Annotated in this window: 46 protein-coding genes and 1 tRNA gene (1 of these 47 running past the window's edge); 22 read left to right on the forward strand and 25 right to left on the reverse strand. The window is 60.8% G+C overall.

The window, feature by feature from the left end:
- Window positions 1-406 precede the first annotated feature (406 nt).
- The 3 genes from M5C01_RS28190 (at window position 407) to M5C01_RS28200 (ending at window position 3,149) form a co-directional block, all read left to right on the forward strand.
- On the forward strand, window positions 407-1,462 hold the full coding sequence (locus M5C01_RS28190) for an O-antigen ligase family protein (RefSeq protein ID WP_306110048.1): 1,056 nt from the start codon (window positions 407-409) through the stop codon (window positions 1,460-1,462).
- Window positions 1,463-1,501: 39 nt separating this feature from the next.
- Window positions 1,502-1,577, forward strand: a tRNA-Thr gene (locus M5C01_RS28195).
- Window positions 1,578-1,886: 309 nt separating this feature from the next.
- Complete coding sequence (locus M5C01_RS28200) at window positions 1,887-3,149, forward strand: putative sugar O-methyltransferase (RefSeq protein ID WP_218586105.1); 1,263 nt, start codon at window positions 1,887-1,889, stop codon at window positions 3,147-3,149.
- A gap of 91 nt (window positions 3,150-3,240) precedes the next feature.
- On the opposite strand, the gene M5C01_RS28205 is transcribed toward M5C01_RS28200, so the two are convergent.
- On the reverse strand, window positions 3,241-4,059 hold the full coding sequence (locus M5C01_RS28205; RefSeq protein ID WP_152741230.1) for a 2OG-Fe(II) oxygenase: 819 nt from the start codon (window positions 4,057-4,059) through the stop codon (window positions 3,241-3,243).
- Between the two features lie 265 nt (window positions 4,060-4,324).
- Between M5C01_RS28205 and M5C01_RS28210 the strand changes: the two genes are divergently transcribed.
- Entirely contained in the window at window positions 4,325-5,821 is a 1,497-nt protein-coding gene (locus tag M5C01_RS28210) for a DNA-3-methyladenine glycosylase 2 (RefSeq protein ID WP_152741229.1), read from the forward strand.
- Complete coding sequence (locus M5C01_RS28215; RefSeq protein WP_152741228.1) at window positions 5,818-6,315, forward strand: methylated-DNA--[protein]-cysteine S-methyltransferase; 498 nt, start codon at window positions 5,818-5,820, stop codon at window positions 6,313-6,315. The genes M5C01_RS28210 and M5C01_RS28215 overlap by 4 nt, the downstream gene beginning before the upstream one ends.
- An 8-nt stretch (window positions 6,316-6,323) precedes the next feature.
- Here the strand turns inward: M5C01_RS28215 and nadC are convergent, their stop codons facing one another.
- Window positions 6,324-7,172, reverse strand: coding sequence for a carboxylating nicotinate-nucleotide diphosphorylase (gene nadC, locus M5C01_RS28220; RefSeq protein ID WP_152741227.1), 849 nt, complete (start codon window positions 7,170-7,172; stop codon window positions 6,324-6,326).
- 370 nt (window positions 7,173-7,542) lie between these two features.
- Between nadC and M5C01_RS28225 the strand changes: the two genes are divergently transcribed.
- The 4 genes from M5C01_RS28225 (at window position 7,543) to M5C01_RS28240 (ending at window position 13,590) form a co-directional block, all read left to right on the forward strand.
- Window positions 7,543-9,750 (forward strand): DUF1631 domain-containing protein, encoded by a 2,208-nt coding sequence (locus M5C01_RS28225; RefSeq protein WP_152741226.1) that lies wholly within the window; start codon window positions 7,543-7,545, stop codon window positions 9,748-9,750.
- A gap of 129 nt (window positions 9,751-9,879) precedes the next feature.
- A complete protein-coding gene (gene ampD / locus M5C01_RS28230) occupies window positions 9,880-10,443 on the forward strand; it encodes a 1,6-anhydro-N-acetylmuramyl-L-alanine amidase AmpD (protein WP_103494700.1) in 564 nt (187 codons plus the stop codon).
- The gene (ampE, locus tag M5C01_RS28235) at window positions 10,440-11,276 is read left to right on the forward strand and encodes a regulatory signaling modulator protein AmpE (protein WP_152741225.1); all 837 of its coding nucleotides are present in this window, start codon (window positions 10,440-10,442) and stop codon (window positions 11,274-11,276) included. The genes ampD and ampE overlap by 4 nt, the downstream gene beginning before the upstream one ends.
- Before the next feature lie 283 nt (window positions 11,277-11,559).
- Window positions 11,560-13,590, forward strand: a complete 2,031-nt coding sequence (locus M5C01_RS28240) for a methyl-accepting chemotaxis protein (RefSeq protein WP_178129964.1) — start codon at window positions 11,560-11,562, stop codon at window positions 13,588-13,590.
- A gap of 18 nt (window positions 13,591-13,608) precedes the next feature.
- On the opposite strand, the gene M5C01_RS28245 is transcribed toward M5C01_RS28240, so the two are convergent.
- Both M5C01_RS28245 and cra read right to left on the reverse strand, forming a co-directional pair.
- Window positions 13,609-14,400: a TatD family hydrolase gene (locus M5C01_RS28245; protein ID WP_178129963.1), complete on the reverse strand. Its 792-nt coding sequence runs from the start codon at window positions 14,398-14,400 to the stop codon at window positions 13,609-13,611.
- Between the two features lie 2 nt (window positions 14,401-14,402).
- Complete coding sequence (cra, locus tag M5C01_RS28250; RefSeq protein WP_152741222.1) at window positions 14,403-15,398, reverse strand: catabolite repressor/activator; 996 nt, start codon at window positions 15,396-15,398, stop codon at window positions 14,403-14,405.
- Window positions 15,399-15,801: 403 nt separating this feature from the next.
- On the opposite strand from cra, the gene ptsP reads away from it, so the two are divergent.
- Genes ptsP through M5C01_RS28265 form a run of 3 tightly spaced genes read left to right on the forward strand, consistent with a single transcriptional unit; the run spans window position 15,802 to window position 21,370 of the window.
- A complete protein-coding gene (gene ptsP / locus M5C01_RS28255) occupies window positions 15,802-18,663 on the forward strand; it encodes a phosphoenolpyruvate--protein phosphotransferase (RefSeq protein ID WP_152741221.1) in 2,862 nt (953 codons plus the stop codon).
- Window positions 18,663-19,604 (forward strand): 1-phosphofructokinase, encoded by a 942-nt coding sequence (gene pfkB / locus M5C01_RS28260; RefSeq protein ID WP_152741220.1) that lies wholly within the window; start codon window positions 18,663-18,665, stop codon window positions 19,602-19,604. The genes ptsP and pfkB overlap by 1 nt, the downstream gene beginning before the upstream one ends.
- Before the next feature lie 11 nt (window positions 19,605-19,615).
- Window positions 19,616-21,370, forward strand: a complete 1,755-nt coding sequence (locus M5C01_RS28265) for a PTS fructose-like transporter subunit IIB (protein WP_152741219.1) — start codon at window positions 19,616-19,618, stop codon at window positions 21,368-21,370.
- 265 nt (window positions 21,371-21,635) lie between these two features.
- Here M5C01_RS28265 and M5C01_RS28270 read toward each other — a convergent pair whose 3' ends face one another.
- The 8 genes from M5C01_RS28270 to M5C01_RS28305 all read right to left on the reverse strand — a co-directional run bounded on the left by M5C01_RS28270 (window position 21,636) and on the right by M5C01_RS28305 (window position 30,072).
- Entirely contained in the window at window positions 21,636-24,167 is a 2,532-nt protein-coding gene (locus M5C01_RS28270; protein ID WP_178129962.1) for a sulfite reductase flavoprotein subunit alpha, read from the reverse strand.
- A 175-nt stretch (window positions 24,168-24,342) separates the two neighbouring features.
- Window positions 24,343-24,750 carry a type II toxin-antitoxin system HicB family antitoxin gene (locus tag M5C01_RS28275; protein WP_100941218.1) on the reverse strand — a complete coding sequence of 136 codons (408 nt, stop codon included), beginning with the start codon at window positions 24,748-24,750 and terminating at the stop codon, window positions 24,343-24,345.
- Window positions 24,719-24,943: a type II toxin-antitoxin system HicA family toxin gene (locus M5C01_RS28280; RefSeq protein WP_100941219.1), complete on the reverse strand. Its 225-nt coding sequence runs from the start codon at window positions 24,941-24,943 to the stop codon at window positions 24,719-24,721. The genes M5C01_RS28275 and M5C01_RS28280 overlap by 32 nt, the downstream gene beginning before the upstream one ends.
- A 180-nt stretch (window positions 24,944-25,123) precedes the next feature.
- Entirely contained in the window at window positions 25,124-26,287 is a 1,164-nt protein-coding gene (locus tag M5C01_RS28285) for a type III PLP-dependent enzyme (RefSeq protein WP_103494710.1), read from the reverse strand.
- A gap of 337 nt (window positions 26,288-26,624) precedes the next feature.
- Window positions 26,625-27,782, reverse strand: a complete 1,158-nt coding sequence (locus M5C01_RS28290) for a betaine/proline/choline family ABC transporter ATP-binding protein (protein ID WP_152741218.1) — start codon at window positions 27,780-27,782, stop codon at window positions 26,625-26,627.
- Complete coding sequence (locus M5C01_RS28295; RefSeq protein ID WP_152741217.1) at window positions 27,779-28,432, reverse strand: ABC transporter permease; 654 nt, start codon at window positions 28,430-28,432, stop codon at window positions 27,779-27,781. Before M5C01_RS28295 ends, M5C01_RS28290 begins: the two co-directional genes overlap by 4 nt.
- Window positions 28,433-28,441: 9 nt before the next feature.
- Complete coding sequence (locus tag M5C01_RS28300; RefSeq protein WP_152741216.1) at window positions 28,442-29,335, reverse strand: glycine betaine ABC transporter substrate-binding protein; 894 nt, start codon at window positions 29,333-29,335, stop codon at window positions 28,442-28,444.
- Between the two features lie 20 nt (window positions 29,336-29,355).
- Window positions 29,356-30,072 (reverse strand): ABC transporter permease, encoded by a 717-nt coding sequence (locus tag M5C01_RS28305; RefSeq protein WP_178129961.1) that lies wholly within the window; start codon window positions 30,070-30,072, stop codon window positions 29,356-29,358.
- A 339-nt stretch (window positions 30,073-30,411) separates the two neighbouring features.
- Here M5C01_RS28305 and M5C01_RS28310 point away from each other — a divergent pair, with 339 nt between their 5' ends.
- Together M5C01_RS28310 and M5C01_RS28315 are read left to right on the forward strand one after the other, a co-directional pair.
- Window positions 30,412-31,995, forward strand: a complete 1,584-nt coding sequence (locus M5C01_RS28310) for a peptide chain release factor 3 (protein ID WP_100941225.1) — start codon at window positions 30,412-30,414, stop codon at window positions 31,993-31,995.
- Window positions 31,996-32,298: 303 nt separating this feature from the next.
- Complete coding sequence (locus tag M5C01_RS28315; RefSeq protein WP_152741215.1) at window positions 32,299-32,517, forward strand: hypothetical protein; 219 nt, start codon at window positions 32,299-32,301, stop codon at window positions 32,515-32,517.
- A gap of 114 nt (window positions 32,518-32,631) precedes the next feature.
- On the opposite strand, the gene M5C01_RS28320 is transcribed toward M5C01_RS28315, so the two are convergent.
- From M5C01_RS28320 to M5C01_RS28365, 10 genes are all read right to left on the reverse strand, one after another.
- On the reverse strand, window positions 32,632-33,603 hold the full coding sequence (locus M5C01_RS28320) for a peptide ABC transporter ATP-binding protein (protein WP_103494716.1): 972 nt from the start codon (window positions 33,601-33,603) through the stop codon (window positions 32,632-32,634).
- Entirely contained in the window at window positions 33,603-34,571 is a 969-nt protein-coding gene (locus tag M5C01_RS28325) for an ABC transporter ATP-binding protein (protein WP_103494717.1), read from the reverse strand. The genes M5C01_RS28320 and M5C01_RS28325 overlap by 1 nt, the downstream gene beginning before the upstream one ends.
- A 10-nt stretch (window positions 34,572-34,581) precedes the next feature.
- Window positions 34,582-35,493 (reverse strand): ABC transporter permease subunit, encoded by a 912-nt coding sequence (locus M5C01_RS28330; protein ID WP_103494718.1) that lies wholly within the window; start codon window positions 35,491-35,493, stop codon window positions 34,582-34,584.
- A gap of 10 nt (window positions 35,494-35,503) precedes the next feature.
- Window positions 35,504-36,514, reverse strand: a complete 1,011-nt coding sequence (locus M5C01_RS28335; RefSeq protein ID WP_100941231.1) for an ABC transporter permease subunit — start codon at window positions 36,512-36,514, stop codon at window positions 35,504-35,506.
- Between the two features lie 76 nt (window positions 36,515-36,590).
- Window positions 36,591-38,186 (reverse strand): ABC transporter substrate-binding protein, encoded by a 1,596-nt coding sequence (locus M5C01_RS28340; protein WP_152741214.1) that lies wholly within the window; start codon window positions 38,184-38,186, stop codon window positions 36,591-36,593.
- Window positions 38,187-38,267: 81 nt separating this feature from the next.
- On the reverse strand, window positions 38,268-39,683 hold the full coding sequence (locus M5C01_RS28345) for an OprD family porin (protein WP_152741213.1): 1,416 nt from the start codon (window positions 39,681-39,683) through the stop codon (window positions 38,268-38,270).
- Window positions 39,684-39,853: 170 nt separating this feature from the next.
- Complete coding sequence (locus M5C01_RS28350; protein ID WP_152741212.1) at window positions 39,854-41,452, reverse strand: ABC transporter substrate-binding protein; 1,599 nt, start codon at window positions 41,450-41,452, stop codon at window positions 39,854-39,856.
- A 297-nt stretch (window positions 41,453-41,749) separates the two neighbouring features.
- A complete protein-coding gene (locus tag M5C01_RS28355; protein ID WP_152741211.1) occupies window positions 41,750-43,375 on the reverse strand; it encodes an ABC transporter substrate-binding protein in 1,626 nt (541 codons plus the stop codon).
- 257 nt (window positions 43,376-43,632) lie between these two features.
- Entirely contained in the window at window positions 43,633-45,234 is a 1,602-nt protein-coding gene (locus M5C01_RS28360) for an ABC transporter substrate-binding protein (RefSeq protein WP_152741210.1), read from the reverse strand.
- A gap of 100 nt (window positions 45,235-45,334) precedes the next feature.
- Window positions 45,335-46,045, reverse strand: a complete 711-nt coding sequence (locus M5C01_RS28365) for an SIMPL domain-containing protein (RefSeq protein ID WP_152741209.1) — start codon at window positions 46,043-46,045, stop codon at window positions 45,335-45,337.
- A 435-nt stretch (window positions 46,046-46,480) separates the two neighbouring features.
- Here M5C01_RS28365 and M5C01_RS28370 point away from each other — a divergent pair, with 435 nt between their 5' ends.
- The 5 genes from M5C01_RS28370 (at window position 46,481) to M5C01_RS28390 (ending at window position 52,416) form a co-directional block, all read left to right on the forward strand.
- Window positions 46,481-47,791, forward strand: coding sequence for a hypothetical protein (locus M5C01_RS28370; protein WP_152741208.1), 1,311 nt, complete (start codon window positions 46,481-46,483; stop codon window positions 47,789-47,791).
- Window positions 47,792-47,951: 160 nt separating this feature from the next.
- On the forward strand, window positions 47,952-49,211 hold the full coding sequence (locus tag M5C01_RS28375; RefSeq protein ID WP_100941239.1) for an ATP-binding protein: 1,260 nt from the start codon (window positions 47,952-47,954) through the stop codon (window positions 49,209-49,211).
- Window positions 49,208-49,768, forward strand: coding sequence for a response regulator transcription factor (locus M5C01_RS28380; protein WP_100941240.1), 561 nt, complete (start codon window positions 49,208-49,210; stop codon window positions 49,766-49,768). The genes M5C01_RS28375 and M5C01_RS28380 overlap by 4 nt, the downstream gene beginning before the upstream one ends.
- Window positions 49,769-49,864: 96 nt before the next feature.
- On the forward strand, window positions 49,865-51,595 hold the full coding sequence (locus M5C01_RS28385; protein ID WP_103494726.1) for an ABC transporter ATP-binding protein/permease: 1,731 nt from the start codon (window positions 49,865-49,867) through the stop codon (window positions 51,593-51,595).
- A 71-nt stretch (window positions 51,596-51,666) separates the two neighbouring features.
- A complete protein-coding gene (locus M5C01_RS28390) occupies window positions 51,667-52,416 on the forward strand; it encodes a FadR/GntR family transcriptional regulator (RefSeq protein WP_103494727.1) in 750 nt (249 codons plus the stop codon).
- A gap of 4 nt (window positions 52,417-52,420) precedes the next feature.
- Here M5C01_RS28390 and M5C01_RS28395 read toward each other — a convergent pair whose 3' ends face one another.
- Window positions 52,421-52,636 (reverse strand): hypothetical protein, encoded by a 216-nt coding sequence (locus tag M5C01_RS28395; protein WP_152741207.1) that lies wholly within the window; start codon window positions 52,634-52,636, stop codon window positions 52,421-52,423.
- 372 nt (window positions 52,637-53,008) lie between these two features.
- Here M5C01_RS28395 and M5C01_RS28400 point away from each other — a divergent pair, with 372 nt between their 5' ends.
- Window positions 53,009-53,515 carry a hypothetical protein gene (locus M5C01_RS28400; protein WP_103494729.1) on the forward strand — a complete coding sequence of 169 codons (507 nt, stop codon included), beginning with the start codon at window positions 53,009-53,011 and terminating at the stop codon, window positions 53,513-53,515.
- 291 nt (window positions 53,516-53,806) lie between these two features.
- Here M5C01_RS28400 and M5C01_RS28405 read toward each other — a convergent pair whose 3' ends face one another.
- Both M5C01_RS28405 and M5C01_RS28410 read right to left on the reverse strand, forming a co-directional pair.
- Window positions 53,807-53,995, reverse strand: coding sequence for a hypothetical protein (locus M5C01_RS28405; RefSeq protein ID WP_103494730.1), 189 nt, complete (start codon window positions 53,993-53,995; stop codon window positions 53,807-53,809).
- A gap of 14 nt (window positions 53,996-54,009) precedes the next feature.
- Entirely contained in the window at window positions 54,010-55,635 is a 1,626-nt protein-coding gene (locus M5C01_RS28410) for a phospholipase (protein ID WP_152741206.1), read from the reverse strand.
- A 226-nt stretch (window positions 55,636-55,861) separates the two neighbouring features.
- Here M5C01_RS28410 and kdgD point away from each other — a divergent pair, with 226 nt between their 5' ends.
- Window positions 55,862-56,773: a 5-dehydro-4-deoxyglucarate dehydratase gene (gene kdgD, locus M5C01_RS28415; protein WP_100941245.1), complete on the forward strand. Its 912-nt coding sequence runs from the start codon at window positions 55,862-55,864 to the stop codon at window positions 56,771-56,773.
- Between the two features lie 57 nt (window positions 56,774-56,830).
- Window positions 56,831-57,671 carry the 5' portion of an aldehyde dehydrogenase family protein gene (locus tag M5C01_RS28420; RefSeq protein ID WP_177099434.1) on the forward strand. The gene runs 605 nt beyond the window's last position, so the window shows 841 of its 1,446 coding nt (coding positions 1-841); it begins with the start codon at window positions 56,831-56,833; the stop codon falls past the right edge of the window.

Genomic DNA, 57,671 nt, shown 5'->3' on the forward strand with positions numbered 1-57,671 from the left:
GATGCATCTGTACACCGCCTGAAATGGAAATTCTGAGGTTGTAATGAATGCTGCCTGGACTGGGCGAACAAAGATTTGGCTGGTATTCACGCTGCTGATCGCTGCGGTGATGATCTTTGGGCACGGTCTGGGCGGGAATACGCTTCAGCGTCTTGGGCAACTCGCCGTTACCAGTACGGCAGTGGTTTTCCTGCTTTGCTGCCGAATGCCCTATGCGTTCGGTCTTGTCGATCGGCCCGCGCGCCTGGCCTGCGGGTTGGTCTTACTGGCAGGTATCGTCTCTTCCCTCTATGCGCATCAACCTCTCTGGGCTCTCACAGAGGTCGCTCTGATCGCTGCATGTTGCTGCTGTGCTGAAGCCTTTGCCCATTCACGTCGAGCCAATGGGGCATCCGTTGATCAACTGTTGCTGCTGTTCGTGGTGTTTATCTGCGCCTTCAAGAGCTTTGACTTTCTGACACTGGCATTCCGTTCGTTTGCCGCTGGCACAGGGATACTGGACACCGGTGGGCTTCTCAGCGGCTTCTCCAACAAACGCTTCTACGGCCAGTTCCAGACCTTCACCCTGCCGTTTTTAGCGCTCCCACTTTTGCTGTCTACCACCAAGCGTTCAGCCCAAGCCTGGACTTTCTCGCTGCTGAGTCTCTGGTGGCTGATCGCGGTGACGGGTGGTACTCGCGGCACCTGGCTGGGCATGGGGGGGGCGACCTGCGTGCTCTTCATCTGCGGTCACTCAGGCAGGCGCTGGATCACCTGGCAGTTGCCCGCTGTCGTGGTGGGGGTGATGCTCTACTGGCTGTTGTTCAGTGTCCTCGCCGGTTACCTCGGTATGGAGATGAGCAACGCCGCCAGCGAGCGCCTGACAACCACACTCTCCGACCGAGGCCCGCTCTGGCAACAGGCCTGGGACATGATCCGCGAACACCCCTGGCTCGGCTTCGGCCCCATGCATTTCGCCGATATCCACAACCCCATTGCCGCCCACCCACATCAGGCCATTCTGCAATGGGCCAGCGAATGGGGCGTTCCTTCCACCTTGCTGGTCATGGGGTTGGTAGGACGTGGCCTATGGGCGACTTTGACTCTCATCCGCGAGCGCGCGACTTCCGGTGACCCGACCGACCTACTGCGCCTGTGCCTGTTCGCCAGCCTGATCGGCGCCCTGACCCAATCCATGGTCGATGGGGTGATCGTGATGCCGTACTCCCAGTTCTGGCTGTCGCTGGTGGTTGGCTGGCTGATGGCGTTGCATGTCTGGAAGCGCGAGCCGGCCAAACCCAACGCTTTTATCCGCTGGTCGTGGATGGGCATCAGCAGCGCGGCTGTGCTGCTCCTGGTCTATGTGGCGATCCGGGATGTTCCCCATCTGGACGAGCGCGACAAACTTTACCAGCAGCAATACGGCGGCCATTATCAACCGCGCTTCTGGGTCCAGGGCGTGATTGCGATCAAGCCCGAGTAGCTTGCCCGCTGTGGCATCGGATGCTAGCTTTAGCTCCACGCCGGTGTAGCTCAGTCGGTAGAGCAGCGCACTCGTAACGCGAAGGTCGTAGGTTCGATTCCTATCTCCGGCACCATATTCAGTTTTCAGCTCGTTTCAACCTTTCCCAATAATCCCCGCAGGTCCAAACCTTGCGGGGATTTGTTTATCTGAACCCGCCTCGGCCATTCCGAACCTTCCTCGCTTTCGAGCCGGATTTCCCGCAACCATTGACGCCGAGGCGAGGGACAAGTCGGAGGGCGATGCCCAGGAACAGCAATATCAACCAATAGAGCGTGACGATAATAAATACCGGGCTTTTCTATTTTATAAAATATGACTACTCTTCCTTGTGATTGCCTGATCTAAATCTAAAATTTTCAGTAAATACAAGGAAAGCATCTGAATGCGTATTTTAGGTAAGGTTCTGCGCGGCGCCTTCAAGGCGATAGCGAGTAACCCTGTGACATTGTTCAGGATTCAGCAGGGATGGCTGAAGTTTGGATATAAATATCTCGATTTTAGTGCGGCTTCCTGGGTGATCCGCAGGCCCGAATGGCTCATTACAAAATCTCAGAACAAGCTTATTCAGCTTGAGCCAGAGCTGTCCGGAGAGTCATTCCCTGATACGAGCATTTCAAAGCGCATCATTACACGCTACCAGATACTCAAGGCCACAGACTCCGGTACTCAGGAACTAATCCCAGAAGAGTCAATGTGGGGTGTTTTGCGGCTTGAATATTATGGTGAATTGTGCAAGTTGGTAGAGTCGGAGAACTCTGAATTGCTCGCAAATCATTACGCTAAGATTTTTCGCACGGAAGCGGTCAATGGATATTCGTACGGTACTACATTTGACTCGGCGGCTTTCCGCTGGGCGTATCTACCCATCGGTATTGAGTTGTCCGTTGTAACGCTTGCGGAGCATCTTGGTATACTTCGTGCCAAAACCCATGAACAAGGGCAGATTGCATACTGGCGATTGAGTTTCACTGAAGAGCAGTTGATGGATAAGCTTGAGTCGCACTTCGGTTTCAGAATTGAAGCGCCTCGCTTTGGGGATCCGCGCGGGATCCTGTTTGGCGGTCGCTTTCTGGTTCGCGAAACATGCTCCCACCTTTATACCGCACAGCGCATTCAAGAGATCATCAATCGCCAGGGCATCGACGAACCGTTGAAGATTGTCGAAATCGGTGGAGGGTACGGTGGCACGTGCTACTGGCTGAGAAAGTTGCTGGGCGATCGAATCGCCAGGTATGTGATCGTCGATCTGCCTGAGGTGGGTCTCGTGCAGTCCTACTTCCTTGGCTCTGCTGCGTCGGAGTCGCTGGTGCTTGAGGGGGAGCGGCTCGAAGGTGTGTTATCGCCGATTCAACTGATCCCGTATTTTGACCTGGAAAAAATCGACTTCCAGCCAAATGTGTTGATCAACCAGGACTCAATGCCGGAAATGCCAGAGTCCGAAGTCGACCGCTATCTGGCCTGGGGAGTGAAGAGTCTGAACGGGTTGTTTATCAGCTTCAACCAGGAAGCCTATTCGCCCTGGGCCGGCACTCCTCAGGTTCACGTACCAACGGCAGTGGCGAAGTACCCCCATTACCGCAGGGTCTCACGAGAAACATCATGGGACCGCCGTGGATACGTAGAGGAGGCCTATGTGACTCAGTAGGTGCCGGCTTCCGTTCAGGCCGCTGGCTGGACGAGATCTGGAAGCGGCAAGCTGAGGTATGTTTGCCGCTCTTTCACCCCAGGCACGACAATCAGTCAGGCTCGCGCTCTTCGAGCGCCTTGCCGCGGCGAATCTGCAACACTTTCGATAGGGTGTTTCGGACATGGTTGTCGACTACGCCAAGCAGGCGTTTTCCAGGCTCTTCAGGCCGGCCGCTGAATGAAGTCACATGGAAGTAGTCGTCATTACCAGGCGAGGCCTTCGAGAAGTAATAGTTGGACACACAGCAGCGCGGGGTATCGACGGCAACCTTGCTGACGGAATGCCAGGAGTCGCGGTTGGTGTCCATGACGACCAGCCGGTTGAACGCGGAAACGATGGTCTTTTGTTTCTTGACCTTTGTATCCCACAGCTCAAAATTTCCACCATTCTCCAGAACCCAGCCCGGGGTCACGTAATAAAGGAGATTCAGGCGCCGATAGAGGCCTCGACCACCGTCGTGACTGTTGTCGATGTGAGGGTTCAGGAAGTTATCCTTGAACATCATCGACAGGCCGCCAGCGTAAAGGGACGGATCGGGGATGAGGCTCTCGACGCCAACCAGTTCGGCCACCTTGCCAACCACCTTTTGGCTCTGCATGGCGTAGGTGACATCGCGCAGGATCTGGGGGCGATCAGCCAGGTTGGCCAGGGTTTTCTTTTTTTCGCGGAACGATTGCTGGTCAAGAAAACCGTCAGCGTTGCGTGGATAGGCGCCATAAATCTCCAGGGCTATTTCTTCAGGCAGAAGGCCGTCGATGACGAAATGGCGTGTATGAGTGCCTTGCGGATTGTTCCACTGATCCTGGATATCTGCCCGGCAGCTCTCAAGGCGGTCGACGATAAGTGCTGCTATGTCTTTGACGTCCATTTCAATTCCTGAATGACGTGATGGCTTGTACGTCGCTGGGATTTTCGTGTCAGGGTCTTGATTTATCAAACTATTATTATTACTCCATATGTCAGCTTACTGGCGATTGGGAGGTCAGTCCTGTGTTGTTCTCAGGAGTCGCCATCACTGGAAAGCCAGACTCCTACAAGGTTCGTGCGTGGTCCGAAAGAGGGTTTGCACCCGGCATGTCATCCACGTCCGAAAATGGCGAGAACAGCCCCATCACCGGTGCTAGTCTCTGCCCATGAACACGACTATTGCTTCCTCATTCCCCTCGGCCGATATCTGTGAGAAGGCCCGCCTGAGCCGCGACGCGCGCTTTGACGGGGTCTTTTTCACGGCGGTCCTCAGCACCCGGATCTACTGCCGCCCCGTCTGCCCGGCGCGTCCGCCCAAGGTCGAGAATGTGCAGTATTGCCCCAGTGCCGCCGCCGCCGAGGCCTTGGGTTTTCGACCCTGTCTGCGTTGCCGCCCAGAACTGGCGCCGGGCAACACCATCTGGCTGCATGGCGAGCATCTGGTCGGCCGTGGCCTGAAGCTGATCCACGAAGGTTTTCTCGCCGAACAGTCCCTTGATGACCTGGCTGCCCGACTCGATGTCGGCGCCCGACAGCTGCGGCGCCTGTTCGTCAAACACCTTGGCGCTCCACCTATCGCGGTCCATGCCACCCAGCGCCTGTTGTTCGCCAAGCAACTGCTGACCGAAACCGCGCTGCCGATCACCGAAGTGGCGCTGGCCTCGGGCTTCCAGAGTCTGCGTCGCTTCAACTCGGCCTTTGCCGAAGCCAACCATGCACCGCCCCGGGATTTTCGCCGCAAGCCCTTGGCCAATGCCAACAACGCGTTGGTCCTGCGCCTGGGTTATCGACCTCCCTACGATTTCAAGGCTGTATTGGCGTTCCTCGCCAGTCGCGCCTTGCCGGGTATCGAAGTGGTCGACGAGCAAGGCTATCGGCGAGTCTTCGGCAGCCACGAATCGCCCAGTTGGCTGCAGATCAGCGCCTGGCCCGATGGCGGTCATGCCTTGAAGCTCGAACTGTTCAATGTCCCGCCCAGCCAGATGCTACCGGTGGTCACACGGATTCGCCGGATGTTCGACCTGGACGCCGACCCCCAGGCTATCGCCGCTACCCTGGGCGCGAGCCCGGTGCTGGCGCCACTGGTTGAGCGCTATCCTGGGCAGCGGCTGCCAGGCGGCTGGGATGGTTTCGAGATTTCGGTGCGGGCAGTGTTGGGGCAGCAGGTCAGCGTGGCGGCGGCACGTACCCTGGCATCGCGACTGGTGACCCGCTTCGGCACTGTCATTGAGGCGCCGCCGGCACCGGGCCTGGATCGCTTGTTTCCGTCTCCAGAACAGATGGTCGACGCGGACCTGGGCTCAATCGGCGTGATCAGGACACGCACCGCCACCATTCAAGGCATCGCCCAGGCTTTACTGGATGGACGGGTGAGTTTTCGTACAGAGCAACGCCTCAATGACTTCGTCAAAAGCTGGGTTGCCTTACCGGGAATTGGCGAATGGACCGCGCACTACATCGCCATGCGCGCGCTCAATCATCCCGATGCCTTTCCGGCGGCGGACCTGATCCTGCGTCGCGAAGTGGTCAGGGATGTTCCGCCCTTGAGCACCAAGGCACTGGAACTGCTCGCCGAAGACTGGCGTCCGTGGCGCGCCTATACGGTGATGTACCTGTGGCGCGGGGCGAGTGAGGCAGAATCGATACGCAGGAGTCAAAAATGACAGCAAGCACGATTTACTACGACATCATCCCTTCGCCCATCGGCCCCATGATGCTGGTGGCCGACGACGACGGGCTGCGGGAGCTGCGCTTCGAACTGGACTATCGGCCGCAGACGCCATTGGACGGCTGGCTGCATGCGCCGGAGAAACTGGCACAGGTGCGTATTCAGTTGGAGGAGTACTTTGCCGGTGAGCGCGTCGAGTTCGATCTGAAGCTCAATATGCTCGGCACGGACTTCCAGAAAGACGTCTGGCAAGCCCTGGTGACCATTCCTTACGGCGTGACCACCAGCTATGGCGAAATTTCCCAGCGGATCAATCGACCCAAGGCGTCACGGGCAGTCGGGGCGGCCAATGGCCGCAATCCGGTGCCGGTGATCGTGCCTTGTCATCGGGTGATCGGCAGCAACGGCAGTTTGACCGGGTTCGGTGGCGGGCTGGCGGCCAAGCAATGGTTGCTGGAGCTTGAGTCGCGGCGCTTTTCGTTGCGTTGAGCCTCTTCTCAGAGACTCAAACGCATCGACAGATCCACCGCCTTCACATCCTTGGTCATCGCACCAATGGAGATATAGTCCACGCCGGTCTCGGCAATCGGCCGCAGGGTGCTTTCATTGATCCCGCCGCTGGCTTCCAGCTTCGCCTTGCCGGCATTCAGGCGCACCGCTTCGCGCATATCGTCCAGGCTCAACTCATCGAGCATGATGATATCCGCCCCCGCCGCCAGCGCTTCCTTGAGCTCGGCAAGACTTTCCACCTCGATCTCCACCGGCTTGCCCGGTGCGATCTTGTGCGCCGCGCTGATCGCCTGGGCGATCCCGCCGCACGCGGCGATATGGTTTTCCTTGATCAGGAACGCGTCGTACAAGCCAATCCGATGGTTATGACAGCCACCACAGGTAACCGCGTACTTCTGCGCCAGGCGCAAACCCGGCAAGGTCTTGCGGGTATCCAGCAACTTGACCGGGGTATCGGCGACCTGATCGGCGTAATAACGCGCATGGGTCGCGACCCCGGACAGCAGTTGGAGGAAATTCAGGGCGCAACGTTCGCCGCTGAGCAACGAACGCGCCGGGCCTTCCAGATGGAACAGCGGCTGGTTCGGCTGTACCCGTTCGCCGTCGCGTACCTGCCAATGCACGGCCACCCGTGGGTCGAGCTGGCGAAACACCGCATCGACCCAGGCCGTACCGGCGATGGTCGCCGCGTCGCGGGTAATGATGGTGGCCTTGGCCAGGCGCTCGGCGGGGATCAACTGGGCAGTGATGTCGCCACCGCCGATGTCTTCGAGCAACGCACGGCGCACGTTGGCTTCGATTTCGGCGGTCAGGTCGGCGAGGCGTAGATTCGGCATAACGGACTCCACAAACAAAGTATCTTGATTATAGGGGCAGGGCGCCGCCCAACCCAAGGCGCGTGGCCGAGACTGGCCGCCCGGATCTTGCCTTTGGTCGCTTGCCGTGAGCGTTTTGCCCGATCGGCGGTCTATTTTCATATGGATCTGAAAAGGAATTGCCGAGGACTAGTAAAAGTGACATCTTTTACAAGATAATCTGCCTTGTAATTGACGTCATAGCTTTGACGTATCTGTAATTCCCCGATTATCGATAGCCGGTGAGCACCTGAGGTGTTCGCCGAGAAGCGGTCGTGAGGCATGATGCCCACTCCCCGCGGACACCGATCTTTCACCTGAACAGACAGAACCGCTGCGGCAGGAGGCTTTGATGCACAATGACGGGAAGGTCGTGCCTTTGCACAAGGCTGCCGACGATCAAGCGACGCCGTCGCCGCTTGCCCGTTTGCCCGTGGTTCTGGTCCAGGTCCGGGACAAGGCGGCCTTGCAGCTCAAGCAAGGCTTGCAGGTGCTGTTCGATAATGCCGACGACACCCTGTTCGAAATGGCCGACAAGGCCCAGAACAACGTCGACCAGAACACTTTTTTCGAAGCCATGCGCGACCTGCGCCTCAAGCGCAAGAGTATCGAGCGTGGTTTTCTCGAACGCTTTTTCGAAGCCTTTGACCGCCTTGGCCAGTACGATATCAGTGAGCCGACACTGTCTTCGGTGGTGTCCTACGAAGCCCTGGCGCTGGTGCCCAACGATGAGCTCGAACGCACCGTGGCCCTCGATGCCATGGTCGCCAAGGTCCTCAGCCGTGACAGTTTTGCCCTGGGGCAACTCAGCACCCGCTTCAATGCCTTGATTCCCCGACGTGTCGATGACGCGAGCAATCCCATGGGTCCGGCGATGCTCTGTGAGTATTTCCTCGAGGCCGGGCGTAACCTCGGGGTGGAGATCAAGGTCAAGCTGATCATTCTCAAACTGTTCGAGAAATATGTCCTCCGCGACGCCGACCAGTTGTATGCCGAAGCCAATCAGCTGCTGATCGCCACCGGTGTGTTGCCGGAGCTCAAGGCCGCTCCGGCACGACGCGCCAGCGATCGTGCGGCGGCCAGCACCCGCGGCCATCAGGCGCCGACCGCCAGCGCCAAGCCCCTGGATGAAAGCGTGCAGGAGGTGTTCGCCGCCCTGCAGGAACTGCTGCTGCATGTGCGTGGCAGCGTGGCGCCCAAGCTTGAGGCCGGCTCCGAGGTCCAGCCGATTTCCACCAACGATCTGCTGCGCCTGCTCTCGCATCTGCAGCAATATGTGCCGGAGCCCAGCTCGGCGGAAGACTTCGACCTACGCAACCAGCTGGAACAGCTGTTGACCCGGGTCAGCGTGAAAAGCGGCAAGTCCCGGGTGGTCGGGGGCATGGACGAAGACGTGATCAACCTGATCGCCATGCTCTTCGAATTTATCCTCGATGACCGGGTCCTGCCGGACTCGCTGAAGGCGTTGATCGGCCGCTTGCAGATCCCGATGTTGAAAGTGGCGGTGCTGGACAAGAGCTTCTTCAGTCGCGGCAGTCATCCGGCCCGCCGCCTGTTGAATGAAATCGCCTCCGCCGCCCTGGGCTGGGGTTCCCGTGACGACTATCACCGTGATGCCCTGTATGTGCGTATCGAACAGATCGTGCAGCGGCTGTTGAATGATTTCGTTGACGATCCGGCGATCTTTGCCGAGTTACTGGTGGAGTTCCTCGCCTTTACCAGCGACGAACGCCGCCGTAGCGAATTGCTCGAACAGCGTACCCGGGATGCCGAAGAAGGCCGTGCTAAAGCCGAGCAGGCGCGCCAGCGGGTTCAGGAAGTTTTGAACGAGCGGTTATTGGGGCGGACCTTGCCCGAAGTGGTGGTGCGTCTGCTCCAGGAGGCCTGGAGCAAGGTGTTGTTGCTGACCTGGCTCAAGCAGGGCGAAGCGTCCGCCGAATGGCAGGCCGGCTTGCAGACCCTGGACGATTTGATCTGGAGTGTCGAACCCCAGGACCCGGTGGATGCTCGGCTCAAGCTGCTGGAGCTGGTCCCTGGGTTGCTCAAGTCCCTGCGCGACGGCTTGACCAGCGCCGCGTTCGATCCCTTCGCCACCAGTGAGTTTTTCAGCCAGTTGGAAGGCCTGCATGTGCAGGTACTCCAGCAGCTTGCCAGGAAGAATGCCGAACCCGTGGCGAGCGAGCAGGCCCCGGCGATGGTCGAGGTGGTGGAGGAGATTGTCCTCAGTGCCCCCCACGAGCCCCTGGTCGAGGACGTGGCCTTCGAGTTGCCGGCCGATGACGCCGCGCTGCTCTGGATCCGGCAATTGCGCATCGGCCAGTGGGTGGAAATCCGCGAGGACGAGGAGAACAGCCTGCGCTGCAAGCTGACGGCGATTATCGAGCCGGGCGGCAAGTACATCTTCGTCAATCGTACCGGCATGAAAGTGCTGGAGCGAACGGCCCAGGCCCTGGCCGTGGAGTTCCGCCGTGGCGCGGTCCGCCTGCTTGACGACGCCTTGTTGTTCGACCGGGCGCTGGCCTCGGTCATCGGCAATCTGCGGCGGATGAAGAAGCGCTGAGTACGCCTCGCTTGTCCTGGCGTCGGGCATTGCTCAAGAAAATTTCTTCGATAAGCGCGGATTGCTGACCCATCCACGTGCCTATCGCGGCATACTGAGCCTGTCGTGTTTGTCTTCGAAGGAATCGGTATGCAGTTGGATCCCGCCAGCGGTTGGTGCCAGGACGTGCGTCACTGTCCTTCGCCCAACTTCAACCAGCGTCCAGCCGAAGAAATCTCCCTGCTGGTGATCCACAACATCAGCCTGCCACCGGGGCAGTTCGCCACGGGCAAGGTGCAGGAGTTCTTCCAGAATCGCCTGGATGTCACGGAACACGCCTACTTTGAAGGCATCGCCGACCTGCGCGTGTCTGCGCATTTTCTGATTGAGCGTGACGGTATAGTCACTCAGTTTGTCTCTTGTCTGGAACGGGCCTGGCATGCCGGCGTCTCGTCTTTCGAGGGGCGGGAAACCTGTAACGATTTTTCCCTGGGTATCGAGTTGGAGGGCACCGATGAGCTGCCTTTCACCGAGGCGCAGTACGCTGCGTTGATTGCTTTGACCCGTCAGCTACGGGCCGCTTACCCGGCCATTACCCCGCAACGGATTTGCGGCCATAGCGATATCGCCCCGGGCCGCAAGACCGATCCGGGACCAGCGTTTGACTGGGCGCGCTTTCGTGCCGCCGTGCTGGAAAAAGGAGAGTCACAATGAGTTTTCTGGTGTTGCTGCTGGCGGTCTGGATCGAAAAGTTCTCGGCCTTGCGCCAACGGGTCCAACGTGACGGCGCCTGGCTGCGGGAGCTGGCCCGGCTGGAAGCCGCTCCGCGAACCGCCGGGCAGCCCTGGCTGGTGCTGATCCTGCTGGTGCTGTTGCCGGTGGTCGTGCTCGGTCTGCTGCTGATGGCGCTGCAACCGCTGGCCTATGGTTTGCTGGCCTTGCCGGTGCATTTGCTGGTGGTGATTTACAGCCTCGGCCGTGGGGATCTGCTGGCGGCCCTCGGGCCGTTTCGCGATGCCTGGAGGCGCGGTGATGTGCAGGCGGCGGTGCATGTGGCCAAGCGTGACCTGGATGTGTGCGCCGACAGCGATGAGCAGTTGCTGGAGCAGGTCCAGGGCTACCTGTTGTGGCAGGCCTACCAGAGTTTCTTTGTGGTGATTTTCTGGTATTTCCTCCTGGGTCCGGTGGCGGCGCTGAGTTATCGGCTGCTGGCGCTGGCGGCGGAACGAGGCCAGAACCCGGCGCTGGTGGAACGTGCGACCTTGCTGCGGCACGCCTTCGACTGGTTGCCGGTGCGCTTGCTGGCGGCCAGCCTGGCGCTGGTGGGCAACTTCGTCGGGGTCAGCCGGGTGATGCTGCATGAGTTGCTCAACTGGGACATCACGGCGCGGCAACTGGTGGAAAAGGTGGGTCGTGTCGCCGGGGAAATCCCTGCGCCGGTGGTTGGCGCCGATGGCGTCACCAGCCTGGACAGCCTGTGGGAGCTGCTGCTACGGGCGGCGGTGCTCTGGTATGCCGGGTTTGCCCTGTGGACCGTACTGATCTGATCCGAGGGGACACGGCCCTCACAAACACAGCGGACCTTTAGGAACCTGGCTTGCCAGCGAAGCTTTTGGCGGTCTCAAGGGCCCCTTCGCGGGCAAGCCCTGCTCCTACAGGTCTGTGGTGTTTTCAAAAGCAATGCAGTCGTCAGACCGTCAGGCAATGGCCATTAACCTTAAGTTACAAAACACCCTTTCAAATTAAGTTATACAAGCAGTAGCTGCGGATACTGGCTTTATGCCTTGCCGTGCCTGCCTCTATAAAAATAATACGAAAGGGAGCATTCCAGTGAAGCGCTTGCTATATCCCGCCGTCGCCCTGATGAACCGCTTGAGCTTCGGAATGAAGTTCAGTTTGATCAGTGTGCTGTTCTTCGTGCCGATGCTGGTGACCAACTTCTACCTGGTGCACGATTCCTACCGCGAATTCTCCGGCACCCAGATCGAGCTGCAAAGCCTCGCCCTGTTGGGCAGCAGCCTCAGCCTGCGGCGCGACCTGGAAACCCTGAACAACCAGGTGCAGATCGACGCGGTCCTCGGTCAGTCCGGCAAGGCGGGGGATCTGGAAGGCAAGATCCACGCCCTTGAACAAAACGTGCTCGCCCGCCTGCAAGGCCTGGCACCGGTGACGATCGACCCGGAACAGATCGACGCCTTCAACGCCAAGCGCGATGAAATGATCAGCGCCTTCAAGGCCCAGCAGGCCGAAACCTCCCTGCAAAGCAAAAGCGCACTGATCGCCAAACTGTTGGCCAAGGCGCAGATTTTCAGCCAGATCATTGCCAGTCAATCGGGGCTCAGCCGTGATAACCAGAGCGATCTGCGACAGTTGAGCGAACTGGTGACCAGTGTCACGCCGCAAGTGACCCAGACCTTGGGCGAAGGCCGCTCCATGGGCGCTTATTCCCTGGGCCAGGGCTTTCTCAATTCGGCGTCGAGCACGCGCTTCGACGAGCTGTTGCAGCAGATCGAGAAGTTGCAGGCCGAATACGCCCTGAAACTCCAGGATGCCCTGGGCGGCAGTAAAAATGCCCATGCCGCCCTGGATTCTCAGGCCGCCGCCAGCAAGGCGTCGTTGAAAAAAGGCAGTGAGCTGTTCGAAGAGCAGGTGGTCATGGCCGAAACCCTCGATGCGCCCTGGCCGGCTTTCTACGATCAGGTCAGCGCCCTGATGGCGCAAACCTACCAGCTCAATGACGCGACCCTGGCCTATCTCGGCCAGGAGCTTGAACAGCGCCTGGGGCAAAATCGCCTGCATATGCTGTCACTGGTGGTCGCGCTGGCGGCGGTGTTTTTCTCCATCGTCTATCTGTATGGCGGTTTCTACGCTTCGACCCGGACCACCTTGCGGCGTCTGGGGGAAATGATGAACAAGGTCGCGGCCGGGGACATGACGGTCAATTTCGTCGCCCATAGCCGCGATGAACTGGGTGAACTGGGCGGCGTGTTCAATGGCACCGTGGCGAAGATCCATGACCTGATCGAGCGGGTCGGGCAGACCGTCAGTGAGGTCGAGCGCCAGGCCGGACAGGTCGAGTCGGTATCGGCTCGCAGTAACCTGGCGGTGGCCGGTCAGCGCAGCCAGATCGAACAGGTGGCGACGGCCATGAATCAGATGTCGGCCACCGCCCAGGAGGTGGCCCGCAGCGCGGCGGCGGCGGTGAGCAGCGCCCACAGCGTGAATGGCGAAACCCTCAGCGGCCGCGGTCTGGTCGAGTCGCAACAGAACAGCATCGTGCAGTTGGCCGGCGAGATCGATCAGTCGGTGCAGGTGATCAATCAACTGGCCACCGATAGCCAGTCCATCAGCCGGGTGCTGGAAGTGATCAAGAGCATCGCCGAGCAGACCAACCTGTTGGCCCTCAACGCGGCCATCGAGGCGGCCCGGGCCGGTGAGCAGGGGCGGGGCTTTGCGGTGGTGGCCGACGAGGTCCGGACCCTGGCCAAGCGCACCCAGCAGTCGACGGGGGAAATCGAGCAGATGATCAGCCGGCTCCATGGCGGCGTGGGGGCGGCGGTGAAGGCCATGGGCATCAGCCATGGGATGGCGAACAGTACGGTCAGCCAGTCGGAAAAGGTCCAGCAGGCTTTGGAAAACATACTCGGCGCGGTGGGCATGATCGTCGACCAGAACCAGCAGATCGCGGCCGCCGTGGAACAGCAAACCGCCGTGGCCCACGATATCGACCAGAACATCGTCGAGATCAACCGCGCGGGTGAGCGTACGGCGGAGGGTGCGCATCAGACCGAAAGTGCCAGCCGCCTGCTTTCGGTACAGGTGGTGGAACTCAAGCAATTGATCGGCGCGTTCAGGGTCTGAAACGGGGCTTGCCGGCGCTCACGCTGTTGCTGCAGGCCAATTGAACAGCGCACAGGCATTGGCCGTGCTGGCGCTCGCCAGCGTCTCCGGGTTCACACTCATCAGCCCGGCCAGCGCCTTGCAAATCGCCGGCAAATGCTCGGGGCTGTTGCGCTGGCCGGCGAACATCACCGGCGCCATGTCCGGTGAATCGGTCTCCAGCACCACGCTGTCCAGCGGCAGATCGGCGATGACCTTGCTCAGGCGCAAGGCCTGCGGCCAGGTGCCGGCACCGCCCAGCCCCAACTTGAATCCCAGCTTGAGGTATTCCCGGGCTTCCTCGCGACTGCCGGCAAAGGCATGGATGATGCCGCCGCGCGCCGGGCGAAAACGCTTGAGAGTGGCAATGGTCGCCGCGTGGCTTCTGCGCACATGCAGCAGCACGGGCAGGGCGAAGTCCACCGCCAGTTTCAGTTGGGCTTCGAACAGCGTTTGTTGGCGTTCACGATCCAACTGCGGCAAAAAATAATCCAGGCCGAACTCGCCCACCGCGCACAACTGCGGATGACCGGCACAACGCGTCAGCCAGTCGCCCAGTTCGTTGAGATCGGCCGGGCGGTGCTCATCCAGGTACACCGGGTGCAAGCCGAACGCCGCGTGCAACCGCGAGTCGCTTTGCACCAGGTCCCAGACCCGCTGCCAGTTTTTCTGATAAACCCCCAACACCACCATCCGCCCCACACCCAGGGCGCGGCTGCGCTCAAGGACCTCGTCGCGATCGTTATCGAAATCGGCAAAGTCGAGATGCGTATGGGTGTCGATCAGCTCCACTTTCAGGCCCCGTGGATTCGCTGCTTGAAGGTCCGGGCGATGGCCTGGACGCCCGGCTGGTAGTTCTTGTCCTCGATGGCGGCCAGGGCCAGTTCCAGGGCTTTTTCGGCGATCAGCTGATGTTGTTGGGCCATGGCGTTGACCGGCAACGGCAGGAAGTCCAGCAACTGGGTGTCACCGAAGGTGCCCAGGCGCAGCGGCTGTGCCTGGAGCGGCTGATCATGCAGGGCATCGAACACGCCTTGCAGCAGGACATAGGAGGTGGTGACCAGGGCATCCGGCAGATGGCCCAGGCGTTTGATCAGGCCTTCCATCAACTGGCGCCCGCACTCGCGGCTGAAGGCCTCGCCATGCTCGATCAGCACCTCGCCCTTGAAGCCCTTCAAGGCTTCCTCGAATCCGGCGGCGCGCTGGCGGCTGATGCTCAACTCGGCACGGGCGCCGATCAGGGCGATATGCCGTGGCAACGGCTGCAGCAGGCTGCGGGTCAGTTGCAGGCTGGCCCGACGGTCGTCGCTGACCACCGAGCAGAAGTGTGCCGGTTCCATTTCCCGGTCGATGGCAATCACCGGTGTCCCCAGGGCCTGCAACTCGCGATAGCTGTCGTCGGCGGCGGGCAGGCAACTGGCGACGAACAGGGCATCGCAGCGCCGCGCGCGGAACAGTTGCAGCAGTTGCCGCTCGCTGTCGGGGGCGTCGTCGGAACTGGCGATCAGCAACTGATAGCCATGGGCGCGGGCGCCTTGCTCCAGCAGCTTGGCGATGCGTGCGTAACTGGGGTTTTCCAGGTCCGGCAGAATGAAACCCAGGGTTCGCGTCTTGCGACTGCGCAGCCCGGCAGCCTGGGGGTTGGGCGTGAAGCCATGTTGCTCGACCACCGCCCGCACCCGTTCCACGGTGCTGATGCTGATACGCTGCTGCGCGGCCTTGCCGTTGATCACGTAGCTGGCGGTGGTGACGGACACACCGGCCAGTTGGGCGATATCACTGAGTTTCAAGCGGGGAGTTCCTTATTTTGCTGCAGCGTTCAGGTCTGCATTTTCGCTGATCGTATCCTATTCCGGCAGCCGACCTTCGTCGTCCAGTTGTCAAAAGACGACGGAGCTTCAGATATCGGGCTGTATACAACCCGCATGTCGCAGCCTTTGGGCCGTCAAACGCTTCGACGGCCCGCCATGGTCCAGCGGTTTTTCAAGACGCCCTGGGGCTTCAACACCGAACAATAATCGAGTAACGTGACCAACACTCTAGATTAAACGTTTCAGCAAGCGTATTTTTGCGGCATTCGGCCCGTGTCATGGTCCTGCCAGAAGACCGTTGCACATTGTTCGGGCCACCCGCCTAAGCTGATTCATTCAAAACAATACCTAGCGTCCCTATGACGCTGAATAGGAGAAAGGCATGCTCGAGCTCACCGTAGAGCAGATTTCCATGGGCCAGTCGGCCGTGGACAAGTCTGCGGCCCTGCAACTGCTCGCGAACAGACTGGTGGCCGATGGCCTGGTGGCCGAGGGTTACCTGGCGGGTTTGCAGGCGCGTGAAGCCCAGGGCTCGACCTTTCTCGGTCAAGGTATTGCGATTCCCCACGGCACGCCGGAAACCCGCGACCAGGTGTTTGCCACCGGTGTGCGCCTGCTGCAATTTCCCGACGGTGTGGACTGGGGCGACGGCCAGATCGTCTACCTGGCCATCGGCATCGCGGCGCGCTCCGACGAGCACTTGCGCCTGCTGCAACTGCTGACCCGGGCCCTCGGCGAAACCGATCTGGGCCAGGCCCTGCGTCGTGCCAGTTCCGCCGAAGCGCTGCTGAAATTGCTGCAGGGCGCCCCCCAGGAACTGGCACTGGATGCACAGATGATCGGCCTGGGCGTGGCCGCGGACGATTTCGAAGAGCTGGTCTGGCGCGGTGCGCGCCTGCTGCGCCAGGCCGATTGCGTCAGCAATGGTTTTGCCGCCGTGTTGCAGCAGGTCGAAGCCCTGCCCCTGGGCGATGGCCTCTGGTGGCTGCACAGCGAGCAGACGGTCAAGCGTCCGGGCCTGGCTTTCGTGACCCCGAACAAGCCGATCCGCTACCTCGGTCAGCCCCTGAGCGGCCTGTTCTGCCTGGCCAGCCTCGGCGAAGCGCACCAGGCTCTGCTCGAGCGCCTGTGTGCGCTGTTGATCGAAGGCCGTGGCCAGGAACTGGGGCGCGCCACCAGCAGCCGTGCGGTGCTCGAAGTCCTCGGTGGTGAGCTGCCGGCCGATTGGCCGAGCGCGCGGATTGCCCTGGCCAATGCCCATGGTTTGCACGCCCGGCCGGCGAAAGTCCTGGCGCAACTGGCGAAGCATTTCGAAGGTGATATCCGGGTGCGTATCGTCGACGGCACGGGCAGTGCCGTGTCGGTGAAAAGCCTGAGCAAGTTGCTCAGCCTCGGTGCCCGGCGTGCGCAGGTGCTGGAATTTATCGCTGAGCCGAGCATTGCCGCCGATGCCTTGCCGGCGCTTCTGGCGGCGGTGGAAGAAGGTCTCGGCGAGGAAGTCGAGCCATTGCCGGCGATCAGTGCCGCGAGCCCGGTGCCGGAAGAAGTACTCGTGCCCCTGGTGGCGCCGAGCGCCGGCAGCCAACTCCAGGCCATCGCCGCCGCACCGGGCATCGCCATCGGCCCTGCCCATGTCCAGGTGCTGGCGCAGTTCGATTACCCGTTGCGTGGCGAGTCCGCGCTGGTTGAGCGTCAGCGCCTGCAACAGGCCATGGACCTGGTGCGCGCGGACATTGAAGGGCTGATCCAGCGCAGCAAGGCCAAGGCCATCCGGGAAATCTTCATTACCCATCAGGAAATGCTCGACGACCCGGAACTCAGCGACGACGTCGAAGCCCGTCTCAAGCAGGGCGAAAGCGCCGAGGCCGGCTGGATGGCCGTGATCGAGGCGGCGGCCCGTCAGCAGGAGGCGTTGCAGGATGCCTTGCTGGCCGAACGCGCGGCGGATCTGCGGGATGTCGGCCGGCGTGTGCTGGCGCAACTCTGTGGCGTCGAGACCCTGGCCGAGCCCGACCAGCCTTATGTGCTGGTGATGGATGAGGTCGGTCCCTCGGATGTGGCGCGATTGGACCCGGCACGGGTTGCCGGGATTCTCACGGCCCGCGGCGGGGCCACGGCCCACAGTGCGATCGTGGCCCGGGCCCTGGGCATCCCCGCCCTGGTTGGTGCCGGCGCGGCGGTGCTGCTGCTGGCGCCCGGTACGCCGTTGCTGATCGACGGGCAGCGCGGCCGCCTGCATGTCTCGCCGGATGAGGCGACCCTGCAGCGTGCCTTGCAGGAACGTGACACCCGCGAGCAACGCCTGCGCCTGGCCTCGGAGCAACGCCACGAACTGGCGCTGACCCGCGATGGCCACCCGGTCGAAGTGTTTGCCAATATCGGTGAAAGCGCGGGCGTTGCCAGCGCAGTGGAGCAGGGTGCCGAAGGCATCGGCCTGTTGCGCACCGAACTGATTTTCATGGCCCATCAGCAGGCGCCGGACGAGGCGACCCAGGAAGCTGAATACCGTCGCGTGCTCGATGGCCTGGCGGGTCGGCCGCTGGTGGTGCGGACCCTCGATGTGGGCGGCGACAAACCGCTGCCGTACTGGCCGATCGCCAAGGAGGAAAACCCCTTCCTCGGTGTGCGCGGTATTCGCCTGACCCTGCAACGCCCGCAGATCATGGAAGGGCAGTTGCGTGCCTTGCTGCGGGCCGCCGACAACCGTCCGTTGCGGATCATGTTCCCGATGGTCGGCAGCGTCTCCGAGTGGCGCCAGGCGCGGGAGATGACCGAACGTCTGCGGCTGGAAATCCCGGTGGCCGATCTGCAACTGGGGATCATGATCGAGGTGCCGTCGGCGGCGTTGCTGGCGCCGGTGCTGGCCAAGGAAGTGGACTTCTTCAGTGTCGGCACCAACGACCTGACCCAGTACACCCTGGCCATCGACCGTGGCCACCCGACGCTCTCGGCCCAGGCCGATGGCCTGCACCCGGCGGTACTGCAACTGATCGATATCACCGTGCGCGCGGCCCATGCCCATGGCAAATGGGTCGGCGTGTGCGGCGAGCTGGCGGCTGATCCCTTGGCGGTGCCGGTGCTGGTAGGGCTGGGCGTGGATGAGCTGAGCGTTTCGGCACGGAGCATTCCCGAGGTCAAGGCGCGGGTCCGCGAACTGAGCCTGCCCCAGGCCCAAGTGCTGGCCCAGGCCGCCCTGGCGGTGGGCAGCGGCGATGAAGTCCGTGCCCTGGTGGAGGCTTTGTAATGGCGCGGATTCTGACCCTGACCCTGAACCCGGCGCTGGACCTGACCGTGCAGTTGGCACGGCTGGAGCCCGGCCAGGTCAACCGCAGCGAAGCGATGCAGACCCATGCCGCCGGCAAAGGGCTGAATGTCGCCCAGGTGCTGGCGGACCTGGGCCATCAACTGACCGTGGGCGGCTTTCTCGGCGACAGCAATCCGCAAGCGTTCGAGGCCCTGATGGCGCGGCGCGGTTTTGTCGATGCCTTTGTCCGGGTACCGGGGGAAACCCGCAGCAATATCAAGCTGGCCGAGCATGACGGGCGGATCACCGATCTCAATGGTCCCGGTCCCCTGGTCAGTGAACAGGCGCGGCAAGCCCTGTTGGATAAACTCGACCTGATCGCCTCGGGGCACGACGCCGTGGTGGTCGCCGGCAGCCTGCCGCAAGGGGTGAGCCCCGAGTGGTTGCAGGCGCTGCTGTTGCGCTTGAAAGGTCTCGGCCTGAAGGTCGCCCTGGACACCAGCGGCGCGGCGTTGCGCGCCGGTCTCGCGGCGACGCCCTGGTTGATCAAGCCCAATGGCGAGGAACTGGCCGAGGCCTTGCAGATTCCCGTGAACTCGTTGCAAAGCCAGGCCGAAACCGCCGCGCGACTGCAAGCCCAGGGCATCGAGCACGTGGTGATTTCCCACGGTGCCGAAGGGGTGAACTGGTTTTCCGGCGCGCCGGCTTTGCAGGCCCTGCCGCCGAAGGTAAAAGTCGCCAGTACGGTGGGGGCCGGCGACTCGTTGCTGGCCGGCATGCTGCACGGGCTGCTCAGCGGTCACTCCGCCGAACAGACCCTGCGCACCGCCACCGCGATTGCCGCTCAGGCGGTGACCCAGATCGGTTTCGGCATTAGCGACCGGGCGCAGTTGGCGCAGCTTGAAAGCGGCGTCCGCGTGCACGCCCTGACAGAACAATAAGAGGGATAGTGATGAAATTAGCCATTGTTACCGCCTGCCCGAACGGCATGGTCACCAGTGTGCTCTGCGCCCGCCTGCTCGATGCGGCGGCCCAGCGCCAGGGTTGGAGCACCAGCGTCGAAGTCCACGACAGCCAGCACCCGGAGCGCCAATTGTCGGCGGCCACGGTCGGTGCCGCCGAATGGGTCCTGCTGGTCAGCAGCGTGCCGGTGGAGATGTCGCGGTTTGTCGGCAAGCGGGTGTTTCAAAGCACTCCGGCCCAGGCGTTGCAGGATGTCGAGGCGGTGTTGCGTCGCGGTGCCGAAGAGGCCCAGGTGTTTGTCGCGCCCAAGGTCGCCCCTGCGGTCGCGGCCGAACCGGTTGCGGCGCCCAAGCGCGCCCCGCGCCTGGTGGCGGTGACCGCCTGCCCGACCGGCGTGGCCCACACCTTTATGGCCGCCGAAGCCTTGCAGCAGTCGGCCAAGCGCCTGGGCTATGAGCTGCAGGTGGAAACCCAGGGTTCCGTCGGCGCCCGCAACCCGCTGAGCGCGGCGGCGATTGCCGAGGCCGATGTGGTGCTGCTGGCGGCGGATATCGAAGTCGCCACCGAGCGTTTCGCCGGCAAGAAAATCTACCGTTGCGGTACCGGCATCGCCTTGAAGCAGCCGGACGCGACCCTCGACAAGGCCCTGTCCGAAGGTCAGCCGGAACAGGTCGCGACGGGTAGCGGAGGTGCTCCGGTCAAGCAGGAAAAGACCGGTGTCTACAAACACCTGCTGACGGGTGTCTCGTTCATGTTGCCGATGGTGGTGGCGGGCGGTCTGATGATCGCCTTGTCGTTCGTCTTCGGCATCACCGCCTTCAAGGAGCCCGGCACGCTGGCGGCGGCCTTGATGCAGATCGGCGGTGAGAGCGCGTTCAAGTTGATGGTGCCGTTGCTGGCCGGCTATATCGCCTATTCGATTGCCGACCGTCCGGGCCTGGCCCCGGGGATGATCGGCGGCCTGTTGGCGAGCACCCTGGGCGCGGGTTTTATCGGCGGCATCGTTGCCGGTTTTCTTGCCGGCTACAGCGCCAAGGCGATCAATCGTTATGCGCGGCTGCCCAGCAGTCTTGAGGCGTTGAAACCGATCCTGATCATTCCGTTGCTGGCGAGCCTGTTCACCGGTCTGGTGATGATCTACGTGGTGGGCAAACCGGTGGCGGGGATGCTCGAAGGGCTGACCCATTTCCTCGACAGTATGGGCACCACCAACGCCATTTTGCTCGGGGTGTTGCTGGGCGGGATGATGTGCGTCGACTTGGGTGGACCGATCAACAAGGCGGCCTATGCATTCTCGGTCGGGCTGCTGGCGTCGCAGAGTTATGCACCGATGGCGGCGACCATGGCCGCGGGCATGGTGCCGCCGATCGGCCTGGGGATTGCCACGCTGATTGCGCGGCACAAGTTTGCCCAGAGCGAGCGCGAGGCGGGCAAGGCGGCGTTTGTGCTGGGGCTGTGCTTTATCTCCGAGGGGGCGATTCCGTTTGCCGCCAAGGACCCGTTGCGGGTGATTCCGGCAAGCATTGCCGGTGGTGCGCTGACCGGTGCCTTGTCGATGTATTTCGGCTGCAAGCTGATGGCACCCCACGGCGGTCTGTTCGTGATGCTGATCCCGAATGCGATCAACCATACCTTGCTGTACTTGCTGGCGATTGTCGCCGGCAGCTTGCTGACGGCGCTGGCCTATGCCGTGCTCAAGCGGCCGGAAGTCGTCGAGTTGGCGGGGGAGCCGGTGCGGGCTTGATTGCATTCGGCCTCAGATCCGCGGCGGTAGTTGCACCGCGATCGTCAGCAAGCCGGCTCCTGCAGTATGTGGCCGAGCGCAAACCTTGCGTACGATTGCTGGCGATGGCGTTCGTATAAGCTGCGCAAGGCTCAGGGGCCTCTTCGCGGGCAAGCCCAGCTCCTACAGTACGTCGTCGTTCACTGACCTTGTGTACGACACAAAACTGTAGGAGCAGGGCTTGCCCGCGAAAGCGTCGGTTCTGACGATGCAAGGCTCAAGGGCCTCAGTACACATCCCGCCGATAACGCCCTTGCTCGATCAATTGCTCGACGGCCTCGGCCCCGAGCAACTCCAGCAGCACCTGATCGACCCCCGTCGCCATCCCCTGCAAGCTGCCGCAGATATAGATCGCCGCACCGTTCGCCAGCCATTGGCGCAGTTCATCCGCCGCCGCGCGCAGGCGATCCTGGACATAGATCTTTTCTGCCTGGTCACGGGAAAACGCCAGGTCCAGGCGCGCCAGGTCACCGCTGGCCAGCCAGCCTTTCAGTTCTTCCCCGCAGTGGAAGTCATGGGCGATATTGCGCTCGCCGAACAACAACCAGTTGTCTCTCTGGCCATCGGCAATGCGCGCCTTGAGCAAGCTGCGCAAGCCCGCCAGGCCCGTGCCGTTGCCCAGCAGAATCAACGGGCACGGCGCCGTCGGCAAATGGAAACCACTGTTGCGCCGCAGCCGCAGGCTGATACCGGCGCCCGGCGCCGCATGCTCGGTCAACCACCCGGAACCCAGGCCCAGGCTGCCATCGGCGTGGCGCTCCTGGCGCACGATCAACTCCAGTTGCCCATCGCTTTCAATGGAGGCGATGGAGTATTCGCGCGGGCTCAGGGGTATCAGCGCATCCACCAGGGCCTGGGCATGCAGGCCGACCAGATGAGCCCGGTTCTCCGGCAACTGGCGTGCTCCCAGGGCCTGGGCGAGGCTTTCCTGCAAACCGTCGAGTTGTACCGGAGTGTCGGCGTCAAGTCCAAGTCCGGCGAGGAAGCGTTCCACTGCCAGGGCACTCTGGCGTGGGAGGATTTCCACCAGGTCACCGGCTTGCCATGGGGTCGCCGTCTCGGCCGTCAGGCCCAGCAGGTAGACGGCGGAACCGGCGCTGCCCGGGTTGAGCAGGTCGCGCTGGCGCAAGGTCCAGTTGGCGAAACCCGGTGCCTGCCAGGCCACCGGAGGCGTGCCGCCGGTCAGTTGGTTGAGTTGCTGTTGCCAATAGCGCAGGGCGTAGGGATCGCCGTTGTCGACTTCGACCGGGGCGAACAGGGTATTGCCGCCACGCGCTTCCAGCCACCGATGCAGGCGTCGGGCGAAACCGCAGAAGTGTTGGTATTGCCGGTCGCCCAGGGCCAGTACCGAATAGTTCAGGGTGCCGAGGGACAGCGGCTGGCCGAGTACCTTGCGTTCGAAACCGCGCGCACTGTCCGGTGCCTCGCCGTCGCCGAAGGTGCTGACGACAAACAGCGCATGCTGCGACTCGCGCAGGTCCCGCTCATTGATGTCGGCCAGCGGACTGACCCGCACCGGCACGCCGGCGGCCTGCAACTGACCGGCGCTCTGCCAGGCCATCTGTTCGGCGAAACCGCTCTGGCTGGCGAAACCGATCAGCCAGGCGGACGTCTCGCCGTCTTGTGGCTCCAGGTCCAGGCGGGCCTGCTTGACCTGGCGTTTCTTGCGCCGCCGATCGAGGTACAGCAGCCAGCCGGTGACGAAGAACAGCGGCATGGCCAGGCTCGACAGGGTCAGCAGGACTCGCCCGGTGATCCCGAAGTAGCCGCCGGTGTGCAGCGCGTAGAGGCTGGTCAGCAACTGTGCCTTGAAGCTTTGGTCGGCGTAGCGCAACTGGTCGCTGATCACCCCCGTGGCCGGGTCCAGGTTGATCTGGTTGAGGGCGCGCTCATGGGGCGAATCCTTGAGCAGGTAGTAGACCGTCGCCGGTTGCCCGGCCACCGCCGGCATGCGGATGTTGTAGGCGCTGAGGTCAGGGCCCGTGGCCCGCTGGATACTGGCCCAGATCGCGTCGTAGTCGGCGCTCGGCGCCGGGCCGCCGGGTGCCGGCTTGCGTTGTCCGCCGCCGCGATGCTGGATCGGTGAGTCGGCCAGCAGTTTGTTCAGGCCGTCGCTGTACCATTCGTAGGACCAGAACAGGCCGGTCAGCGCCGACAGCAGGTAGAGCAGCAGGCACCAGGTGCCGGCGACCGCGTGCAGGTTCCAGTTGAAGGCGCGACCTTTTTTCGCCCAGTCGAGTGTCAGCCAGACCCGCCAGTTCAGGGCCTGGCGCGGCCAGCGCAGATAGAGCCCGGAAAGGCAGAAGAACAGCAGCATCAGGGTGCATGCGCCGGTGATCTGCCGGCCGGTATCACCCAGGGCGAGAAAACGGTGCAGTTGCAATATCAGGGCGAAGAAGTCCTGGCCTTGTGCCTCACCCTGGTACTCGCCGGTGTAGGGGTCGAAATAGCGCATCTGCCCACGGCGTTCACCGGGCGCAGGTGTGAAAGCGACTCGCGCGGCGTTGTCGCCATGGGGGGAAACCCAGAGCATGGCGACGGTCTTGCCTTCGCGGGCTTCGAGCCTGCGCACCAGTTCGGCGGGGGGCAGGGCTTCAGCGTGCTCCGGTACTTCGAGTTGCAGTACGTCGGGGTTGAGCAGGCCTAGCAGTTCGTCCTGGAACGACACCATGGCTCCGGTAATGCCCATGAAAGCCAACACCAGCCCGGCAGTAATGCCGAACAGCCAGTGCAATTGGAACAGTGTTTTCTTCAACACGGCGACCGCCTTGCTTTCTCGAAGTGATTCTCACGACGCGCATTATGCCGTGTGTTTGTGAGAATGCGACGAATTCATATTAACGGCGTTTTTTTCGTGTGACAAAACGGACAAAAGCCCCGTTCCTGGGCAGGAGCGGGGCTTGGGTCGATGCACGAGCGGGTGGGTTGAAGGCTCAGGCGCCTTGCAATATGCGTAAGGCCGCCGTGGCCAGGAAGCCCGACCGACTCTTCTGCTCGGGATGATTGCGCACGTAAGCGTCGATACGGCTCAACAGGTAACCGGGCAAGGTGATATTGAGTTTTTCCGACTTGCCCAGGTACTGGGTGATATCGATGTCCACCAGTGCCCAGATGCAACCTGCGTAGTCCGGGTTTTTCGCGTGCTGGGTCACGGTGCCCGCCCGAGGGATGGGCGCGTCGTCCTCGGCGAGAATTTCCAGATGTCCTTCGATGGCTTCACGGGCCATGGCCAGGGCATCGTCCAGGTCCTCGCCCGCCGAGAAGCAGCCCGGAATATCCGGAACCTCTACGCCCCAGGCGTGTTGCTCGTCACCGGGTTGAATCGCAATGGGGAAAAGCATGATGGTCTCCTGCTTGCAACTGTGCTTGTTTCAGGATGCTGTTGACTGTCTTGGTCAGTAGGTCCTTCTTCGGATGGGGGATGGTCACCAGCCCTGGCTTGTACAGGTGCTTGAAATGGTGGTGACTGCCCTTGATCCTGACCAGATACCAACCGTCCGCTTCGATAAGCCTGATCAGCTGTCGGCTATTCAAGACGACGTTCCTTGTCGTTGGGATTTGGTGGTTACTGTACCCACCAAATTCCACAGGGCAACAGTACACCGCTTCGAAAGGTTTTGCAGCATGTGAAATAGAAAAGGCCCGTGAGGGTTCACGGGCCTTTCGGGAGCAACGCGCGGTGTCCGCAAGGCCGCCTTTCAGCGGCCCGGCGCATCACACGTAGAAGGATTTCAGCGGCGGGAAGCCATTGAATTCCACGGCGCTGTAGCTGGTGGTGTAGGCGCCGGTGGACAGCCAGTACAGGCGGTCGCCGATGGCCAGGTTCAGGGGCAGGCCGTACTTGTAGTTTTCATACATGATGTCGGCGCTGTCGCAGGTAGGGCCGGCGATGACCACTTCTTCCATCTCGCCTTTCTTCTCGGTCCAGATCGGAAACTTGATCGCCTCGTCCATGGTTTCGATCAGGCCGGAGAATTTGCCCACGTCGGTGTACACCCATCGCTCGACGGCGGTACGGGATTTACGCGCGACCAGTACCACTTCGCTGACCAGGATGCCGGCGTTGGCGATCAGCGAACGGCCCGGTTCCAGGATGATTTCCGGCAGGTCGTCGCCGAAGTCTTCCTTGAGGAAACGGATGATTTCTTCCGCGTAGGTTTCCAGGCTGTTGGTACGGGTGATGTAGTTGGCCGGGAAGCCGCCACCCATGTTGATCAGCTTCAGGTGGATGCCGTCTTCTTCCTTCAGGCGTTCGAAGATCACTTTGACCTTGGCGATCGCCGCGTCCCAGACGCTGATATCGCGCTGTTGCGAACCGACGTGGAAGGACACGCCGTAAGGCACCAGGCCCAGGTCGCGGGCGAGGATCAGCAGGTCCATGGCCATGTCGGTCTGGCAGCCGAACTTGCGCGACAGAGGCCAGTCAGCGGTGGTCGAGCCTTCGGTGAGGATGCGCACATAGACTTTCGAGCCCGGGGCGGCCTTGGCGATATTGCGCAGGTCGGCTTCGGAGTCGGTGGAGAACAGACGCACGCCCTTCTCGTAGAAGTAGCGGATGTCCTTGGATTTCTTGATGGTGTTGCCGTAGCTGATGCGGTCGGGGGTGACGCCCTGGCCCAGGACCTTGTCCAGCTCGTAGATCGACGCGATGTCGAAGCTGGAGCCTTTCTTGTTCAGCAGGTCGATGATCTCGACAGCCGGGTTGGCCTTGACGGCGTAATAGACCTTGGCGAATTCGAAACCGGCGCGCAGGTCATCGTAGGCCTGGCTGATCATCGCGGTGTCGATCACCACGAACGGGGTTTCTTGCTGGTCGGCGAACGCCTTCATTTTGTCAAAAGTGGCGCGCGCGAAATAGTCTTCGACCTGAATCGACATGCTGGGAACTCCTACTGGCAAACTAGATTGATCAATGGGTGCAAATGAACGTCCTCCGTATCCCCACTTTGGTTCGCCTACTTCCCAAGGCATGTCGCCGAAAGCAAAAAGGCCATGGGAACAACCGCTTCCCTTGGCCTTGCTGTCTCGTCGTCAGTACTTGAGCCGGATGGATCGTTTCCAGCATGGACGTTCGGCGCGAACTTTAGGACTTGAGGGGCTTGAGATCAACTAAAAATGTCGCGTTTTTACACGCACCCGTCGCGTAGCCCGGATCAGTCACCTATTTAACCGACCCGGATGACAGTCTGATGTTCCCGATCACTGACCGATGGTCTCAGGCCATGGCCATTTCAGCAGGCGAGACGATACTGGTCTTGGCCCCGCGCGAGCGCCCGGAACTCAGGTAGGCGGCAATCGACTCCTGGGTCACTTCGCCAAGGAACACCCGCTCGGCGTCCATCACCGGCAGCCACGAACGATTGAACTCGTACATCCGCGACAACAGGATGCGCAGGTGCTCGTCGTAGGCCGCCGTGGCATTGAACTCGCGCAGGAACTGCGCGCAGGTCCCGGTCTGACGGTGCAGGTCGCGACGTCGCACATAACCCAGCGCCTTGTTCCCAGCATCGGTGACCACCACATAGCGACGGTCATGTTCGTCCATCAGTTCCAGGGCATCGGCCACCGGAGTCTCCGGGCTTACCGAGGGCGCGTTGTCCGCCGCGTCTTCGGCCTTCACCAGCAGCAGGCGCTTGAGGGTGCTGTCCTGGCCGACAAAACTGCTGACGAAATCGTCGGCCGGGTGGGCCAGCAGGGTGTCCGGGTGGTCGATCTGCAACAGCTTGCCGGCGCGGAAGATGGCGATCTTGTCACCCAGCTTGATGGCTTCGTCGATATCGTGGCTGACCATGATCACGGTCTTGTTCAGCGCCCGCTGCATCTCGAAGAACTCGTTCTGGATCATCTCGCGGTTGATCGGGTCGACCGCGCCGAACGGTTCATCCATCAGCAGCAATGGCGCATCGGCCGCCAGGGCGCGGATCACGCCGATCCGCTGTTGCTGTCCACCGGACAACTCACGCGGGTAGCGATGCAGGTACTGCTTGGGCTCCAACTTGATCATGCTCATCAACTCGCGGGCGCGGTCGTGGCATTTCTGCTTGTCCCAGCCCAGCAGTTTCGGCACCACCACGATGTTTTCCTCGATGGTCATGTTGGGGAACAGGCCGATCTGCTGGATCACATAACCGATATTGCGCCGCAGGGTCACCTCGTCGAGGTCGGTGGTGTCTTCGCCGTTGATCAGGATCTTGCCCGAGGTGGGCTTGATCAGGCGGTTGATCATCTTCAGCGTGGTGCTCTTGCCGCAACCCGAAGGGCCGAGGAATACACAGATCTCGCCTTCGTTGACGGTCAGGCTCACGGAATCAACGGCGGTGATGGTCTTGCCGTTGCTTTGAAAGGTCTTGGTCAGGTTTTGAAGTTCGATCATTTGAGCAGTCCTTTTGGAGTCAGCGTGCGTTGCAGCCATTGCAGGAGCAGGTCGGCGGCGATGGCCAGGAGGCTGACCAGGACGGCACCGACGATCAGCATCGACATGTCACTGCGGCTGATGGCGGCCAGAATCAGTACCCCCAGGCCACCGGCACCGATGGTGGCGGCGATGGTCATGACACCGATGTTCATCACCACGGCGGTGCGGACACCGGCGAGGATCACCGGCACCGCGATGGGCAGCTCGACCATGCGCAGGCGCTGGCCGAAGGTCATGCCGATGCCCCGCGCGGCTTCGCGGATACCCGGCTCGACACCTGTCAGGGCCAGGTAGGTGTTGCGCATGATCGGCAGCAGGGAATAGAGAAACACGGCGGTGATCGCCGGCAGCGGTCCCAGGCCCTGGCCGAATTTGGAGTAGAACGGCAGCAGCAGGCCGAACAGGGCGATGGACGGCACGGTCAGTAGCACGGTGGCGCTGGCCTGCAGTGGCCCGGCCAGGGTGGGGAAGCGGGTCATCAGCACGCCCAGGGGGACGCCGACGACAATCGCGAGAATCACGGCGATGCCCACCAGGGTGATGTGCTGCCAGGTCAGATGCAGGACCTGTGTCCAGTCGAGATGGGAAAAGGCGTTGAGAAATTCCATGTCTTCTCCTCAGTTGATCGGATGTTGGCGCAGGAAATCGGCGGCCACGGCGGACGGGCTTTCATGGTCGACATCGACCCGCGCATTCAACTGGCGCATGGTGTCGTTGTCGAACAGCGCCGCCAGTGGCTTGAGATCGGCGGCCAGTTGCGGATGGGCGTCGAGATAGACCTGGCGCACCACCGGTGCGGCGGTGTAGTCCGGGAAGTAATGCTTGTCGTCTTCCAGCAGCTTCAATTTGAAGGCGTTGAGGCGACCGTCGGTGGTGTAGACCAGGCCGGCAAATACCTGGCCGTTGCGTAGCGCCGTGTAGACCAGGCCGGCGTCCATCTGCCGGGTGTTCTTGCGGGTCAGGTTCATCTGGTACAGCTTGACCATGCCGGCCATGCCGTCGGAACGGTTGGCGAACTCGGTGTCCAGGGCCACCAGGCGGTTTTCCTGGCTGTCTTCGGCCAGGGCCTGGGTCAGGTCGCTGATGCTGTTGATCCGCGGGTATTGCTTGGCCACGTTCTCCGGCAGGGCCAGGGCGTAGGTGTTACTGAACTTTGACGGCGCCAGCCAGACCAGGCCTTTTTTCGCGTCGAGCTCCTTGACCCTTACGTAGGACTGTTCGCTGTCGAGTTTTTCGTCGACATGGTTGTAGGCCACCAGCGACACGCCGGTGTATTCCCAGATCAGGTCCAGTTGCCCGCTTTCCTGGGCGCTACGCGCCAGGTTGCTGCCCAGGCCGCCGGTCACCTGGGGGTTGTAGCCCTTGGTGCGCAGGTACTGGGCGGTGATTTCCGCCAGCAGGGTCTGTTCGGTGAAGACCCGGGCGCCGATGCGGATCAGCGGTTTTTCAGCGGCTTGTACGATTCCTGCGCACAGCAGGACGCAGACCAGTATTGCAGTCAGTCTTTTCATGTTGATTCCTTTGCCGAGCCTTAAGACGGGCGCAACCCGCGTTCCAGCCAGAGGCGGCTGGTCATGGTCACCAGGCCGTCGAGCAGCAAGGCCAGCAGCGCGGTACAGGCGGCGCCGAGCAGCAGTTGCGGCTGATTGTTCAGGGCGATGCCGGGGAAGATCAGGCTGCCCAGGCTGTTGGCGCCGATCAGGAACGCCAGGGGCGCGGTACCGACGTTGATCGCCAGGGCCACCCGTACACCGCCGATGATGATCGGCACGGCGTTGGGCAGTTCCACCTGCAAGAGCACCTGGCGCGGGGTCATGCCGATGCCGACAGCGGCTTCTTTCAGGGAACCCTGGACGTTTTTCAGGCCTTCGTAGGTGTTGCGCACGATGGGCAGCAGGGAGGCGAGGAACAGGGCAAAGATCGCCGGGCCGCTGCCGATGCCCAGCACGCCGAGGGCGATGGCCAGTACGGCCAGGGGCGGGACTGTGTTACCGATATTGAAGATCTGCATGAAGCGTTCCGCGCGCCCGACCATGCTCGGTCGGCTCAGCAGGATACCGGCGGGAATCCCTACGATCAGGGCGGCAAGCATGGAGACAAGAACCAGGATCAGGTGAGCTTGCAGGTAAAACAACAAATCGTCGCGGTACAGTTCGATCGTGTTGATGCCAATCCAGTGGATCAGCAGGGCCAGGAGAGCGACGACAACCGCTCCTCCTATCAGCCCTTTGCCATAGCGAATAGCCACAGGCGGACTCCTTTATTTCAGTCGGCGAGCACATTCCCGAGCGGCAATGCCATTCCTGGCTGTCGGCGAATATGTTCGCGAAATGCAGCTCGTCACTGCCGGCAAAGCGGCAGGCGGTCGAGCCATAAGCGCAGCCTCGTCAGGCTGACTTGCAGGTATTTCAGCCCCGGTACGATTCAGGTAGCAGGGGAGTGGACGCCTCCACCTTTTAAAAGGTTCCATAGTTGGCGGTATTTAGCCACCCTTGAAGTCACTGCAAACGGGTGAGCGGTGGTCCGTGGGCCTCGGTTTGCGCTATACTCGCCGCCCTTTTTTGACTCACCTGCCAGGCGATTTCCCATGACCCACCAGGCCGCCGAAGTCGCGAAACGCCGCACTTTCGCCATTATTTCCCACCCCGATGCCGGTAAAACCACCATCACCGAGAAGCTCCTGCTGATGGGCAAGGCGATCGCGGTGGCCGGCACGGTGAAATCCCGTAAATCCGACCGCCATGCCACCTCCGACTGGATGGAAATGGAAAAACAACGGGGTATCTCGATTACCACGTCGGTCATGCAGTTCCCGTATCGCGATCACATGATCAACCTGCTCGACACCCCGGGCCACGAAGACTTCTCCGAAGACACCTACCGCACCCTGACCGCGGTCGACTCGGCGCTGATGGTCCTCGATGGCGGTAAGGGCGTCGAGCCACGGACCATCGCCCTGATGGACGTCTGCCGTCTGCGGGACACGCCCATCGTCAGCTTTATCAACAAGCTCGACCGGGATATCCGTGATCCGATCGAACTGCTCGACGAGATCGAAGCCGTCCTGAAAATCAAGGCCGCGCCGATCACCTGGCCGATCGGTTGCTACCGCGACTTCAAGGGCGTGTACCACCTGGCCGACGACTACATCATTGTCTACACCGCCGGTCACGGGCATGAACGCACCGATGTGAAAATCATCGAGAAGCTCGACTCCGACGAAGCCCGTGCCCACCTGGGTGACGAGTACGACCGTTTTGTCGACCAGTTGGAGCTGGTGCAGGGCGCCTGCCACGAGTTCAACCAGCAGGAGTTCCTCGACGGTCAGCTGACCCCGGTGTTCTTCGGCACCGCCCTGGGCAACTTCGGTGTTGACCATGTGCTGGACGCCGTCGTTGATTGGGCGCCGATGCCTCTGGCTCGAGTCGCCAACGAACGCACCGTGGAGCCGGTGGAAGAGAAGTTCGCCGGTTTCGTGTTCAAGATCCAGGCGAACATGGACCCCAAGCACCGCGACCGGATCGCCTTTATGCGCATCTGTTCAGGCAAGTACGACAAGGGCATGAAAATGCGCCATGTGCGGACTGGCAAGGATGTGCGGATCGGTGATGCGCTGACCTTCTTCTCCTCCGAGCGCGAGCAGTTGGAAGAGGCCTATGCCGGCGACATCATCGGCTTGCACAACCACGGCACCATCCAGATCGGCGATACCTTTACCGAAGGCGAGGCCCTGGGCTTTACCGGTATCCCGCACTTCGCCCCGGAACTGTTCCGTCGCGTGCGCCTGCGTGACCCGCTCAAGTCCAAGCAACTGCGCCAGGGTTTGCAGCAGTTGGCGGAAGAGGGCGCGACCCAGGTGTTCTTCCCCGAGCGCAGCAACGACATCATCCTCGGCGCCGTCGGTGTGCTGCAGTTCGATGTGGTCGCCAGCCGCTTGAAAGAGGAATACAAGGTCGAGTGCTCCTATGAGCCGATCACCGTGTGGTCCGCGCGCTGGATTGATTGCAGCGACAAGAAGAAGCTCGACGAGCTTCGGGTCAAGGCCGTGGAAAACCTCGCGTTGGACGGCGGCGGTCACCTGACCTACCTGGCGCCGACCCGGGTCAACCTGGCGCTGATGGAAGAGCGCTGGCCGGACGTGAAATTCCGCGCGACGCGCGAACACCACTAAGGCGTTGCTCGCGGCGGTATTTGTCGCACCTTTGAAAAACCCGCTGCCCAGGCCGCGGGTTTTTTATTATGGGCGTTGCAAAAAAATCGAGCTTAGGCAGCGCCGAGAGGGGTAATCAAAAAGATCTATATTCTTTTTGAGTCTAATTGTAATTCAGAATGATTCTATCGCCAGCCAGCAGTTTTCATCTAGCCAGTATGGAAAAGTCCGTTCAACGGGTCTAGGTTCAGACAAGTTGCCGTTGGCTTCTTGAAGTCGGCTGCAAGGTGCTGGTGATCTATCCACAGAGGGACGGAAGCGACGATGAAAATTTTTCAACGCAGCGTGCTGCTGATCAAGGTGCTGGTGCTGTTGATGGTGGGGGCTTCAAGTGCCTGGGCCAGTAATGCGGTGTCGGATCATGGAGCGGTTTCTCCTTCGAAATCCGCGGTGCACGCGCTTTACGCCGATGACACGGAAAAGAAAGCCCCGGATCAGGATGATCAAGGCGACAGCGATGAAGACGGTGACACCGATAGCTGAGTCGCACGAATGAAAAAGCCCCTTGCGCCCAGCGAATAACGCGCTCGACGAAAGAGGCCGTACTACCGTTTTCAGCGCTCTCGCTTATTCAGGAGAGCGCTTTTTTGTTGCCCGTCAGCCGAGGAACTGCTCCGCGTAATGGCAGGCCACCTGACGTGAATCGAGCTCGCGCAAGGCCGGCTCTTCCGTGCTGCAACGCTCGGTGGCGTACGGGCAGCGCTTGTGGAAGGCGCAGCCGGACGGCGGGTTGAGCGGGTTGGGCAACTCACCGGCGATCTTGATCTTCGGCTTCAACGGGTCCGGGTGGATCGCCGGCGTCGCCGAGAGCAGGGCCTGGGTGTACGGGTGCAGGGGACGGGCATAGATGTCCTCCTTCGGGCCCATTTCCACCGGTCGACCGAGGTACATCACCAGCACCTGGTCGGCCACGTGACGGACCACCGCCAGGTTGTGGGAGATGAATACGTAGGCGGTGTTGAACTGCTGCTGCAGGTCCATGAACAGGTTCAGTACCTGGGCCTGGATCGAGACGTCCAGCGCCGAGGTCGGTTCGTCCGCCACCAGCACTTTCGGTTGCAGCATCATTGCCCGCGCCAGGGCGATCCGCTGGCGCTGGCCGCCGGAGAACATATGCGGGTAGCGATGGTAGTGTTCAGGGCGCAAGCCGACCTGCTTCATCATCGCCTGGACTTTTTCCCGACGCTCGGCGGCGGACAGCTGGGTGTTGATCAGCAGCGGTTCACCCAACTGGTCGCCGATCTTCTGCCGAGGGTTGAGCGACGCGTAGGGGCTCTGGAACACCATCTGCACGTCTTTGCGCAGTTGCTTGCGCTGGGCCTTGTTGGCGCCGGCGACTTCCTGCCCGGCGATTTTCAATGAGCCGGACGACGGCTCCTCGATCAGCGTCAGGGCCCGGGCTAGGGTGGATTTGCCGCAACCCGACTCGCCGACCACGGCGAGGGTCTTGCCGGCTTCCAGCTCGAACGACACGCCATTGAGGGCGCGCACCAGCGCATGGCCCTTGAACAGGCCACGAGAGACTTCGTAGTGACGGGTGAGGTCGCGGGCGGTGAGAACGACGGCCATTACGCCACCTCCTGGTTCAGCGGGAAGAAGCAACGGGCAAGGCTCTTGGCTTTCGGGTCCAGGGTCGGACGCTGCTGCCGGCAGCTTTCCTGCACGTAGGGGCAGCGCGGCGACAGCAGGCAACCCACCGGCCGGTCATAACGCCCGGGCACGATGCCCGGCAAGGTCGACAGGCGCTCGGCCCCGAGGCTGTGCTCTGGAATCGCCTTGAGCAGGGCTTCGCTGTAGGGATGCGCCGGCACATCGAACAGGCCTGGCACCATGCCGACTTCCACGGCCTGGCCGGCGTACATCACGCAGACCCGCTGGGCGGTTTCGGCAACGACCGCGAGGTCGTGGGTGATCAGCACCAGGCCCATGTTCTGCTCTTGTTGCAGGCTGAGCAGCAGGTCCATGATCTGCGCCTGGATGGTCACGTCCAGGGCGGTGGTCGGTTCGTCGGCGATCAGCAGCTTGGGTTCGCCGGCAATCGCCATGGCGATCGCGACGCGCTGGCTCATGCCGCCGGACAGTTGGTGCGGGTAGGCGTCCATGCGGCTGGCGGCGCCCGGGATCTCGACTTTTTCCAGCAGCTCGATGGCACGCTTGCGCGCCGCCTTGCCGGACATCTTCAGGTGCAGGCGCAGCACTTCCTCGATCTGGAAGCCCACGGTGTAGCTGGGGTTCAGCGCGGTCATCGGGTCCTGGAAAACCATCGCCAGGTCCTTGCCGACCACTTGCCGACGTTGCCGGGCGCTGAGCTTGAGCATGTCCTTGCCGTCGAAGCGCAGGGCGTCGGCGGTGACAATGCCAGGGTGCTCGATCAGGCCCATCAGCGCCATCATGGTCACGGATTTACCCGAGCCCGACTCGCCAACGATGGCCAGGACTTCGCCTTTGTCCACCGTGATGTCGAGGCCGTCGACAACCGGCACGGCGGTCTGGTCGCCGAAGCGAACGTTGAGATTCTTGATTTCTAGCAGTGACATGGGAATCTCCTCAGGCGGCGTTCTTGAGTTTCGGGTCCAGCGCATCGCGCAGGCCGTCGCCCATCAGGTTGATTGCCAGCACGCTGAGCAAAATGGTCAAGCCAGGCAGACTGACCACCCACCAGGCGCGCTCGATGTAGTCGCGGGCCGAGGCCAGCATGGTGCCCCACTCCGGGGTGGGCGGTTGTACGCCCAGACCGAGGAAGCCCAGGGCGGCGGCATCGAGGATCGCCGAGGAGAAACTCAGGGTGGCCTGGACGATCAGCGGTGCCATGCAGTTGGGCAGCACGGTGATGAACATCAGGCGCGGCAGGCTGGCACCGGCCAGGCGTGCGGCGGTCACGTAGTCACGGTTCAGTTCGCCCATGACGGCGGCCCGGGTCAGGCGCACGTAGGACGGCAGCGAGACGATGGCAATGGCGATCACGGTGTTGATCAGGCCAGGGCCGAGGATGGCGACAATCGCCACGGCCAGCAGCAGCGAGGGCAGGGCCAGCATGATGTCCATCAGGCGCATGATGGTCGGACCGAGGATGCGCGGGAAGAAACCGGCCAGCAGGCCCATGAAGATGCCCGGGATCAGCGACATCACCACTGAGGACAGGCCGATCAGCAACGACAGGCGCGAACCGTGGATCAGCCGCGAGAGCAGGTCGCGGCCCAGTTCGTCGGTGCCCAGCAGGTACTGGATCTGGCCGCTGGCAAGCCACGATGGCGGGGTCAGCAGGGCGTCGCGGAACTGTTCGCTCGGGTCGTGCGGGGCGACCCAGGGGGCGAAGATCGCGCAGAACACCACCAGCGACATGAACAGCAGGCCGGCGACAGCGCCTTTGTTCTTGGCGAAGTGCTGCCAGAATTCCTTGTACGGAGAGGGGTACAGCAGGCTTTGATCGACGGCGGTCGAAGCAATAGTAGTACTCATGATCTTGATCTCAGCGCTGGTGGCGGATGCGTGGATTGACAAGGCCGTAGAGGATGTCCACGACGAAATTGACCACAATCACCAGGCAGGCGATTAACAGGATGCCGTTTTGTACGACGGGGTAGTCCCGGGCGCCGATGGCTTCGATCAGCCATTTGCCGATACCGGGCCAGGAGAAGATGGTTTCGGTCAGCACGGCGCCGGCCAGCAGGGTGCCGACTTGCAGGCCGACCACGGTCAGTACCGGAATCAGCGCGTTGCGCAGGCCATGGACGAACACCACGCGCGCCGGCGACAGGCCCTTGGCCCGGGCGGTACGGATGTAGTCTTCGCGCAATACTTCGAGCATCGAGGAGCGGGTCATCCGGGCGATCACCGCCAGCGGGATGGTGCCCAGCACGATGGCCGGCAGGATCAGATGGTGCAGCGCATCCCAGAACGCGTCGGGCTGGTCGCTGAGCAAGGTGTCGATCAGCATGAAGCCGGTTCTCGGCTCGATGTCGTAGAGCAGGTCGATGCGTCCGGACACCGGGGTCCAGCCCAGGCTCACGGAGAAGAACATGATGAGGATCAGGCCCCACCAGAAGATCGGCATCGAATAGCCGGCCAGGGAGATCCCCATCACCCCATGGTCGAACAGGGACCCTCGCTTGAGGGCCGCAATCACCCCGGCGAGCAGTCCGAGGACCCCGGCGAACAGCAGGGCGGCCATGGACAGTTCCAGGGTGGCGGGGAACAGCGTGGTGAACTCGGTCCACACGCTGGTGCGGGTACGCAGGGACTCGCCGAGGTCGCCGTGGGCGAGCTTGCCGACGTAGTCGATGTACTGGGCATAAAGCGGCTTGTTAAGACCGAGGCGTTCCATCGCCTGGGCATGCATTTCCGGGTCGACCCGGCGCTCGCCCATCATGACTTCCACGGGATCGCCCGGGATCATGCGAATCAACGCGAAAGTCAGCAACGTGATGCCGAAGAACGTGGGGATCAGCAACCCCAGTCGGCGGGCAATAAAACTAAACATCGTGTGGTGTACCTCATCAGCCGGTTAGGCGTGCTCATCAGTACCCGGGGTCGGGTACCGACGAGCGTTTGTTGTTCTACTTCACCTGGGTGGTGGCGAAGTTATTCGTGGATAGCGGGCTCATGTGGTAGCCCTCTACGTTCTTGCGCATAGCGGTAAACATCTTCGGATGGGCATCGTTCACCCACAGGACCTGGTTGTGCAGGATCTCCAGGGCCTGTTCATAGAGTGCGGCACGTTGGGCGGGTTCAGTCTTGGCGCGAGCCTGGTCGATCAGCGCCTGGAACTGAGGATTGCACCAGCGGCTGTAGTTTTCGCCGTTTTTCGCCGCTTCGCAACTCAATAGCGGGCTGAGGAAATTATCCGGGTCGCCGTTGTCCCCGCTCCAGCCGGCGGAGACCATGTCGTGCTCGCCTTTTTTCGCACGTTTGAGCATCTCGGCCCACTCCATGACGCGGATATCGAGCTTGATGCCGACCTTGGCCAGGTCGGCCTGCATCAGTTGCGCGCCGAGTTGCGGGTTCGGGTTGGTCGGGCCGCCGCCGTTGCGAGTATAGAGGGTAAAGACCGTGCCTTCGGGGACGCCGGCTTCCTTGAGCAGGGCGCGAGCCTTGTCCAGGTCCTGGGCCGGGTTCTTCAGCTTGTTGTTGTAGCCCAGCAGGGTCGAGGGGTAGGGATTCACTGCGGGGATGGCATTGCCCTTGCCGTACAGGGTGTCGACGTAGTTCTGCTTGTCCAGGGCCAGCTCGATGGCCTGGCGCACCCGCACATCGCTCAGGTACTTGTGTTCGGTGTTGATCGACACGTAGCCGGTGGCCATGGCCGCCATCTCATCGATCTTCAGGTTCGGATCAGCCTTGATGTTCGGCACGTCATCGGGTTTGGGGTACAGGGCGACCTGGCACTCGTTGGCCTTGAGCTTCTGCAGGCGGGTGTTGTTGTCGACGGTGATGGCCAGGATCAGGCTGTCCGCCGGCGGCTTGCCACGGAAATACTCCGGGTTGGCCTTGAAGCGGACCTGGGCGTCCTTGGCATAGCGCTGGAAGATGAACGGGCCGGTGCCGATCGGCTTGCTGTTGAGTTCGTCGAGCTTGCCGGCCTTGAGCAACTGGTCGGCGTATTCGGCGGAGTGGATCGAGGTGAAGGCCATGCCCAGGTCGGACAGGAACGGTGCCTCTGGACGATTGAGGGTGAAGCGCACGGTCAGGTCGTCGACTTTCTCGACGCTTTTGAGCAGGTTCTGGAAGTCCATGCTCTCGAAATACGGAAAACCGACGGTGGACGCCTTGTGCCATGGGTTATTGGGGTCCAGTTGACGCTGGAAGCTCCAGACCACGTCGTCGGCGTTCAGCTCGCGGGTCGGCTTGAAGTAGTCGGTGGTGTGGAACTTGACGCCTTTTCTCAGGTGAAAGGTGTATTGCAGGCCATCGGGGCTGATCTCCCAGCTTTCGGCCAGGGCCGGCTGGATCTCGGTGGTGCCGGGCTTGAAGTCCACCAGACGGTTGAACATTGTTTCAGCGGCGGCGTCGGCGGTGACGGCGGTGGTGTAGAGCACCGGGTCAAAACCTTCCGGGCTGGCTTCGGTACAGACCACCAAGGGTTTGGCGGAAACACCGATAGCCACGCTGAACACGGCGGCCGCGATGGCGGCGCGCAGGGGAAGCATCTTCATGTAAACCCTCCTTGATCGATTGAGCCAGATTAGACGCTGGGGCCGATTCGTCGAATCGGCCCCAGGGCCGTTCAGGTGTGGTTAGAGAATGTTGAATGGAATGGTGGTGACCAGGCGGAACTCGGTGATGCTGCCGTCGCCCTGGTTGGCCGTGGCTCGGTGCTCCGTATAGTTGGCCCGGATCGAGGCCGCCTTGAGCGGGCCGCTCTGGATGACATAGGACGCGCCGATGCCTTGCTCGTAGTGCTTCTCGTCATGCATGTTCTTCACATCGTAAGCGGTGCCGGTGTAGTGAGTCCCGTCGATGCCCCAGCCGTGGGCCTGGTAGACATTGAACTTCAATCCCGGAACGCCGTACTCGGCCATGTTCAGGCCATAGGCGATCTGGAAGGATTTTTCGTTCGGGCCGTTGAAGTCCGACAGCAGGGAGTTGGCCAGGTAGATACCGTTGGTTTCGTGCAGGTAGTCGAAGTACTCGTTACCGTCGATTTCCTGGTAGGAGAAGGTCAGGCTGTGGGCCTGGTGGGTCAGTCCGAACGACAGCGAGTAGGCGTCGTTGTTGATTTCACCCATCTTCTTTTTGCCGGTGTCGAGGGTCTTGTAGTAGTTCAGGCCCGTGGTCAGGCCCAGGATCGAGCTGTCGCCCAGTTCATGGGTGGCACCGAAGTAGTACTGGTTCCAGAAGTCTTCGACGTTGGACACGTAGAGGCTGGTTTTCAGGCTCTTGAACGGCTGATAGTTGAGCCCCGCCATGTTGACGTGATCGGTCTCGACATCGATGTTGGTGTACTCGGAGCGGAATTTCGACAGGCTCTCTTCGGTTCTTGGCGACACCCGGTCAAAGGTGGCGGCGTCGAACGACAGGTTGTTGAACTCTTCGCTATGGATGCTCACGCCTTCGAAGCTCGAGGGCAGTACGCGGTTGGGCATCACATCGACGATCGGCGTGCTGTAGCTCTGCCGGCCGGCGGTCACGGTGGTGTTCGACACGCGGAACTTGACGTTGGCCAGGCCGAGCTTGCTCCACTGGCCCTGCGCGTCGCCGCCATCTTTGGTCAAGGTACGGTTGTTGCCCAGGCCGCCGACACCTGGAATCGGTGCGCCACCATTGGCCGAAGCCAGGCGTTCGGTATCGCGTTCCAGGGCGACGACGTTATACACCGCCACTTCAGTGCTGACCCCAACGGTCCCCTCGCTGAAGCCGGAGTTGTACTTGACGATGGTGCCTTGCAGCCAGTTGATACGACGGTCGGTAGGGATCAATACGCCATGGTCGTTGTAGTGGAACTTGCCACCCCGTTGGAGCTGCTCGTTGGCATACCAGTTACGGGTGAGACCGCTCACGCTTTGCTCTTCGAAAAAGCCTTTGGTCTGTTCCTGGGCATTGGTCGAACTCAGGCTCGTCGGTACAAAATCCTGACTCTGGGTTTCAGCGTGGGCCATCACGGTGGCGCTGCTGATCGCTAAAGCCAACAACGCTTTTTGAGAGAGTTTCAAGGTTAAAGCTCCTTATTTTCTTTTTTTAATACCGGCCTTCTAGGCTGGTCCGGCTTTTTTGGTGGACACATTATTTGCTTGCGCAATCGTTTGCTTGGCAGAGTTTTGCCGAATTTCGGCTGCAAGTTTGCGTAGGGGCGAAATTCGCCCCCACAGCGCGGGTCACGGTTTTATTGTTCGATACTGACGCCCGAGAATGTGTTCCGGCCAAAGGGACTGACCTTGAAACCTTCGACTCTGGTGCTCAGCGGCTGGCTGACCGTCGAATGGGCGATGGGTGTAATCGGCACCTGTTGCTTGAGCAACTGCTGGGCCTGTTGGTAGAGCGCCACGCGTTGATCGTGGTCGGTGATGAGCTTGGCCTGTTTGATCAGCTTGTCGTATTGCGGGTTGCACCACATTGAATAGTTGTTGCCGCCAATCGCGTCGCAACCGTAGAGGGTGCCGAGCCAGTTGTCCGGGTCGCCATTGTCACCGGTCCAGCCGATCAGGCTGATGTCGTGTTCGCCATTCTTGGTCCGTTTGATGTACTCGCCCCATTCATAGCTGACGATCTTCACCTTCAGGCCGATCTTCGCCCAGTCGGCCTGGAGCATTTCAGCCATCAGCTTGGCGTTGGGGTTGTACGGGCGTTGCACCGGCATGGCCCAGAGGGTGATCTCGGTGCCTTCCTTGACGCCGGCGGCCTTGAGCAGCTGGCGGGCTTTTTCCGGATTGTATGGCGCGTCCTTGATGCTCTCGTCGTAGGACCACTGGCTCGGCGGCATGGCGTTGACCGCCAGTTGCCCGGCGCCCTGGTAGACGGCATTGAGAATGCTCGGTTTGTTCACCGCCATGTCCAGCGCCTGGCGGACCTGGAGCTGGTCGAAGGGTTTGTGCTGCACGTTGTAGGCGATATAGCCGAGGTTGAAACCGGGCTTCTGGATGACCTGCAGCTTGGGGTCTTTCTTCAGCCCGTCGACATCGGCGGGGCGCGGGTGCAGGGTGATCTGGCATTCACCGCGCTTGAGTTTCTGCACCCGCACCGAGGCGTCGGTGTTGATGGCGAAAATCAGCTGGTCGAGCTGGACCTTGTCCGGGTCCCAGTACTGCTTGTTGGCCACGTAGCGGATCTGCGCGTCTTTCTGATAACGCTGGAATACGTACGGCCCGGTGCCGATGGGCTTCTGGTTGATCTCGCTGGGTTTGCCGGCGGCGAGCAACTGGTCGGCGTATTCGGCGGAAAGAATCGCGGCGAAGCTCATGGCGATATTCTGGATGAACGCGGCATCGACCGAATTGAGGGTCATGACCACGGTCAGCGGCCCGGTCTTTTCGACCTTGGCAATGTTCTTGTTCAGGCTCATCCCGTTGAAGTACGGAAACTCGGTGGGGTAGGCCTTGCGAAACGGCTGCGCGGGATCGAGCATGCGGTTGAAGGTGAACACCACGTCGTCGGCGTTGAAGTCGCGGGACGGTGTGAAATAGGCGGTGGTGTGGAACTTCACGCCACGGCGCAGGTGGAAGGTATACACCAGGCCATCCGCTGAAATATCCCAACTTTCGGCCAGCGCCGGTGCGACGGAGGTCTCACCTTTGACGAACTCCACCAGCCGGTTGTAAAGCGGCTCGGCGGCATCGTTGTCGGTGGCGGTGGTGTACTGCGCGGTGTCAAACCCGGCCGGGCTGCCCTCGGAGCAGAACACCAGGCTGCCGGCAGCCTGGGCAAAAGGGGCACCCGCCCACAGGGCGGCTCCCACCAAAGCGGATAAAGTGAAGGTCTGGCGCATGACGGTCCCAATCCTTTTGTTATTGTCATCGGCGAACAATAGCCGTGTTGGGGACACGGGAAATATCGCCGATCAAGTCAGTGAATGCAGCAATGCCGCTCGTGAACGCATATCAGCGAAGTCTTGACGTTACGAGGCCAAGTCGATGCGGTAAATGCGTAGAGCCTTAGAGAGCTGTAGGAAAACTCTGTGCAGCGGTCATCCGTTTGCGTGTTTCCGCCGACGGATTCCGGACAATTCCTGCAATTCTGGCGGGGAGGTGAAGACAACGTCCTAGGACGTTGTCTTCGCGCAACCTCACTTGCTGACGCTGACGCCGTAGAAGGAGTTCAAGCCGAACGGGCTGATCTTGAAGTCCTGCACCTTGGCGCTCATGGGTTGGTACACCGTCGAGTGTGCGATAGGTGTATAGGGGACTTGGTCTTTGAGGATGTGTTGCGCCTGCTTGTACAGCTCGGTGCGTTTGGCCTGGTCGGCAGTCGACTTGGCTTCCTTGATCAGGTCCTCGAAAGGTTTGTAGCAGAACTTCGAGAAGTTGTTGCCGTTGACCGCATCACAGCCGAACAGCACGCCCAGCCAGTTGTCGGGGTCCCCATTGTCACCGCTCCAGCCGATCAGCATGGCTTGCTGCTCGCCGCCCTTGGCCCGCTTGAGGTATTCGCCCCACTCGTAGCTGACGATCTTGACGTTGAGGCCGATGTTCTTCCAGTCGGACTGGAGCATTTCAGCCATCAGCTTGGCGTTGGGGTTGTACGGACGCTGGACCGGCATGGCCCACAGGGTGATCTCGGTGCCTGGCTTGACGCCGGCTTCCTTGAGCAGTTCCTTGGCTTTTTCCGGATCGTACTTGGCGTCCTTGACGGTGGTGTCGTAGGACCATTGGGTCGGCGGCATGGCATTGACGGCCAGTTGGCCGGCGCCCTGGTAAACCGATTCGATGATCTGCTTCTTGTTCACCGACATGTCCAGCGCTTGGCGTACGCGCAGGTCAGCCAAGGGGTTGGCGGCGGTCTGGTCCTTGAGGACCGGCATCACGTTGTAGGCGATGTAACCCAGGTTGAAGCCGGCCTGTTCAGGCATCTTCAGGCTGGTATCGGCCTTGAGCGGGGCGATGTCGGCCGGACGTGGGTAGGCGGTGATCTGGCATTCGCCTTTCTTGAGCTTCTGCGCGCGTACCGACGGGTCGGTGGTGATGGCGAAGATCAGGTTGTCGACCTTGACGTCTTCAGGCTTCCAGTAGTCCTTGTTCCCGGTGTAGCGGATGTTGGAGTCTTTCTGGTAGCTCTTGAACACGAACGGACCGGTGCCGATCGGCTTCTGGTTGATGTCGCTGGCCTTGCCTTCCTTGAGCAGCTTGTCGGCGTACTCGGCGGACTGGATCGAGGCGAAGCTCATCGCCAAGTCCTGGATGAACGCGGCGTCCACGGTTTTCAGGGTGAACTTGACGGTCTTGTCGTCGAGTTTTTCCACCTTGGTGATGTTGCCGTCCATGCCCATGTCGGTGAAGTACGGGAATTCGGTCGGGTACGCCTTGCGGAACGGCATGTCCTTGTCGAGCATGCGGTTGAAGGTGAACAGCACGTCGTCGGCGTTGAAGTTACGCGTCGGCTTGAAGTAGTCGGTGGTGTGGAACTTGACGCCTTCACGCAGATGGAAGGTGTAGCTCAGGCCGTCCGGGGTCACGTCCCAGCTGGTCGCCAGGCCAGGAATCACGGCGGTGCCGCCACGTTCGAACTGGCTCAGACGGTTGAAGACGGTTTCCGCGGAGGCGTCGAAGTCGGTTCCGGCGGTGTACAGGCCTGGATCGAAACCGGCCGGGCTCCCTTCGGAGCAGAACACCAGGTTAGTCGCGGCGACGGCGAACGGTGCGCTGGCCAAGAGGCCTGCGCCGACTAAAAACGGAATGACTGCTTTTTTAAGCATGGTGGCCTCATGATTTGTTGTCATTTTTGGTTTTGAGGACGACCTCGTGAGTCGACCTGCGGATACTTATGCAGGCCCCATACCCATTGCAAGATGCAGATACGTGCGAAGCCTCAAAGAGTGGCACGAACGTACACGAATGTCGCATATGTGTAAATTCTGACGCATTTGACAGGTTTCGAGGGTTTTTTCAGGTGCGCGGGGCGCACTTCAAGCGGGCAACCGGGGCGTCTGGCGCACCCGGTTGGGGCGTTAAGTTACTGGCCCAGGCTCACGCCGTAGAAGGGTGTCAGGCCGAAAGGGCTGATCTTGAAGTCGTGCACTTCCTTGCGCATCGGCTGGAACACCGTCGAGTTGGCGATCGGGGTGATCGGCACCTGTTCCTTGAGGACTTTCTGCGCCTGCTGGTAGAGCTTGACCCGTTCGTCATGGTTGCTGCTGAGCTTGGCTTTCTGGATCAGTTGATCATAGGCCGGGTCGCACCATTTCGCGTAGTTGCTGCCCTTGACCGCGGCACAGCTGTAGAGCACGCCGAGCCAGTTGTCCGGGTCCCCGTTGTCGCCGGTCCAGCCATAGATCATGACGTCATGCTCGCCGTTCTTGGCGCGCTTGATGTACTCGCCCCACTCATAGCTGACGATATTGGCCTTGATTCCGACCTTGGCCCAGTCGGCCTGGATCATCTGCGCCGACATCCGCGCGTTGGGGTTGGAGGCCCGTTGCACGGTCATCGCCCACAGGTCGATGCTGGTGCCTTCGGCCACGCCGGCTTCCTTGAGCAGCGCGCGGGCCTTGGTCGGGTCGTAGGGCGCGTCCTTGATGGTCGGGTCATAAGACCACTGGCCTGGTGGCAAGGCGTTCTGCGCCAGTTGGCCGGCGCTCTGGTAGACGGCCTTGATGATCGCCGGCTTGTCGATGGCCATGTCCAGGGCCTGGCGGACCTTCAGCTGGTCCAGGGGCTTGTGGGTCACGTTGTAGGCGAGGAAGCCGAGGTTGAAACCTGGCTGCTGGAGCACCACCAGGTTCTTGTCCTGCTTCATGATCTCGATATCGGCCGGGCGCGGGTAGCCGCTGACCTGGCATTCCCCGGCCTTGAGTTTTTGCAGGCGGGCGGCGGCATCCGGGGTGATGGCGAAGATCAGGTTATCGAGTTTGACGTCCTCGGGTTTCCAGTAGTCCTTGTTGGCCACATAGCGGATCTGCGAGTCCTTCTGGTAGCGCTTGAACACGAACGGCCCGGTTCCCACCGGCTTCTGGTTGATGTCGGCGGCGCGACCTTCCTTGAGCAGCTTGTCGGCGTATTCGGCGGACTGGATCGAGGCGAAGCTCATGGCCAGGTTCTGCACGAAGGCGGCGTCGATATGGTTCAGGGTGAAGCGCACGGTCTGCTCGTCGAGTTTTTCGACGTTCTTGATCGTGGTGTTGAGGTCCATATCGCTGAAATACGGCGATTCCGAAGGGTAGGCCTTGCGGAACGGATGATTGGCATCGAGCAGGCGCTGGAAGGTGAAGAGCACGTCTTCGGCGTTGAAGTCGCGGCTCGGCTTGAAGTCGTCGGTGGTGTGGAACTTCACGCCGGAGCGTAGATGAAAGGTGTAGCTCAGGCCGTCCGGAGCAACGTCCCAACGGGTGGCCAGGCCGGGCTCGACCTCGGTGCCGCCGCGCTTGAACTGGGCCAGGCGGTTGAACACGGTTTCGGCCGAGGCGTCGAAGTCGGTGCCGCTGGTGTACTGGCTCGGGTCGAAGCCAGCGGGGCTGGCTTCGGAGCAGTAGACCAGGGTCGAGGCCGCCTGGGCCAGGGGTGTACAGGCCAGCAGGGTGGCCGCCAGCAGCAGCGGTTTGAAGGCAATCTTTTCCATTGAAAAGCCTCGAAGGTGCGTAATAGAGCGGGGAGGGTTCCGACTCTAGCACGGCCTATCGAGGCCTTGGTGCCGACAATCCGGGGTCAGCGAAGAGTGTTTACTGCTGGACCTCGATCACCCCCTCGGCATTCATGTTGACTTGTGCCTTGCCGGCTTCCACGTCCGGTGTCGGCGCGGCATCCATGGCTGGGGCTTTCATCATCATCATCGCGCCACGGGCGTACGGCTGTGGATAACCATTGCTGCTGAGGTTCAGGTTGACGATCTTGTAGCTCTTGCCGCCCAGGGCCTCGGTGGCCAGTTGGGCGCGTGCCTTGAACGCGGCGATGGCTTCCTTGAACAGGGCATCCTCGCTGGTCTTGCGGGTGGCGGTGGAAATGGCGAAGTTCATGCTTTCCATTTTCAGGTCCTGCATCAACTCACCGGTCAGCTTGGACAGCGCGGCGAAGTCGGCGCTTTCCAGGCGCAGCTCGGCGCGTTCGCGCCAGCCGGTGATCTTCTGGGTCTTGTTGTCGTAGATCGGGTAGCTGTTGCGGCTGCCCTGGCGCAGGGTGATTTCCTTGACCGCCTTGGCCTGGCCCAGTGCCTTGTTCAGGGTGGTGGTGATATCGGCGGCGAGCTTGGCCGGATCGCTGTTCTGCGCCTCGGTATAGAGGGTCACGATCATCAGGTCGCGGTCCACTTCCTGGCTGGCTTCGGCACGCAGGGAAATCTGGTTGTAGTGCGGCTCGTCGGCGGCCAGGGCCGGCAGGCTGGCCAGGGTACTGAGGCTGATGGCGAGAAGGGCGGCGCGGCGCGTGAAGTGCATAAAGGCTCCTTGGGATTCGATGCGCGGGTGGTGTCGGGCAGTCCCGCGTGCAGGCATCAGACTACGCCGGGATTGTCCGGTTCGCGTCGTTACAACTTCAATACATATAGCGGCCACTGCCCACGAGGTTGCGCTGTTTTTACCCGTGGGCGCAGATCGACACAAGGCGGCTTTTCACCGTGCTGGCGGCATTCAACGCTTGTACGTCGGTAGCGTAGGGAGTGGTTGCGCGTCTCATGGACGACTTTGAGCAAAGACAGAGAATGCACAAATTATACGAGAAAATTTATGTCTTTATACTTAGATCAATCGCTGATCGTTAATAAGGGTTTTTATATCTAATCCATCTAGTGAACTGTCATTTCTGACAGGTGACGATTTACTATCAGGCGCGTTAATGTCTTTTTTTCGTCAATCCTTATGGAGGGTTAATATATGACTGGTTCAAATGATTCAAGCGAAAAAGCAGAGGTTCGGGGTAGCCTGGACTATACGTTTGGTGTGGCCGGTAAAGTTTATTTGTTTGATGGCACCGGAGTTTATCTGCAGCCCTGCGCTACTCATATACTCCCAGACGGAAAAATACTGTGCGCAGCCTACTCGGTTCAGCTTCAGACGACCTATCTGATCAGGCTTGATGATCGGGGTGTTGTAGATGCAAGTTTTGGTAGTGCGGGGATTTCTCGATTTAAGCTGTCTGATTTTTTTCCAGGGATGGGGCTGGCGCAACCTTATAATGTGAAATTTGATGTTGATCGTAATAAGGTTGTGATGGGTTTCTTTGTCGGTGATGGATCTAATACCGGAGTCACGGGGTTGGCAAGGTTTGAGTTGAATGGGAATTTAGATGAGGATTTCGGGATTGACGGGGTAATGATCTGGAGCTATGAAGATACAAGCAATGTTCCGTGGGCAGCGGTTTCACCTGATGAGGAGGCTATACGAAACGCCGGCTCCCGGAGTTATCATGGGGCGATGGCGTTACTGGATGACGGCGGCGTCATGATTCTGTCGACTCTCCATGTTGGTGTTTTTGATGTGACTTTTCTCACGAAAGTGGGTAATGATGGTTTCCTGGACAAAACATTTTGTGAAGTGGGGTACAAGTCTATTTCTCGAAATAATCGGCATGTCTGGGCCGAAGACCTTTTGCGCCAAGGTGACCATTTTTTGGTGGCAGTCACCTCTCGCTTTACTGGGGCGGGGGAGTGGTTTATTGCCAGATATGATGCTGATGGTAATTTGGATACTCATTTTGCGACCGATGGCTACTATGATGGCCCGCCGAGTGTCAAAAACGTCATTTTGCCTAGGGTGAGCGACGCGAAATTGTATTTTGTCGGGACCTCTGCAAATACAGCCTCCCAGCATTTGTTCATTGTGCTCCAACGTCGTGGAATGGATGGCCAGGTGGATCCGCTTTTTGGAGAGCAAGGATGGGGTGGCTCTGTCGGTGGTCCAAACACGGCTGACACTGTGGTCTGGAAAGCGGCGCTCTATAATCCGCGATCAACCGTGGTCGTTGCAGGCTCTGTTGCACTTGCCTCTTCTGGCTTTAGTAAAGTTTTTATTGCCAGCATCGAGCAGGATATGGGGTGGGACGGTGCTTTTGGTAATGAGGGGGTTGTCATGTTCGACGGTGAGGCCATTATCAATGGGCTTTCTGTACAGCCGGACGGGAAAATTATCTTCATTTACAAAGTGGACCAGTCCGCCGCCTTTGCTCTGGTGCGATTGCATGGATAAACAGTGGCGTTCAGCCGGCCGTTGAATCGTTTTCCAATGGCCGGTCTCACAACGCTCGCTGATGTCTGCCGACTGTGGCGGTTTGCCGCACATTCGCCTGTCCGCGCCCCGGCTGGTTATACTCGTGGCGATCCGCCTGGAGCGCTCATCAGGAGAGCTCATGCTCGCCCCCGTTCAGTTGTTGTCCGCGACCCGTCAGAACCTCTGGCGCCTGACCTTTATCCGTATTCTGGTGCTGGCGGCCCAGGCCGGTTCCGTGGGTATCGCCTACTGGTTCGACCTGCTGCCGTTGCCCTGGCTGCAACTGGCAATGACCCTGGCCTGTTCCATGGTGCTCTGCGCCTTCACCGTGGTGCGCCTGCGGACTACCTGGCCGGTCACTGAACTCGAATACGCCGTGCAACTGGCCTGCGACCTGTTTATCCACAGCGCCTTGCTGTATTTCTCCGGCGGCTCGACCAACCCCTTCGTCTCCTATTACCTGGTACCCCTGACCATCGCCGCCGTGACTTTGCCCTGGCGCTATTCGGTGGTGCTCTCCGGTGCGGCGCTGGTGCTCTACACCTTGTTGCTGGTGCAGTTCTACCCGCTGGAAACCTTCCCGATCTCTCGGGAGAAGCTGCAGATCTATGGCATGTGGCTGAGCTTTGCCCTGGCCGCCGCGGTGATCACGTTCTTCGCCGCGAAGATGGCCGAGGAATTGCGCCGCCAGGAAGAGTTGCGCGCCCTGCGCCGTGAAGAGGGGCTGCGGGACCAGCAACTGCTGGCGGTAGCGACCCAGGCCGCCGGCGCCGCCCATGAATTGGGTACGCCCCTGGCAACCATGAGCGTGCTGCTCAAGGAAATGCGCCAGGACCATTCGGACCCGCTGCTCCAGGACGACCTGAGCGTGCTCCAGGACCAGGTCAAGCTATGCAAGCAGACCTTGCAGCAACTGGTCCGCGCCGCCGAGGCCAATCGCCGGCTGGCGGTGGAGATGCAGGATGTCACGGTCTGGCTCGACGAAGCGCTGAACCGCTGGCACCTGATGCGCCCGGAAGCCAGTTACCGCTTCCAGCGCCTTGGCCAGGGCGATGTGCCGCGCCTGGCGCCGCCGCCGGACCTGACCCAGGCCTTGCTCAACCTGTTGAACAACGCCGCCGATGCCTGTCCCGAAGGCCTCGAAGTGCAGTTGGACTGGGATGAGGAAAACCTCACCATCAATATTCGCGACCACGGCGCCGGAGTGCCGCTGGCCATCGCCGAGCAGATCGGCAAACCGTTTTTCACCACCAAGGGCAAAGGCTTCGGCCTGGGCCTGTTCTTGAGCAAGGCCAGCGTGACCCGCGCTGGCGGCTCGGTGAAACTCTACAGTCATGAGGAAGGTGGCACGCTCACCGAGCTGCGCCTGCCCCGTGTTGCCCGAGGAGAAGAAGCATGAGTGACGAGATCCAGGTCGAAGGCGAGGAACTGCCGCACCTGTTGCTGGTGGACGACGACGCCACCTTTACCCGCGTGATGGCGCGCGCCATGAGCCGCCGTGGCTTTCGCGTCAGCACCGCCGGTTCCGCCGAAGAGGGCCTGATCCTGGCCCAGCAGGACCTGCCGGACTACGCCGCGCTGGACCTGAAGATGGACGGCGATTCCGGCCTGGTGCTGCTGCCCAAGCTGCTGGAGCTCGATCCGGAGATGCGCGTGCTGATCCTCACCGGCTATTCGAGCATCGCCACGGCGGTGGAAGCGATCAAGCGCGGGGCCTGCAACTACCTGTGCAAGCCGGCGGATGCCGACGACGTGCTGGCGGCCCTGCTCTCCGAGCATGCCGACCTCGATACCCTGGTGCCGGAAAACCCGATGTCGGTGGATCGCCTGCAATGGGAGCATATCCAGCGCGTGTTGACCGAGCACGAAGGCAATATCTCCGCCACCGCCCGCGCCCTGGGCATGCATCGGCGGACCTTGCAGCGCAAATTGCAGAAACGGCCGGTGCGGCGCTGAACCGCCGCTGAACGAATCCTTTTCAAATCGCGCTACGCCGGGCGCGAATCATCTATGATCGGTTGGTGAAATTTCTTACGCCAACCGAGCCTTAGAATGACTAAGAACGCTGAATATTCCGCGGTCAACGATGCAGTAGAAGGGCATTTTTTTCGTAGGGTCTGGCAACTGGCCTCGCCTTACTGGCGCAGTGAGGAGAAGGGCAAGGCCTGGCTGTTGCTGATCTGTGTGGTGGCCCTGTCACTCTTCAGCGTCGGCATTTCGGTCTGGCTGAACAATTGGTACAAGGATTTCTATAACGCCTTGCAGGAGAAAAACGGTGCGGCCTTCTGGCACCTGATCCTGTATTTCGGCGGGATTGCCGCCGTGGCCATCCTCGGCGCGGTCTATCGGCTGTACCTGACCCAGATGCTCACCATCAGTTGGCGCCGCTGGCTGACCGAGCAGCATTTCAAGCGCTGGCTCGAGCACAAGAACTACTACCAGATGGAGGCAGGCGGGAACACCGACAACCCGGACCAACGGCTGAGTGAAGACCTCAACAGTTTTACCGCCGATACCCTGACCCTGGGCCTTGGCCTGTTTCGCACGGTGGTCAGCCTGGTGTCGTTCTCGATCATCCTCTGGGGGGTATCGGGGAGTATCGAAGTCTTCGGTATCAGCATTCCCGGCTACATGTTCTGGTGCGCCTTCCTCTACGCGGCCGTCGGCAGCTGGTTGACCCGGCTGATCGGTCGCCACTTGATTCCGTTGAACAACCAACAACAACGTTTTGAGGCCGATATGCGCTTCTCGTTGGTGCGGGTTCGCGAAAACGCCGAAAGCATTGCCCTTTATGATGGCGAGCCGAATGAAACGCAGCGCCTGAGCTCGCGTTTCGGCAAGGTCTGGTCCAACTACTGGGCGCTGATGCGAGTGACCAAGCGCTTGACGTTCTTCACCGCCGGTTACAGCCAGATTGCGATCATCTTCCCGTTCATGGTGGCGGCACCGCGCTATTTCGCCGGCAAGATCCAGCTCGGCGAGCTGATGCAGATCAACTCGGCGTTCGGCAATGTGCAGGAAAACTTCAGCTGGTTTATCGATGCGTACTCCAACCTCGCGGTGTGGAAAGCCACCTGTGACCGTCTGCTGAGTTTCCGCCAGGCCATGCTCGACAATGAAGAGCGTGTTCCGGCCATCGACGTGCAGAGCCAGGGTGAAGCCTTGCAGGTGAACAACCTGGAGCTGGATCTGGCGGACGGTCGGCATCTGCTGGCCGGTGCGAACATGAATGTGGCTCCGGGCGAACGGGTGATGCTCAGCGGGCGTTCCGGCACGGGCAAAAGTACCCTGTTGCGGGCCATGGGCAATCTCTGGCCACGGGGCGGTGGCAGTATCCGGTTGCCGGCCGCGCGCTCGCTGTTCCTGCCGCAGAAACCTTACCTGCCGATTGGCAGCCTGCGTGAGGCAATGAGTTATCCGCAGCCCAGCGATGCCTACTCGGATGAGCGTTATCAGGAGGTCTTGCAGACTTGCCGTCTGCCGCACCTGGCCGGGCGCCTGGAGGAAAGCAATCACTGGCAACGCATGTTGTCCCCGGGCGAGCAACAGCGCCTGGCCTTCGCCCGTGCGCTGTTGTATGCGCCGCAATGGCTGTTTATGGACGAGGCCACCTCGGCCATGGATGAAGAAGACGAAACAGACCTCTATCAGGCCCTGATCGATCAGATTCCGGGGCTGGGCATTGTCAGCGTCGGCCATCGCAGCAGCTTGAAGAAATTCCACCCACGGCATCTGCGGATCGAGCGTGGACATCTGGTCACTCAGGAAGCGGTCAGCGCATAGCCAACAGTGATCGTACAACCCGGTTGAGCTATGATGCGCGCTCAGCCGTTCAGCCGAGATAGATGTTCGATATGGAAAACCAGAGCGCCGGGCTTCGCCCGACCCGAAAGCGCCGTAGTCTTGCCCAGGAGCTGGTCACCGTGCTCTCCGAGCAGATCCGTGATGGTCAGCTCAAGCGCGGGGACAAGTTACCCACCGAGTCGGCGATCATGGAGGCCCATGGTGTCAGCCGCACGGTGGTGCGCGAGGCGATCTCGCGCCTGCAGGCGGCCGGGCAGGTGGAAACCCGCCACGGCATCGGCACCTTTGTGCTGGACACGCCGAGCCCCAGCGGTTTTCGGATCGATCCGGCGACGGTGGTGACCCTGCGCGATGTGCTGGCGATCCTGGAGTTGCGGATCAGCCTGGAAGTCGAGTCGGCGGGGTTGGCGGCACAACGGCGCAGCGCCGAGCAGTTGGCGGCGATGCGGGCGGCGCTGGACGCGTTGAATGAAAGCGCGGCCCATGCCAGCGATGCGGTGGCTTCGGATTTCCAGTTCCACCTGCAGATTGCCCTGTCCACCGGCAACCGCTACTTCACCGATATCATGACCCACCTGGGCACCAGCATCATTCCCCGGACCCGTTTGAATTCGGCGCGGCTGGCCCATGATGACCAGCAGCACTACATGAATCGGCTGGGGCGCGAGCACGAAGAGATCTATGAGGCGATTGCCCGCCAGGATTCCGATGCGGCGCGGGCAGCGATGCGCCTGCATCTGACCAACAGCCGCGAGCGGTTGCGCCAGGCCCATGAAGAGGCCGAGGCGCAGAAAGGCTAGTTTCTCAGGGGGTGTAGAGATCCGTCTCAAGCTCTACTCGGAAGGTATCGTCCAGCCTCACCTCATAGGTCTTTTGGGTGACGATGTAGGTGAACTCGGGAAAGACTTCAAATCTGAGAAGGTCGCCTCGGTTTATGGAGTCGTCCAGGGTTATCTCCTTGACGGAGGCCCCCTTGGAAACTTTGTTTTCGGGTAACTTGATCCTATATGAATGCGCCATGACGGGTTTCCTTCCACCGGACCTGAAGTGATTTCAGGCCTTCTGAAATCATTCAATTCCCCCGTGAGATTTGTCGCTACCGTCAGAAATGACAGTAGCGACAAACGGTCTGCTCCTGGATCAACCGCCGTTGAGGATCGTCCGATCCACGCGCACGGCCCATTTCGTGGCTTTTGCCTGCACATCAAATGCCACTTCCCCCGTCGCATCCGCTGTCGCACGGGGATCTGACCGTTCGTCGTAACTGTTATTTCTGACAGTTACACCAAGACGCATCCTAGGTTTAGGCTTCTCACACCTGAAAGCGTATTTTTGTTTTTCAGGCCTCCATTGAATTAATCGATATTCAATAAATGATGAAAGGGTGCCAGTATGAAAACTCAGCCAGAAGCCTGGAACATAAAAATTTTTCTTGGTGATGTTCTCGTTGAAATGCCTGAACCCCGAGAGCAATATGAAGCTGCCCTCATCAGGATAAAGGTTGGAGAGATTTTATATATAAAAGGCCAAAAAGTTAGAGTCGTTAACAAAGACGTTGTGTCGGCCTTGAGTATTGCCAATAGAAGCTATCGAGTGAACGTTGCTTTTGTGGCAAATGTCAGCACGGAAGCAACCTCGCCTGAATCCGGCTTGCCTAGGTCGAAAGCCAAGAAAGAAAGTCACCAGGAAGAGCCTGTCACCGTAACAAAGATTAAAGATGGAAGTATCATGGCAAGTTGGGGGTCGTGGGAGAATTTTGCTTCCGCCTATTTGTCAAAAGGCGACATCATCACCTACGCGGCGTACCCTGATCAACGCAATGAAATAATCGGTGTTGAGTATTATGACTTCGCGGAAGATGGGTTTCTTATACGACAAGTTACGGAGCTATTGAACTAGGCCTGAAAGTTTGACGTGGCGGCTGATGTATTCGTTTTTTCTCCCTCGGAAAATTTTTGACCTTGACCCTCTTTGATGCAGTGAATGTTTTAATCAGTCGGCATGCTCCTGACGAGGCTGAGTTGCAGAAGAACCAGGCGTTTTTGCCGTTTATGATGTTGTCTGGTCGTACGTCTTCGCGGGCAAGCCCTGCTCCTATAGTTTGGTGTCGTTCACTGGTTTTGTGCACGACACCAAACTATAGGAGCAGGGCTTGCCCGCGAAGAACGATAACGTGGTGCCCTTGGCGGATTACCGCTTCAGAATCGTCCGGTCCACACGCACCGCCCATTTCGCGGCTTTCGCCTGGGTGGCGAATACCACTTTCCCCGTCTCATCCGCCGTCGCCCGGGCAATCGCCACGCCATCGGCCAGCAGTTCCAGCGGCATATCCTTGAGTGACTGACCGGAAGCCAGTTCGAGTTTTACGGTAAAGGTCATGACTGATCTCCCTGTCACTGATGGTTGTCGATAAAGGTGGTGGCCTGGCCGTCCAGCGTGCCGATCAGCTCCGGCGAGCCACCACGGAACTGACGGAACACATTACGTCCCGTCCCGCCCACCGGCACATTCAACGTCGGCTGAAAGCGATCGGTCAGTTCGGCATAGGCCGTCCACGGGCCGATATAGGACTCATCCAGCCCCTTGGTGTAACTGAAGGCATAACGCACGGCATTGCCCGGCAGCCAGTTGGGTTCGCTGGGCGTGCGGCTCTGCCAGCCATCGGCCTTGAGGGTCGGGGCCACGCCGGGCGGGTTGAGGTAGCCGGCAGGCAGGTTCGGCTTGTAGTCCTTGAGCAGCAGGTAGGTACTCCAGCCCCACCAGCTGTCGCTCTGGCTCCGGTCGTTGAGGTTGTTGACGTCGTTGCGGCGCAGCACGGTCTTGCCCTTGAGGGCGAACAATGGAGCGAAATTCAGGCTGTCCTGGCTGTTTTCCACCTTCGTCAGGTCCGGCACCGAACGTAGCGCGGCATAGGCTTCGGGAGGTACGACGACGCCACTGAGAAACACCGCGAAGACTTCATCCACCGATTGCTGCACCGCCTGTTTGACCCGCAGTCGGTTGCTGCTGTCGACCGTGTCGAAATAGCGCTTGTCGCCGTAGCAGTTCCAGCGATCCCCCTGGGCGTTGCTGACTTTCAGGCCGAACTTGCTGTCTTCGTCGTGCATGAAACGCGAGATCAGCGAACCCACATCGCTGGGGGTGACGCTGTCGGCCAGTTGCTTGCGCGGCACCCGCAGATGGCCGCCGGAGAACAGGTCGGTGAGGAAGTGGTCGGCAAAGGCGTTCATCGCGTAGGCCAATTCCAGATCCTGGTCGACGCCGCTCTTGTGCGCCAGGGCGGCCTGTTGCAGGGCGGCGGCGTGCCCGGCCTGGTAAGCCAGCAGAGCCCATTCGCCGAAGTGGTCCCAGTTGCTCGCGGCCAGTTTCAGGTAGCGGCCAAGGGGAAACAGCGGCGAGGCAAGGCTGCCGCCACCGGTGATCTTGTTCCACTCGCCGGAGAGGGTATCGCCCAGTTCGTCGTAGGCTTCGTGAGGCTGCTTGCCGTCCTTGATCGCCTGGTTGGCGGCGTTGATCTCGGTTTTCATCACCTGCAGGATTTTCTGCGCTTCGTCGCGGGAGGCGGGCAGCACTGCCAGGGAGTTGAAGGACGCGGTAAAGCGCGCCTGCCGGTCGGCCGGGGTGCTGCCGTCGGCGATCGGCCGGTCCGCAATCCCGTAGAAATCACCACCCAGGGCGACGATCTGGCCGTAGGTCAGGGCCAGGCCGTTGGTCAGGTGCAGTTCGACCTGCCAGGCCGGAATGGCGGGTGCGTCCTTGGCAAAACGCAGCTGGGCGCTGTCGCCGATGGCGGTGTGTTCACCGCCTTCGAAGCGCGCCTGGGGCTTGCCCTTGAGCGCGCTGTCGAACGCCGTTGGCTGGTGATACTTGAGGGTGTGATGACCTTCGGCGAGAAGAATCACCGCCGCGCCATCGCCCGGAATGGCGATGCCTTGCTCGGTGAAAAGGGTGTCCAGCTCGGCAATGACCTTGCCGTCGTGCAGCAGGAAATCCTGTGCGTGCTGTGGAGTGGCTGACATGTCTGGCTCCTTGATATGTCGTTTTTATCGTTCAAATTAACTGTATGTATATACAGTTAAAGTTGAGCTTAGATGAAAAACTTCCTACGTCAAGGAGGGAGATTCTTGTGGGATCGGCTGAGCGATTCCTGTTGACCTTTATTATTTAAGTTGTACGATGACGTACGACATCAGCCAGTCTGCGCTGTCTCTTTCATCACAACGTGCTTCCCAGGGTGTTCGAATAATGAATCCACAAGAACTGAAGTCCATCCTCTCCTCCGGCCTGCTGTCCTTTCCGGTGACCGATTTCAATGCCCAGGGCGATTTCCATCGCGCCGGCTACGTCAAGCGCCTGGAGTGGCTGGCCCCTTACGGCGCCACCGCGCTGTTCGCCGCCGGCGGTACCGGTGAATTTTTCTCCCTGGCAGCCAGTGAATATTCCGAAGTGGTGAAAACCGCCGTCGATACCTGCGCCGGTAGCGTGCCGATCCTCGCCGGTGTCGGTGGCGCGACCCGCCAGGCCATCGAGTACGCCCAGGAAGCCGAGCGTCTTGGCGCCAAGGGCCTGCTGTTGCTGCCGCACTACCTGACCGAAGCCAGCCAGGAAGGCGTTGCCGCCCACGTTGAAGCCGTGTGCAAGTCGGTGAAGATCGGCGTGGTGGTGTACAACCGCAACGTCTGCCGCCTGACGGCTCCGCTGCTGGAACGCCTGGCCGAGCGCTGCCCGAACCTGATCGGCTACAAGGATGGCCTGGGTGATATCGAGCTGATGGTGTCGATCCGTCATCGTCTCGGCGATCGTTTCAGCTACCTGGGCGGCCTGCCTACCGCGGAAGTCTATGCCGCGGCCTACAAGGCCCTCGGTGTGCCGGTCTACTCCTCGGCGGTGTTCAACTTCATCCCGAAAACCGCGATGGATTTCTACCACGCCATTGCCCGGGACGATCACGCCACCGTCGGCAAGATCATCGACGATTTCTTCCTGCCGTACCTGGATATCCGCAACCGTCGTTCCGGCTACGCTGTGAGTATCGTCAAGGCTGGCGCGAAGATCGCCGGTTATGACGCCGGTCCCGTGCGTACGCCGCTGACCGATCTGTTGCCGGACGAATACGACGCCCTGGCCGCGCTGATCGACAAGCAAGGCGCACAGTAAGAACGAATAAACAGGCCGCTGAGCAATCAGCGGCTTTTTCGGTTCAGGAGGTTTTCCGTGGCAGATGCAAAACGTTTCGACAACTACATCGGTGGCCAATGGGTCGCCGGTGCCGAGTACTCGGCCAATATCAACCCGTCGGACTTGTCCGATGTCATTGGTGAGTACGCCAAGGCTGACCTGGTCCAGGTGCAGTCGGCTATCGACGCCGCTCGTGAGGCGTTCCCGGCCTGGTCCACTTCCGGCATCCAGGCCCGCAGCGATGCGCTGGATAAAGTCGGTTCGGAAATTCTCGCCCGTCGCGAAGAGCTGGGTAACCTGCTGGCCCGGGAAGAGGGCAAGACCCTGCCCGAAGCCATTGGCGAAGTGAGTCGTGCCGGTAATATCTTCAAGTTCTTCGCCGGCGAATGCCTGCGTCTCTCCGGCGACTACCTGCCGTCGGTACGTCCCGGCGTCAACGTCGAAGTGACCCGTGAAGCGCTGGGCGTGGTCGGCCTGATCACCCCATGGAACTTCCCGATCGCGATTCCGGCCTGGAAGATCGCTCCGGCCCTGGCCTACGGTAACTGCGTGGTGCTCAAGCCGGCCGAACTGGTGCCGGGTTGTGCCTGGGCCCTGGCGGAAATCATTTCCCGCGCCGGTTTCCCCGCCGGTGTATTCAACCTGGTGATGGGCAGCGGCCGTCTGGTCGGCGACGCCATGGTCAACAGCCGGAAAGTCGACGGTATCAGCTTCACCGGTTCGGTCGGCGTCGGCCGGCAGATCGCGGTCAACTGTGTATCGCGCCAAGCCAAGGTGCAGTTGGAGATGGGCGGCAAGAACCCGCAGGTCATCCTCGATGACGCCGACCTCAAGCAGGCCGTCGAACTGGCGGTGCAGAGCGCGTTCTACTCCACCG

This window comes from Pseudomonas sp. MWU12-2319 (assembly GCF_023242525.1).
GTDB lineage: Bacteria > Pseudomonadota > Gammaproteobacteria > Pseudomonadales > Pseudomonadaceae > Aquipseudomonas > Aquipseudomonas gingeri_D.

Coding starts and splice junctions, on each gene's coding strand:
- M5C01_RS28320 (WP_103494716.1), bottom strand. CDS start 33,603: ATGGCCGTCGTTCTCACCGCCCGCGACCTCACCCGTCACTACGAAGTC.
- M5C01_RS28275 (WP_100941218.1), bottom strand. CDS start 24,750: ATGCTTTTCCCCATTGCGATTCAACCCGGTGACGAGCAACACGCCTGG.
- M5C01_RS28390 (WP_103494727.1), top strand. CDS start 51,667: ATGGAAAACCAGAGCGCCGGGCTTCGCCCGACCCGAAAGCGCCGTAGT.
- M5C01_RS28225 (WP_152741226.1), top strand. CDS start 7,543: ATGCACAATGACGGGAAGGTCGTGCCTTTGCACAAGGCTGCCGACGAT.
- M5C01_RS28340 (WP_152741214.1), bottom strand. CDS start 38,186: ATGAAGATGCTTCCCCTGCGCGCCGCCATCGCGGCCGCCGTGTTCAGC.
- M5C01_RS28410 (WP_152741206.1), bottom strand. CDS start 55,635: ATGTCAGCCACTCCACAGCACGCACAGGATTTCCTGCTGCACGACGGC.
- M5C01_RS28365 (WP_152741209.1), bottom strand. CDS start 46,045: ATGCACTTCACGCGCCGCGCCGCCCTTCTCGCCATCAGCCTCAGTACC.
- M5C01_RS28335 (WP_100941231.1), bottom strand. CDS start 36,514: ATGTTTAGTTTTATTGCCCGCCGACTGGGGTTGCTGATCCCCACGTTC.
- M5C01_RS28385 (WP_103494726.1), top strand. CDS start 49,865: ATGACTAAGAACGCTGAATATTCCGCGGTCAACGATGCAGTAGAAGGG.
- M5C01_RS28315 (WP_152741215.1), top strand. CDS start 32,299: ATGAAAATTTTTCAACGCAGCGTGCTGCTGATCAAGGTGCTGGTGCTG.
- M5C01_RS28200 (WP_218586105.1), top strand. CDS start 1,887: ATGCGTATTTTAGGTAAGGTTCTGCGCGGCGCCTTCAAGGCGATAGCG.
- M5C01_RS28375 (WP_100941239.1), top strand. CDS start 47,952: ATGCTCGCCCCCGTTCAGTTGTTGTCCGCGACCCGTCAGAACCTCTGG.
- ptsP (WP_152741221.1), top strand. CDS start 15,802: ATGCTCGAGCTCACCGTAGAGCAGATTTCCATGGGCCAGTCGGCCGTG.
- M5C01_RS28355 (WP_152741211.1), bottom strand. CDS start 43,375: ATGCTTAAAAAAGCAGTCATTCCGTTTTTAGTCGGCGCAGGCCTCTTG.
- M5C01_RS28395 (WP_152741207.1), bottom strand. CDS start 52,636: ATGGCGCATTCATATAGGATCAAGTTACCCGAAAACAAAGTTTCCAAG.
- kdgD (WP_100941245.1), top strand. CDS start 55,862: ATGAATCCACAAGAACTGAAGTCCATCCTCTCCTCCGGCCTGCTGTCC.
- M5C01_RS28290 (WP_152741218.1), bottom strand. CDS start 27,782: ATGATCGAACTTCAAAACCTGACCAAGACCTTTCAAAGCAACGGCAAG.
- nadC (WP_152741227.1), bottom strand. CDS start 7,172: ATGCCGAATCTACGCCTCGCCGACCTGACCGCCGAAATCGAAGCCAAC.
- M5C01_RS28295 (WP_152741217.1), bottom strand. CDS start 28,432: ATGGAATTTCTCAACGCCTTTTCCCATCTCGACTGGACACAGGTCCTG.
- M5C01_RS28350 (WP_152741212.1), bottom strand. CDS start 41,452: ATGCGCCAGACCTTCACTTTATCCGCTTTGGTGGGAGCCGCCCTGTGG.
- M5C01_RS28370 (WP_152741208.1), top strand. CDS start 46,481: ATGACTGGTTCAAATGATTCAAGCGAAAAAGCAGAGGTTCGGGGTAGC.
- M5C01_RS28405 (WP_103494730.1), bottom strand. CDS start 53,995: ATGACCTTTACCGTAAAACTCGAACTGGCTTCCGGTCAGTCACTCAAG.
- ampD (WP_103494700.1), top strand. CDS start 9,880: ATGCAGTTGGATCCCGCCAGCGGTTGGTGCCAGGACGTGCGTCACTGT.
- M5C01_RS28360 (WP_152741210.1), bottom strand. CDS start 45,234: ATGGAAAAGATTGCCTTCAAACCGCTGCTGCTGGCGGCCACCCTGCTG.
- M5C01_RS28215 (WP_152741228.1), top strand. CDS start 5,818: ATGACAGCAAGCACGATTTACTACGACATCATCCCTTCGCCCATCGGC.
- pfkB (WP_152741220.1), top strand. CDS start 18,663: ATGGCGCGGATTCTGACCCTGACCCTGAACCCGGCGCTGGACCTGACC.
- M5C01_RS28400 (WP_103494729.1), top strand. CDS start 53,009: ATGAAAACTCAGCCAGAAGCCTGGAACATAAAAATTTTTCTTGGTGAT.
- M5C01_RS28300 (WP_152741216.1), bottom strand. CDS start 29,335: ATGAAAAGACTGACTGCAATACTGGTCTGCGTCCTGCTGTGCGCAGGA.
- M5C01_RS28285 (WP_103494710.1), bottom strand. CDS start 26,287: ATGTCGATTCAGGTCGAAGACTATTTCGCGCGCGCCACTTTTGACAAA.
- M5C01_RS28330 (WP_103494718.1), bottom strand. CDS start 35,493: ATGAGTACTACTATTGCTTCGACCGCCGTCGATCAAAGCCTGCTGTAC.
- M5C01_RS28380 (WP_100941240.1), top strand. CDS start 49,208: ATGAGTGACGAGATCCAGGTCGAAGGCGAGGAACTGCCGCACCTGTTG.
- M5C01_RS28210 (WP_152741229.1), top strand. CDS start 4,325: ATGAACACGACTATTGCTTCCTCATTCCCCTCGGCCGATATCTGTGAG.
- M5C01_RS28265 (WP_152741219.1), top strand. CDS start 19,616: ATGAAATTAGCCATTGTTACCGCCTGCCCGAACGGCATGGTCACCAGT.
- M5C01_RS28325 (WP_103494717.1), bottom strand. CDS start 34,571: ATGTCACTGCTAGAAATCAAGAATCTCAACGTTCGCTTCGGCGACCAG.
- ampE (WP_152741225.1), top strand. CDS start 10,440: ATGAGTTTTCTGGTGTTGCTGCTGGCGGTCTGGATCGAAAAGTTCTCG.
- M5C01_RS28310 (WP_100941225.1), top strand. CDS start 30,412: ATGACCCACCAGGCCGCCGAAGTCGCGAAACGCCGCACTTTCGCCATT.
- M5C01_RS28205 (WP_152741230.1), bottom strand. CDS start 4,059: ATGGACGTCAAAGACATAGCAGCACTTATCGTCGACCGCCTTGAGAGC.